Source organism: Methylobacterium aerolatum, from assembly GCF_022179085.1.
GTDB lineage: Bacteria > Pseudomonadota > Alphaproteobacteria > Rhizobiales > Beijerinckiaceae > Methylobacterium > Methylobacterium aerolatum.
Genome location: NZ_BPQE01000013.1, coordinates 57,672 through 113,596 on the forward strand (window position 1 = coordinate 57,672; position 55,925 = coordinate 113,596).

Consider the following 55,925-nt stretch of genomic DNA (forward strand, 5'->3'; position numbering starts at 1 on the left):
TGGCGCAACTCGGCCAGTCCCTCGACGGGCGGATCGCCACGCCGTCGGGGGATTCGAAGTACATCAACCTCTGCCCGGCCCTCGATCACCTGCACCGCATCCGTGCGCGAGTCGATGCCGTCCTCGTCGGCATCGGCACGGTGCTGGCGGACGATCCGCTGCTGACGGTCCGCCGGGTCGAGGGGCCGAGCCCGGCCCGGATCGTCATCGACCCGACGGGCCGGATCCCGCCCTCCGCGCGCTGCCTCGCCGGGGACGGGGCGCGCAGGCTCGTCATCTGCCGGACGGAGGCGCAGGTCCCCCCGTCGGCCGAGGCCGTCCGCATAGGGGGCGAGGAGATCTTCTGCCCACGGGCGATCGTGGCCCGGCTCGGCTCCCTCGGCTTCGCCCGCATCCTCATCGAGGGTGGTGCCCGCACCGTCTCGGCCTTCATCGATGCCGGAGCCATCGACCGGCTCCACCTGATGGTCGCGCCGCTGCTCCTCGGTTCCGGGCGCTCCGGCCTCGACCTGCGGCCGATCTCCTCCCTGAGGGACGCGATGCGGCCCATGACGGCCGCCTACCCCCTGGGAGCGGGCGAGGTGCTGTTCGATTGCGACCTGCGCCGCAGCGTCAACGAGGGGAGCGTACCATGAGAGAGCCCGCCACCTACTCGCCCACTCAAAAACTCCTGCACTGGGCCGTCGCCCTGATCGTCGTGGAACAGGTGATCGTGGCCCTCGCGATGACGAATGTCGGCGAGGGACCGCTGCAGAACCAGCTCTACGAGATGCACAAGTCCTTCGGCCTCGTCGTGCTCGCCCTGGTCCTAGCGCGGGTGCTGGTGCGCCTGTCGCGGGGTGCCCCGGCGCCGGAGGACGGCATCCCGGGCTGGCAGCGGGTGGCGGCGCGGGTCTCCCACGCCTCCCTCTACCTGCTGATCCTGATCGTGCCGCTCCTCGGTTGGGCGGGCACCTCCGCCTGCTGCGCGCCGGTCAACCTGTTCGGCGCGCTGCCGCTGACCCTTCCGATCTCCGGCGGGATGCCGGTGGGCGAAGCGATCCTGAAGGTCCACGGCGCGGCGGCCTTCGCCCTCACCGCCCTCGTCGGCGTGCACGTGGCCGCCGCCCTGCACCACCACGTCGTCCGGCGGGACGGGACCCTACGGCGGATGCTCGCCGGGGGCTGAATCCGGCCATGCCAGGAGGTCGCGATGGCCGATCACGGCCGTCGTGTCCGGCCGTCCCCGCGCCTCCGCCCAGGCGGCGATTGCGGCGCCGGGCACGAGGCCCGTCTCGGCGACGGCCTGGGCCTGCCCGTCCCTGAGCCGGGCGATCAGTGCCCGGTCCTCTGGTCCCAGCCGCCAGGGACTCGCGGCGGTGCGGACCGCGTAGCCCCGCCGGGCGAAGGCCGCCTCCAGCGCCGCCGTGGCTCGCGGCCCGAGGGCCTCGCCGAAGCCCTTGTCCCCCGCCTGATGGGCCAGGAAGGCCGCCCGCATCGCGGCGTCGGCGGGGTGGGGCGGAAGCCACGCCTCTGTCCCGTCGTAGCTCAGCGCCGTGTGGAAGAACGCGCCCGTGGCCGCGACGGCGTCGGCGAAGCGGTCGATCCAGGCCGACGAGACGAGATCGAACAGGGCCGCCGCCGTCACGAGGTCCGGCGCGGGCGGGAGGATCGCCGCCGGATCGGCCGCGAGGTCGGCCGAGAGGAAGGTGACGCGGATCCTGCGGCCGCCCGTCTCCAGGAGGAGCTGCGCGCCGTGCTCCGCGGCCCCATCGGCCCAGTCCGCCAGGGCGGTCCGGGCGGCGGCGAGGAGGGCGGGATCGTGATCGACCAGCGTCCACTCCTGCGACGGGCCGAGGCGGGGGGCGAGGGCGCGCAGGTTCGATCCGGTGCCGCATCCGCAATCGACGACGCCGACGGATCCCGTCCCGCCCGATCGCGCGGCCAGGAGGGAGGCCAGCGCCTCGGCGAGACCCCGGTCCCGGGCGCGGTGGTCGGCGGGCTCGCGCAGGGCGAGCCAGTCGCTGCTGAAGCCGGTCATGGCCGCGCCTCCCGGAGACAAGCGGCGACGCGGCGGGCGGTCTCCTCCCAGCGCGGCAGGTGCCGCCCTGCCTCCCAGGCCGCCTGCGCCGCCACGGACCGGCGGGCCGGATCGGCGATCAGGGTCCGCAGGGCCTCGGCCAGGGCCGGGACGTCGCCGGGCGCCACCTTGAGCCCGGCAGCCTCGGGCACCGTGTCGGCCGCCGCGCCGCCCGTGGTGGACACCACGGGCAGCCCCCGCGCCAGGGCTTCCGCGAGGGCCATGCCATAGCCCTCGAACAGGGAAGGCGAGACCGCGAGGTCGGCGCCATCGTAGAACGCGTCGAGCCGATCCGCCGGGACGGCGGCGGCCAGGGTGATCCGCGCCTCCAGCCCGGCCTCCGCGATCTGCCGGCGCAGACCGGCGACGTGACCGGGGGCCCGGTCGAGGGCGCCCGCCACGGTGAGGGTCCAGTCGAGATCCGGCAGGCGGCCGAGGGCGGCGACGAGGTGGTCGACGCCCTTGCGCGGGGTAAGCGCGCCCACCGTCAGGAGGCGCACCGGGCGCCCGTCCCCCCCGGCGGCCCGCCGGGCGGGCTCGGTGCCGGGCTCGGCGATCGTGATCCTGTCCCCCGGCACGGCGAACTCGGCCACGAGCAGGTCGCGGGTGAAGCGGCTCGTCGTGACGACGCGGGCCGCGAGGCAGAGGGCCGCCCGCTCGCGGGCGAGGAGCCCCTCGGCCTCCGCGCGGCTCAGGCCCGCCTCCAATCCCAGCGGGTGGTGGACGAGGGCCACGACCGGCCGCGGCCCGGACGCCGCGATCACGGAGGGCGGCAGGGCGCCGTAGGCGAGCCCGTCTATGAGGAGGATCGCGCCGCTCGGCGTCGCCGACAGGCGCGCGGCGGTCTCCGCGAGGTCGTCGGGGCTCGGGTGCGGGAAGGAGGACGGCAGGGTCAGCGGGACCGCGCTCACTCCGGCGCGCGGGAGATGCGCCAGGAGATGGCGGGCGTAGGCGTAGCCGCCCGTGGGGGTCGCGAGATCGCCGGGAACGCAGAGGCAGACGTCGGTCACGCCTCCACCGGCCCCTCGAACCACGCCCGCGCGATGTGCGACTCGTGGAGCGTCACCCGGATCCGTTCGATGCCATCCCCACCGGGCCCGAGCTCCCCGTTGCGGGCGAGGGCGGCCATCTCCCGATGGATGTGACCGCACAGGAACTCGGTGGTGGTGTTGATGCCCGCGAACTGAGGCACTTCGTCGAGGTTCCGGTAGGTGATCGGTGCGAGGATGCGCTTCAGCGCCTCGCCCGCCCGCCCGATATCGACCACGACGCCGTCCGCGGTGAGGGTCGGCCTGTAGAAGGCGACATCCACGACGAAGGTGGCGCCGTGCAGCGCCTGGGCGGGCCCGAACAGATCCCCCCGGAAGCTGTGGGCGATCATGACGTGATCGCGGACCTCGATGGCGTACATGGTTCGGCTCCGGTGAACGTGGGAGGGTCGGGTTCAGTAGCGCACGGCGGTGCAGAGGCCGTCGGCCTCCGGCGCGAGCAGCCGGGGCAGCGCCTCCGGCAGGTCGGCGAAGGCGACCTCCCCGGTGATCAGCGCGTCGAGGCGCGGGTCCGCGAGGAGATCGAGGGCCTTGCCCATCCGGCGGGCGTAGGTCCAGCGCGGGCGGCGCGAGGCGGAGACCTGCCCCACCTGGCTCGACATGAGACTGAGGCGCCGGACATGGAAGTCCTCGCCCAGCGGCACGGACACGGGGCGCGTCCCGTACCAGCTCATCTCCACCACCCGGCCCTCGTCTCCGGCGAGGGACAGGGCCTCGGCCAGCCCCTCCTGGCTCGCGCTCGCGTGGAACACCACGTCGGCCTCGCCCCGCGGAGCGGTCCCCGGTGCGGCGAAGGCGACGCCGAGGTGCCGGGCGAGGGACGCCCGCTCGGGCAGGCGGTCGATCACCGTGACTTCGCAGCCGACGATGCCGCTCGCGAGGAAGGCGGCCAGCAACCCGACCGCGCCGCCTCCGACGACCGCGATGCGGTCCCCCGGTCCGGCGCCCGAATCCCAGACGGCGTTGAGCGCGGTCTCCATGTTAGCGGCGAGGATCGCCCGTCGCGGCGGCACGCCGGGCGGGACCGGGTGCACGCCGTCGCGCGGGGCGACGAACCGCGCCTGATGCGGCCGGAGCGCGAAAACGAAGGGCGAGGCGCCCCCGGCCGGGTCGGCGATCCGGCCCACCGCGCAGTAACCGTACTTGACCGGAAAGGAGAACGGGCCTTCCTGCGCCGGCGCGCGCATCCGCCCGTGCAGGGCGTCGGGGACGAGACCGTGGAAGACGAGGCGTTCCGTCCCCCGGCTCAGGGCCGTCCAAAGGGTCTCGACGACGACGTCGCCGGGGCCTGCGGGCGGCAGCGCCTCGTGCCGCAGCTCGGCGCGGCCCGGGGCGGTGTACCAGAGGGCCGTCGTCCGGCTCCCCGCCCGTCCCGCCGTCTCGGACCCTTCAGGATGATGCACGTCGCCCGCCCGCCGCACAGGGTTCCGGAAATCGCTGAGAGCCTCCTTTCCACGACGCCCGCCGGCCTTCAATCGCTGGCGACGCTTCGTCGGCGCCGCAGGGCCTTCGCCCTGGTGAACGGCCTCAGCTTCGCGCTGCTCGTCGGCCTCCTCGGCGCCGTGCTCGGCGCGGACGGCTGGAGCGGGGTCGATCTCGCCCTGCTCGCCTGCGGCGTCCTCATCCTGCCCTGGACCGTCATGGGGTTCTGGAACGCCGTGACAGGCCTCGCCCTGATCGCGAGGGGACCCGCCGGTCTCGCCGCCGCCGCACCCTTCGCGGACGTGGCGGCAGACCCGATCCGCCTCGACACCGCCATCGTGATGCCCCTGCGCAACGAGGATCCGCGCCGGGCCCTCTCACGGCTCGCGCGGGTGAAGGCGAGCCTCGACGCCACCGGCTGGGGGGAGCGCTTCGCCTATCATGTCCTGAGCGACAGCGACGATCCGGCCATCGCCGCCGCCGAGGAGCGGGCGGTGGCGGAGTGGACCGCGCGGGAGCCCGGGGCCTCCGAGCGGATCGCCTACCGGCGCCGGGCGACCAACGCGGGCTACAAGGCGGGGAACCTCCAGGATTTCTGCGCGCGGCACGGTGCCCGCTACGCATTGATGCTGCCCCTCGACGCCGACAGCGCGATGGAGGGGCCGCGGATCCTCGACCTCGTGCGGATGATGCAGGCCCATCCGAAACTCGGCATCCTCCAGAGCCTCGTCGTCGGCACCCCGGCGGCGAGCCCCTTCGCCCGGATCTTCCAGTTCGGGATGCGCCAGGGCATGAGGCCCTACACGATGGGGGCGGCGTGGTGGGCCGGCGAGTGCGGCCCCTTTTGGGGGCACAACGCCCTGGTGCGGATCGCCCCCTTCGCACACTCCTGCCGGTTGCCGACGCTGCCGCCGGGTCCTCTCGGCGGGCCGATCCTCTCCCATGACCAGATCGAGGCCGTGCTCATGCGCCGGGCCGGCTACGAGGTGCGGGTGCTGCCGACCGAGGGCGGGAGCTTCGAGGATAATCCGCCGACGCTCCTCGACCATGTGGAGCGCGAGGCGCGCTGGTGCCTCGGGAACCTGCAATACGTCAGGCTCCTCGCCATGCCGGGCCTCGCGCCGACCAGCCGGTTCCAGCTCGTGGCGGCGGTAATGATGTTTCTCACGGCGCCCGCCCTGACCCTCGCGCTAGCCCTGCTCCCCGTCGCGGCCCTCCAGGCGACCGACGCGTTCCCCGCCGGCCTCGCGGCGGGGCTCTACCTCGGCTGGCTCGCGGCCTCGATGGCGCCGAAGCTCGCGGGCTATGCCGAGATCCTCGCCTCCGAGCCCTCCGCGCGCCGCTACGGCGGCCGGGCGCGCTTCGCCCTCGGCGCCGCGGTCGAACTGGTGTTCTCGCTGCTCCTCTTCTCCGTGCTCTGCCTCTGGCTGACGGCGGCGATGGGCCGGAGCCTCGCGAACCGGCGCTCCGGCTGGAATCCGCAGGCCAGGGACGGGACGCGCATCCCCCTCGCCCTCGCCTGCCGCCGCCTCTGGATCGGGACGGCCTTCGGCCTCGCGGTGGGGCTCTCCACGCTGTGGGTGAGCCCCACCGCGTTCCTGTGGAGCCTACCGCTCCTGGCGGGCCCGCTCCTGTCCATCCCCCTCGCCGTGGCGACCAGCCTGCCCGCCCTCGGCCAGGCGATGGGCCGCAACGGCCTGTGCGCGATCCCCGAGGAACTGGCGCCCGGCCCCGGTGCGCGCGCATGACCACGGACCGGCCGCAGGATGGCACGCCGCGCCGCGTCCTCCTCGTGGGGGCGACGGGTACCATCGGCCGGGCGACGGTCCGGGCGCTGGCGGCGCGGGGGCACAGCGTGATCTGCCTTGTACGGCGGTCCTCCGGGTCTCCCCTCCCCGCCGTCGTGACCGAGCGGATCGTGGATCTTGCCGATCCGGCCTCCCTCGCCCGCGACGGCATCCGGGGGGAGACCTTCGACGCGCTGGTGTCGTGCCTCGCCTCGCGGACGGGGCTACCCGCCGATGCCTGGGCGGTGGATCACCGCGCGCAGGTGAACGTCCTCGCGGCGGGCCGGGCGGCCGGTATCCGGCAGGTGGTGCTCCTGTCCGCGATCTGCGTCCAGAGGCCGAGGCTGGCTTTCCAGCACGCCAAGCTCGCTTTCGAGGCGGAGGTGATCGCGTCGGGGCTCGCCTACTCGATCGTCCGGCCCACGGCGTTCTTCAAGTCGCTCTCGGGGCAGATCGAGCGGGTGCGGCGGGGCAAGCCGTATCTGGTCTTCGGCGACGGAACGCTCACGGCCTGCAAGCCCATCAGCGACGACGACCTCGCCCGCTACCTCGTGGACTGCCTGGACAACGGGGCGCGGCGCAACCGGGTGCTGCCCATCGGCGGACCGGGCGAGGCCATCACCCCGAAGGCGCAGGGCGAACGGCTCTTCGCCCTGCTGGGCCGCGAGCCGCGCTTCCGGCACGTTCCGGTGGCCCTGCTGGACGGCATCGTCGCCGTCCTGGCGACCCTCGGGCGGTGGGTGCCCGGCTTGGCGGCCAAGGCCGAACTCGCCCGGATCGGTCGCTACTACGCGACCGAATCCATGCTGGTGCTCGATCCGGCGACGGGGCGGTACGACGCGCAGGCCACGCCCTCCACGGGGTCGGAGACCTTCGACGCCTACGTCGCCCGCGTCGTCCGGGGCGAGGCGACGGTCGAGCGCGGCGACCACGCCGTGTTCTGAGAGCCTGACCGGACGTCCGGGCTCCCCGCACATCCCGCCCGGTCGCGGTGGCGCGTCTCAGCCCTTGGCCACTGCCACGATGCGGCGCGAGGCCATGCCGACCAGCACGAGCTTGTCGCCGACGAGGATGAAGCCGAGCGAATCGCCCGCCGGGGCGAGGCCCGCCAGTTCCGGCGGCGTCGGGTGCAGGAAGACCTGCTGCGGGACCGTGGTGCCGGGCTCGAGGGGGAAGCTCATCCGGGTCACGGGCCGGACATGGCGCCGCTCCGCCTGGGCCTTCAGGGCTTCGACTTGGCCCGGCGTGATGACGGGGCCGTCGCGGCCCTCGGCCGTCTCGCGCCTGCGGAGGTCGTCGAGGGTGGAGGAGACGCCCGCCAGCACGTCGGGGGCCTTCGGGGCGACCGCAGCCCCGGTCGGCGCGGGGGATGGACCGGCATCCGGCGCCTCCTTCGGGCGGATCGGAATGGAGCGGATGGCCGGCGGCGCCGGGGCGGGATCCGGCATGGCCGTCTGCGCGCGGGACGGTGCCGGAACGGACCCTCCGCGCGGCCGGAACTGATAGGCCACCGCCCCCAATGCTGCGATTGCTGCGGCGATACTGACGATGAGCAGGAGGCGCATGCGCGAATCCGGGTCGAGGCGGGCCCGGTCGTCTAGCCCGGCGCCGCCGCCGCGGGTAGCCCGCGGGTGCCCGGTCAGGCCCGCGTGTCGTCGGTGCCGGGAGACGCGGCGAGGTCCCGCCCCGCCGGGACCGCCCGCGTGCAGGCCGCGAACAGGATGGCGACGGCGGCGGCGACGATGACGGAGGACAGGAGACCCGCGAGCGGCCCCGCCAGGGCCGAGCCCGCCACGTCCCCGAGGTTCATCGCTGCCATGTAGACCTGGAACTGCGTCGCGGAGGCCCGTCCCGCCCGGCTCGCCAGCAGCACTGTCGGCAGCAGGGCCACGTAGAGCAGGGCAGGGACGACGCTGACGAGGCCCAGGATGACCGGTCCGGCGGCGGCCTCGAACCCGGCGGCGATCAGCCCCCCGGCGACGGCGAAGGTGAGGGCGCAGGCGGCGAGAAGGGCGCGCAACGCCCGGCCGGGCCCGATGCGGTCGACGGCGGCGCCGAGCCCCGCCGCGCCGAGGGTTCCGCCGAGAAGGGCGAGTCCCGCCTGGAGCCGGGAAAGGTCGCCCGCATCCCAGCCATGGACCTGCACCAGCGCCACGGCGAAGGGCACCTGGAAGAGGGCCAGCCCGAAATCGATGGCGAAGCACATCGCCAGGAGGAGGGCCGCGTCGCGATGTCGGAACGCGGCGAGCAACTCGCGCGCGAAGGCGACGGCCTCGCCGACCCGCCCACGGGCAGCAACGCGCGCCGCTGACCCGCGCCGGAGGGCGAGAAGCCGGTCGCCGGGCTCCTCCCGCACCAGCAGGGCAGCCAGGGCCAGCGGCGTGGTGAGGAGGAGGAGCGCCCCCGAGGCGGCGGGCAGGCCACCCGCACCGAGGAGCCACGCGAAGACCGCCGTGCCCGCCGCGCTGCCGATCACGAAGCCCGCCCGCGTGCCGGCGCTCGTGCGCCCGAGCTCGTCCGCCGGCACGCTGCCGGCGATCATGCGGTCGGTCGCGGTGTCGGCCAGCGAGGCGGCGAGGCTGTGCAGGAACAGGACGGCGCTCACCGCGGTCAGGCCCGGGGCGGCGCCGAGCAGGAGCAGTCCGGCGAGGCAGACCTGCGCGCAGGCGAGCGACAGCACCAGCCAGTAGCGCCGGGGCCCCATGCGGGAGGGGGTCGCGCGGTCGATCACCGGTCCCCAGAGCAGGGGCTGCAACACCCAGGGCAGGCCGACCACCGCGAGGTGGCGGCCGATCTCCGCCGTCGTGGCGCCTGCGGCGGCGAAATGGTTGGCGAGCGCCGTCAGCGCGAAGCCCGCCACGAGGCCCTGGTAGAGGTAGAGGCCGGTGAAGAGGGCGAACCGCCAGCGCGACGACCTCAGGCTTGGCGGCCGGTGACGTAGCGTGTCGATGGGCGAGCCCTCCCCATGGCCCCGGGATGGGGCGTCCAGGCTTTAACGGGAGCTGAACGGCGCGGTTCAGGGCCGATTGCCGGGGGCGTCGTACGACGGAGGAACGGACGGCGAGCCCGACCGGATCCGGGCTCGTACGCCCCGCCGAGGCGGGATCGGATCCGACACGAAGCCGCGAGCCGCACGGCCCACCGGCATCCCGCCACGCCTCCACACGTTCGACACCCGGCGCAGCGATGCGCCCTGCCCCCGAGGACCCCATGACCAAGACAGCCGCCCTGCTCGGTGCCACCGCCCTGCTCTTCGCCACCGCCGCCGTGGCGCAGCCGGCCCCGCCCCCGCCCGACGCTCCGCGCGGCGGTCCCGAGGCCGCTCCGCCCCCGCCGCCGCCCGGCGGTCGGCGAGCCGGTCCCGATGGCGGCCCGCCCCCTCCCCCCGGCGGTCCCCGGCGCGGACCGGACGGCCCGCCGCCGCCCCCGCCGCCGTCGAAGGCCGCGCATTTCCGGTTCGAGCGCGGCGACGCGCGCATCGACGTGAAATGCGCCGACGACGAATCGATGAAGACCTGCGCCGACCTCACCCTCCAGCTTCTCGACAAGCTGTCGACTCTTAAGCCGTCCGACGCGCGCTGACGCCGACCCTCGCGGGGACGCCACCAGGGCGCCCCCGCCCCCCCCTCGAACAGGCAGCATCATTCCCATGACCGACACGCACCACGTCCGCGGCACCGTCTGGGCCGTCTTCGGCCACCGCTTGGCCATCGAGGGAGCCGACGGGCGCACCCTCGCCGATCTCGGCCCCAAGGGGGCGGAAGGCGTCTCCCTCGCGGTGGGAGACCGGGTCTCCGTCGAGGGCGAGCACAAGCCGACGGAGATCAAGGTGACCTCCATCACCGTCGGCGACGGCGCCGCCCGCGCCATCGCATGGCCGAAGCCGCACGAGCACGGGGACGCCGACCCGGCCGCCGCCCTCGCCACGGTGAAAGCCGAAGGCTACGCGATCGAGGGCGAGCCGACGCGCAGGCCGAAGCACTTCGAGATCATGGGATCCAAGGACGGCAGCACCCACGAACTGCACGTCACCCTCGACGGGACCATCCGCAAGGTGAAGCCGGCGAAGGGCTGAGGCCGCGCCGTCGACCCCGGAGCCCCGGCTCCCGGGTCGGCGAGACCGCCGGACCGTCAGAGGCAGGGATCGTCCGCCGCCTGGAGCCGGCCGGACTCGATGGCCTTCAGGAAGGTCGCGTGATCCTCCGCGTTCCGGTCCCCGTAGGCCGCCGCCCAGTCGGCGATCGCCTCGCGCAGGTCGGTGCGGCCCGCATGGCCGCAATAGCCTGCGATGGCCGCCGCATCCCCCGTGCGGGCATGGGCCTTGGCCAGCAACGCCCCGTAGGCATGGGAGAAGTACAGGAGCGATTGGCCGGTCATGCGGGCCACCGGGATCTCGCCCTTCATGTTCTTCATCTGCCGCACGTAGAACGGCCGCCGGTCGATGGTCGTCCAGCCGAGCAAGGGGTCGCCCACGGCCTGGAGCAGGCGCTGACCGTAGATCACCCGCTCGCCTTGGTGGCTCGCATAGGGCTCGGGCATCCCGGGCAAGTAGGGGGCGTGGGCGGGGCGCACCGCCTCCTTCACCTGCAGGAAGAGGGCGTCGTGATCGGAGTTGCCGCAGAGCAGCGCGACGTAGGCCCGGGTGCCGACGCTGCCGACGCCGACCACACGGTGCGCCACGTCTACCACGTGGTACCGGCTCAGCATGAAGCGCCGCTCCCGCGGCAGCGTCTCGGCATAGCGCTCCAGGCCGGTGATGACGGCTTCCCGCGTGGCCTCGTCCACCCGCACGAGGATCGGCGGCTCCTCCTTGAAGCGCCAGCCGCCGTCCGTGCGGCGCTCGCCCACCCGGTCGAGCAGGCTCTGGTTGTTTTTCTTTCGCGCCTTCTCGACGGCCTTGTCCACGACGGCCCGCGAGCGCTCGTCGATCTCGGCCCCGGCGAAGGCGAGGTCGTCGGCCCGCGAGGCGCGCTGCCAGACGTCGAGCGACCCGCGGGGGGCGAGGTCGTCCATGGTGAGCTGGTAGCCGGCCGCCGCGCTGAGCAACGCCTCCCGCCGGTCGGAGCGCGGCACCTCGGCGTCCCGTGCCGCCACCTCGATGCTGGCGCAGAGGCGCTTTAGGTCCCACTCCCAGGGCCCGACCGTGACCTCGTCGAAATCGTTCAGATCGAGCACCACGTCGCCCTGCGGCGAGCCGAATAGGCCGAAATTGGCGATGTGGGCGTCGCCGTTCATCACCACATCGATCACGCCGCGTGGTCCCTGGGCGAGGTCCCAGGCCATGACCTGGGCGGCGCCGCGCAGGAAGGCGAAGGGTGAGGAGGCCATCCGCGCCACCCGCAAGGGGATGAGGTGCGGTTGCCGCCCTTCGTGCGCGGCCTCGATCAGGGAGACCGGATCGGGCCGGTCCGGGCCGGACACCAGGTCGGCATGGGCCGCGTGGGCAATCCGCGACCGGAGCATCTTTCCGGCGGTGCGGCGGGTGTCCCAGGGCTCCACGCCGTTGCGCAGATCGATGCGCGGGAAATCCGCCAGGGGCTCGAGGACGGCCTGCCCGGCAGCCTCCACCACCGCGTCCTTCCGGTCGTCCCGCGACGAGGAGGATTCCGGCCGCCCGTCCTCCGGGGAATGTCCTGACCGTTCCATCGTCCTCGTCCGCTCGCAATGGTCAAGGTAACGCCGCGGGGCCGGATGAAAAGCGCGGGGCCGACGTTGGCCGGATACGCAGCCGGATTCCGGGGGTGCGGCGATCCCGATGGATAGGGAACCCGGTAGGACGAGGATCGTCTCTCCTGTATGAGGCTCGACCGGCGACGGTGCGACGGGAGGCGGCGATTTCGGACGACGGTTGGGCGACGGGCCTGGGTTTGCTGGCGGTCCTTGCCCTGGTTCTGGCGAACGGCTTCTTCGTGGCGGCCGAATTCGCCCTGGTCGCGGTCCGCCGGTCCCGCGTGGCCGAACTTGTGGTGGAGCGCAGGGCGAACGCCAAGGCGTTGCTCTCGGCCACCGACCGCCTCGACGCCCACCTCGCGGCGACGCAGCTCGGCATCACCATCTCGTCTCTGGCCCTCGGATGGGTCGGCGAGCCGGCGCTGGCCCACCTGATCGAGCCTGCCCTCGCATGGCTCCCGGGCCTCGTGTCGACGGCGGTCGCGCACACGGTGGCGGTGGTGCTTTCCTTCGTGGTCATCACCTCCCTGCACATCGTGCTCGGCGAGTTGGCCCCCAAGAGCCTCGCCCTCCAGCGCAGCGAGCGCACGGCCCTGGCCGTGATCCGGCCGCTCGGCCTGTTCCTGATCCTGTTCCGCCCGGCGATCTCGTTCCTCAACGGCCTCGGCAACGGCGTCCTGCGCCTGTGCGGGCTGCAGCCGGGCCACGGCGAGGGCAGCCAGTATTCCACCGCGGAATTGAACCTGCTCGTGGAGGCGAGCCGGGAGGCCGGCCTCATCCGCGAGGCGCAGCAAGAGGCAGTCGAACGCATCTTCAAGCTCGGGGACCGGCGCGTCCGGGAGATCATGACCCCGCGCCACGAGGTGGAATGGATCGACCTCGACGCGCCGCACGAGGAGATGCTGCGGGCGGTGCGCGCCTGCAGCCACGCCCACGTGGTCGTGAGCCGTGGCGGAATCGACGAACTCGTCGGGGTGCTGCGCAAGCAGGATCTGCTCGACCAGATCCTCGACGGCCTCGCGCCCGACATCGCCACCGCCATGCGGGCGCCCAACGTCATCCACGAGGGCATGACGGTGCTGGCAGCACTCGAAAGCTTCCAGCGCAGCCCCCTCCAGCTCGCGGCCATCGTCGACGAGTACGGCAGCCTGGAGGGCATCGTCACGCAGACGGACCTGCTGGAGGCCATCGCGGGCGACATCCCCGAGCCGGGCGAGGATCCCGCCGTGGTCGAGCGGGAGGACGGCTCCCTGCTCATCGACGGCATGATGCCGGCCGAGGACGCCTTCGAGCGCCTCGCCTTCGCCGATCCGCCGGCGACGGACGACTTCACGACGCTGGCGGGCTTCATCATCTACCGGCTCGGGCGCATCCCGGCGGAGGGCGACGCCATCGCCGCGGAGCGCTGGCGGCTGGAGGTCGTGGACATGGACGGCCGGCGCATCGACAAGGTGCTCGCCACCCCCCTGCCGGGGGCGCCCGCCGCGGCGGCATAGGCACCGTCCCTCGCCCGGCCGTCGATGCCGCTCGGCGCCCCCCCCGCGCGGGTGGGGAGCGACGCGATCCGGCTGTGTCAGAGGCCGCCGTCGAGCCCGTTTTCGGCGAGGCACTCGTCCACCCGGCCGAGCAGCCAGTTGACCTCCTTCGACAGCTTCTCCGCCCGCTCCTGCCAGCAGGCCGGGTCGTACTCGACCCATTCGCCCGCTTGGGTCCGGCGCTCGAGAATGCCGCCGAGGACGTTCGCAAGGCTGCCCAGATCGACGCCGCACACGTCACGCTCGCCCCCGCCCGCATCCATGCGGATCGCGGGGGGCGGGAGGGTCAGGGAATGCGCGCCAGCCGGGGGCTTGGGCATGGTGGAGGGCGATTCTCGCGGTCGTAGGTGACGTGTCCCCCGGCGTAGCTCGCCAACCTTTCCGTGCCGTAAACAATCCCTGACACCGGTCGCCCGGCGCCCTTCCCAAAGTCGTACAGACCGGTCGGGCACGGCCCGGTGCGACCGGGTCCCTCCCTAGCCATGGTTCCGCCCGCCCCCTAGCTCCCCTTCCATCGGAGCAGAGAGCATCATGAGCGGAACGGCACTGATCGCCGGCGTGAGCGGCATCGTCGGCAACAATCTCGCCCAGCACCTCGTCGCCTCGGGATGGGCGGTCCAGGGTCTCGCGCGGCGCCCGCCGCAGGATCTGGCGGGGGTCGATCCCATCGCCGCCGACCTCCTCGATCCCGCGAGCCTGCGGCAGGCGCTGGAGTCGCGCCGCCCGAGCCATGTCTTCATCACCACCTGGTTGCGGCAGGACACGGAGGCAGAGAACATCCGCGTCAACGGCGCGATGGTCCGCAACCTGCTCGACGCCCTGCGCCCGGCGGGCAGCGTCCGCCATGTCGCCCTGGTGACGGGGTTGAAGCATTACCTCGGGCCCTTCGAGGCCTACGGGAAGGGCACCCTGCCGCCGACGCCCTTCCGCGAGGAGCAGCCGCGCCTCGACGTGGAGAACTTCTACTACGCACAAGAGGACGAAGTCTTCGCGGCGGCCGCGCGCGACGGCTTCGGCTGGAGCGTGCACCGTCCCCACACCATCATCGGCTACGCGCTGGGCAACGCCATGAACATGGGCGTGACGCTCGCCGTCTACGCCACGCTCTGCAGGGAGGCCGGGCGCCCCTTCCGCTTCCCCGGTTCGGCCGTGCAGTGGAACGGCCTGACCGACATGACCGACGCGCGCCTCCTCGCCCGGCACCTGACCTGGGCGGCCACGACACCCGCTGCGCGCAACGAGGCGTTCAACGTCGTCGACGGCGACGTCTTCCGCTGGAGCTGGATGTGGGGGCGGATCGCCGGGTGGTTCGGGCTGGAGCCCGCCCCCTTCGAGGGCGCGATCATGCCCCTGGCGGAGCAGATGGCCGGGGCCGAGCCGCTCTGGCGGGAGATCGCCGCACGGCACGGACTGGTGGAGCCGGACCTCGGGCGCCTCGCCTCCGCGTGGCACACGGATGCGGATCTCGGGCGTCCCATCGAGGTGGTGACCGACATGGGCAAGAGCCGCCGCCTCGGCTTCCTCGACTACCAAGCGACCGACGACGCCTTCTTCGACCTCTTCGCCCGTCTGCGGACCGCCAAGGTCATCCCGTAGGCGCAAGGGATTTTCCGGCGAGGCGAAGCCCCGGCCCTCGACGGGAAGATACCCTTGGCGCGAATGAGCGGCATGCCGCCCGTCGAAGACCGGTCGTCTTGCGGGTCCGGCCGGGGGGCGGTGTTCGCTGCCCCCTCCTGTCCTTGCGCGGCACGTCCCGCTTTTCCGGATCGACTCGGCCACGGGCGGTGTGGCGCGGGACGGGTATCGCAACGGCCACGTCGTCGTCACCAACGACGCCAACCGGCGGAGGGCCGGACGCCCGCATGGCGTAACAGCGCCTGCCGGGATCCGGCTGGATGGTCAGCGTGGGAATGAGCGAGGCGGCCTTCCGCGCGCCGTTGATGCGGTCGCTCGCGCGGCTGATCGGGCTGACGGTCGTCACCGTCATTGACACGGTGGCCGGCGAGGCTGCCGTCCACGACGGGTGCCGGCGGATCCTCGGCGCCGTCCCGTTGCCGCCTACCCACCAGGGCCGGATGATCGACATCGCGATCAGCATCGGCGTCGTCCTCGTGAACGACGACAGCGCCACCGGCGACGAGCTCTTCCGCCAGGCCGACGTGGCCCTGTGCGAGGCCAAGGCGGCGGGCCGGAACACTCATCAGTTGCTCGAAGCCAAGGTGCTCGCCCGGGACTCGGTACGCGGCTGGCTCGCCCTGGACATGAAGGACGCGATCAGGCGGGGGGACTTCTTCCTCGTCTACCAGCCGATCGTCGACGTCTCATCGGGCGAGTTGCTGCTGCGCTGGCAACACCCGACGCGGGGCATGATCTCCCCCGGCGACTTCATCTCCGTGGCGGAGGAGACGGGGAAGATCGTGCAACTCGGCGCCTGGGCGGTGGAGGAAGCCTGCCGCGCCATCCTCGTCACGCACGACAGGGCGGCCATCGCGACCGACCTATCGGGACGGGCGGGCCAGCGCGCCGTCTGCTACCTCGCCACGGTCGGAGCCCTGTCCGGCCGGGTCGGCGCGCCGCGTCCCAGCGGCTTCATCCTCGACCTCGGCGACCTCCGGGCGGCCCGGGTCGCGGCCCGCCTCCGATGGCAGGATGAGCCCAACGCGAAGCCGCCGGATCAGCGGTCCGATCCGCGGATCGTGCCGGAGATCAGGCTGGTGACGGTGCGGCTGCCCGGCGGCACCACCCGCGAGGGCCGGATCGAGAACCTCTCGAAATCCGGCGCCCTCTTCACCGTGGCGGCCCCCGGCTAATTGACGGTCGGCAGCCCCGTGACGATCGGCAAGCGCCGCGCCGCCATCGTCCGGTTCGACGGGAACGCCATCGCCATCGGGTTCAGCCTGCCGTTCTGCGACGGCACCTTCCATCCGGCGATCATCGTCTGACCGGGGCCGCGCGCCACGCTTTCTCGCGGGCGTGATCCTGGGGATATGGTCAAGATCGAGAAATTGTGTCTGGCTTGTTAAGGCGCGACCGGGATTCTGCCGGATGCGAGAGGCCGGATCCGGGAAGTGAAAAGCAGCGTTGAGTTCGGAACCGGCCGGGGGCCGATGGGAGCGGCGGCCGTCCTCGGCCTCGCCCTGGCCGGCCCGGCCTGCGCGGCCGACCTGCCCACGGCCACGACTCCCCGCCAGCCGGCCTTCACCTATGTCGATCCTCAGACATGGGAGATCACCCTCAGCGGCACGATCCAGGCGATCCCGCGCTATCCGGGAGCCTCCGACTACACCTGGGTGTGGTATCCCGGCGGCGACATTCGCCGCGCCGGCGAGCCGAAGCGCTTCTCCGCGCCGGACGACAACCTGAGCTTCACGCTTTACGACACCGAGCAATTCCGCGCCGGGCCGACCCTGCGCTTCGTGCCGGGCCGGTTCTACGGAGACGACCGGCAGCACCTCTTCGGCCTTCGCGACGCGCGGATCGCCTTCGAGCCCGGCCTGTTCGTGGAGGTGTACCCGGTCCCCTCCGTGCGCCTGCGCGGCGAGGTCCGCCAGGGCGTCTACGGCCATCACGGCACCGTGGGGACCGTCGCGGTCGATTACCTCATTCCCTTCGACCGCTGGATGTTCTCCGTCGGACCCCGGTTCAACATCGGCGATGCGAGCTTCGCGCGGAAGTACTTCGGCGTGAGCCCGGCGGAGGCCGCCATCAACGGGCGGCTGACCCCCTACAGCCCGGGCAGCTTCTACTCGGCCGGCCTCGTCGGCGCCGTCACCTTCCGCCAGGACGAGACGTGGTCCTACACGCTGTTCGGCGGCTACAGCCGCATCCTCGGCCCCTCCGGCGCAAGCCCCCTCGTGGACCGGCCCTACGGCAATCCCGACCAGTATACCGGCGGACTCCGGGTGGACTACACGTTCCGCACGAAACCGTTGTTCTAGAGTTTTCGGTTCGATCCGGATCGCACGCTCGACCGTCCTTGCGAGCGACACGAAGGGATCCAGGGATCCGCCACGGTCGGTCGAGTCCCGCTGCACTGGATTGCTCCGCTTCGCTCGCAATGACGAGGGAGCGCAAAGATCGAAAGCAAACTGAAACGGCTTCAGGACGCCGTCAGCAACGGTCGAACCGCTTGCGCCGACGGGCGGGGTTTCAGGTCCCCGAACCCAGGCGGCTCGCGCGGGTCAGACCGGGCCGGCGGCCACCCCTGCCGGAAACATCCTCGCGCGGAAGCGCCATTCCACGCAGAGCCAGATGACCGTCTCGACGGCCAGCAGAACCCAAGCCTTGTCCGCGTAGAAGATCTGCGAGACGTTGGCGACGGAGACGAGGTTAGCATAGAGCGCCGCGGAGAGCGCCGAGACCATGTCGTGCTTCTGACCGGCATTCAGGAACCCGAAATCCTTGCACATCCCGTAATGCATCAGCAACTGGACGAAGTTGACGACGGATTTCATCAAGAGAAACGAGAAGCCGATGAAGAAGGTTAGCGACAGCGCCCGGAAGGCGATGCTGGCAAAGACCCCCTCGACGGCGGACAGGCGCAGCGCACCATAAAGGGTCCAGACGCAGACGACGGGGGTGAGGACGCAGTGCCGGATGAAGGTCCTGCGACGAATGCCGGTGGCGTGGGCCACCTCGTCGGCCTCGCCGGCGGGCGAAGGGGCTGAACCCGAGGTCTTGTCCGGCATACGCAACATCCCGGCGGGGTGACGCGCGGGGGCCTGCGGGCATCCGCCAGGCACACCCCGGTCAGTGGTCCAAGGATAATCGTCCGCGGGGCGAAGTCTCCCTGGCGCCGCGCACGAAAACCGTCGCCATTCCTACGAGAATACACTCCCTCGCTCAAGCAATTCGAAGTTTATATTGTAATTCAGATCTCAACCGACGATTGAAATAGCGGTTTTTACATCACGATTACGCCAGCCGATGACGAATAAGTGTGCGCGAGCCGCGAAAACACAGCGATTGGGCCTGGATTTCGATCCTATGATGGCCTAGCCATCCCATCGGAGCGGTACGCGCCGCTCCGGGACTGGGGAGTCCCACGACGAACGGCTTGGCATCGGCCGGAACGGTGCCGCGATCCGTGACCAGTGGGTCGGGGAGCCTGCGACGCATGTTCAGGTGCTCCGGTGCTAAAGGTCGTAGGAGCCGATTTGTCGCGGCTTACCCCACTCCCCGACTATGGATGGTCAAGGCTCGTTTGCGGGGGCGTACCGCAAACCCAAGCCTCCTGGGACGGGATGGTGGCGGCATGTCGGACGATGTGCGCGATCAGGGCCGGCGATCCACGGCCGCAACGCTGAAGCGGCGCCAAGCCGGGCCGATCGACCGGTACGTCGGCACGCGGATCACGGCCGAACGCCAGCTCCGTGGCATGTCGAGCTTCGATCTCGGCCGCAGGCTCGGCTTCACCGTCGTCCAGATGAAGAAATACGAGCGGGGCCAGAGCCGGATCCCCGTGGGGACGCTGTGCGCGGTCAGCGAGATCCTCGACGTGCCGCTCACCCGCTTCCTGCCCGTCGAGCGAGGCCCCCTGCGGCAGGCGGCGGCCTGCCGCGAGGAGATCACGCGGACGCTCCTCCAGATGCCGGACGTCGAGTGCCTCGCGAGCCTGTCCGACCTCCTCACGATCCTCGTGCGCTATCGCACCAGCGTGAACTGAGCCGACGAGCCGGGAGCCATCGCCTGAGAGGCCCTGCGAGGGCGAACGGGAATCGCGGGGAACGATGTTCCCGCAGCCCATCCGCAGACGGCACGATTTCCCCATTCTCGGCCAAATTTGAAGAAGAAATCCCCGGCCGATCCGGACCTCGCGGGATCCGACGCTCGATCCCCGAACAAATCCGGCGAAGCCATCCCTCTCCGCACGGAATCCCGGAGGGTGAATTCTCACCGCCATCCGCGGATCTGCGAAACAATAGCCTCCAGGCGCAGCCGTGTTTGAGAAAACGTTTCATTGACCGGAACGGCCCTCGGCCACACCCTTGAGGAACGAGACGACAAGCCCTCCGGCGCCCGGTGGCGCGGGGCCGCGTCGATGGAAGAGTGTGTGATGAGCCGACCGAAACTCGTGGGCGTGAGTGCCAACCTCCAACGGCCGTCGAAGACGCGCGCCCTGGTTGAGACCGTGCTGACTGTCGCGCGGGAATCCTCCCGCGACGCGTCGCCCCTCGATGTGCAGTTGCTCGATTTCGTCGATGCCGGCTCCGGCCTCGGCGCCGCCTGGAGCCGCGACCGCCTCTCGCCCGAGGCCCGGCGCGTGCTCGATGCCATCGAGGGGGCGGACGGGCTCGTCGTGGGCTCCCCCGTTTACAAGGGTAGCTACACGGGGCTGTTCAAGCACCTGTTCGACCTCGTGGATCCTGCTGCGCTGGTGGGCAAGCCGGTGGCCATCGTCGCCACGGGCGGGGGGCCGCGGCACGCCCTCGTGGTCGAGCACGCGTTCAGACCCCTCTTCGGCTTCTTCGGCGCCCTGCAGATCCCCACCACGGTCTACGCGTCGGACGCCGACTTCACGGACGGCGCGCTGGTGGAAGCCGGGGTGAAGGCGCGGGCGGTGGAGGCGGGCGGGCAGCTCGCCGCGCTGCTCGCACACCGCGCCGCCTCCGCCGCCCCGGCCCTCGCGGCGGCCGAGTGATGGGCGCGTCCCTGCACCGCCGCGGCCTGCTGGCGGGGGCGCTTGCGTCTGTCCCGGCCCTGCGTGCGGCCAAAGCCGAGGAGCCCGGCGTCCTGCGGATCGGCTACCAGAAGAACGGCATCCTCGTCGTCGCCAAGCAGCAGAAGACGATCGAGGCGGCGCTGGAGCCCCTCGGTCATCGTGTCACCTGGGTCGAGTTCTCCTTCGGCCCGCCGCTCCTCGAAGCCCTCTCCCTCGACGGGATCGACTTCGGGCAGACCGGCGACGCCCCGCCGATCTTCGCGCAGGCCGCGAAGTCGCGCCTCGTCTACGCGGCCGCGCAGGAGGCGGGCGGCTCGGGCGCGGGCATCCTCCTGCCGCCGGGCTCCACGATCCGTTCCCTGGCGGACCTCAAGGGCAAGCGCGTCGCCTTCGCCAAGGCGTCGAGCGCCCACGCCCTCACCCTGGCGGCGCTGGAGAAGGCCGGGCTGACCTACGGCGACATCACGCCGGTGACCCTGGCCCCGGCGGATGCCGCCGCCGCCTTCTCCCGGGGCAGCGTCGATGCCTGGACGATCTGGGACCCGTATTTCGCCATCGCCGAGGCCGGAGAGGGCGTGCGGGTGCTGGCGACGTCGCAGACCATCGCGCCCTACAACAACTACTTCCTCGCGAGCCGCCCCCTCGCGGAAAAGCGCCCGGCCGTGCTGACGGCGACCATCGATGCCCTCTCGCGCGTGGCCGAGTGGTGCACGCAGAACCGGGGCGAGGTGGCGCAGCTGCTCTCGGCCGGGACCGGCGTGCCGCTCGCCGCCACCAAGCGCGCCGTGGACCGGACCGATTACGTCATCGGCCCCATGAACGATCGCATCGTCGCCGCGCAGCAAGCCATCGCCGACCGCTTCCACGCCCTGAAACTGATCCCGGCTCCGATCCGCGTCGCGGATGCGGTCTGGACCGCCCCTCCCCGCAACGGCTGATCCGCCCATGACACCCCGTTCTCCCCGCCCGCAGGCCCGCGCCCTGGCATCGGCGCGGCCCTTGCCCCACCGGCGGCTGATCCTCTCGGCGGGCGCTGGCCTCGCCGCCGCCCTCGCCCTGCGCGGCCCCGCCCGCGCCGAGGGCGGCACCGTGCGCATCGGGTTCCAGAAGTACGGGTCCCTGGCGCTCCTCAAGGGCAAGGGCAGCCTGGAGACGGCGCTCGCCCCCAAGGGCTGGTCCGTGACCTGGGCGGAGTTCCCCTCTGGCCCGCCCCTGATGGAGGCGCTGAATGCCGGGGCCATCGATTTCGGCTCGGCCGGAGAGGCGCCGCCGATCTTCGCCCAGGCCGCCAGCGCGGACCTGCGCTACATCGGCGCCGAGCCGCCGGCCCCGCGCGGCGAAGCGATCCTGGTGCCGAAGGACAGCCCGATCCGCAGCGTCGCGGACCTGCGCGGCAAGACGGTCGCCCTCAACAAGGGTTCCAACGTCCACTTTCTGGTGGTGCGGGCGCTGGAGGCGGCGGGCGTGCCCTACGCGGACGTGACATTCGCCTTCCTCGGCCCGGCCGATGCCAACGCGGCCTTCGTGCGCGGCGCCGTCGATGCCTGGGCGATCTGGGATCCCTACCTCGCCGCCGCCGAGCGTTCGACGGGCGCACGGATCCTCGCCGACGGGCAGGGGCTTGCGCCGAACCGCCAGTTCTACCTCTCCCGGCGGGCGATCACCGACGGCCAACCCGGCCTCGTCCAGGCGGTGCTGGCGGCCATCGGCGACCTCGACCGCTGGGCCGCCGGCCACGCGGAGGAGGTGGCGAGGGAGCTGGCACCCGCGGTCGGCATTCCGGCGCCGATCCTGTCTGTCGCCCTCAAACGGCAATCCTACGGGGTCGCGCCCCTCGACGCGGCGACCGTCGCCGACCAGCAGCGGGTGGCCGACGCCTTCCACGGCCTCGGCCTGCTGCCGAAGCCGCTGCGCGTCGAAGACGCCGTGTGGCCCCGCCCCGACAAGGCTTGAGGAACGATGGCACAGGCTTTCCCCGCCGCCCGCTTCCGCGATGCGGCCTTCCCCTGGCTCCTGCCCGTGGCGATCCTCGCCGGATGGCAGGCCGCCGTCTCGGCCGGACTCGTCTCGAACCGCTTCATGCCCGCCCCCCTGGACGTGGTCCGGGCGGGGAGCGAGGCGGTCCGGACGGGCGAACTCTGGACCAACCTCGGCGTCAGCAGCCTGCGGGCGCTGGCGGGCTTCGCCATCGGCGGGGGCATCGGCTTCGCGCTGGGGCTGGCCAACGGCCTCTCCCGCCTCTCCGAGCGGCTGACCGATACCTCCGTGCAGATGGTGCGCAACGTGCCCCACCTGTCGCTGATCCCCCTGGTGATCCTGTGGTTCGGCATCGGCGAGGAGGCCAAGCTGTTCCTGGTCGCCTTGGGCGTGTTCTTCCCGATTTACGCCAACACCCTGCACGGCATCCGATCCATCGACCCCGCCCTCGTGGAGATGGGCCGGGTCTACGGCATGACCCGCGCCGAACTCTTCCGGCGGGTGGTGCTGCCCGGCGCCCTGCCCTCGATCTTCGTCGGCCTGCGCTACGCGCTCGGCATCATGTGGCTGACGCTGATCGTGGCCGAGACAATCTCGGCCTCCTCCGGCCTCGGCTACATGGCGATGCAGGCACGGGAGTTCATGCTCGTCGACGTCGTGGTGCTGGCGATCCTGATCTACGCCGCGCTCGGCAAGCTCGCCGACACCCTCACCCGGATGCTGGAGCGGGCCTGCCTCTCCTGGAATCCCGCCTACAGGAGCGCCTGATGCTGCTCGACGCCCTCCACCGGGACGCCGCCGTGCCCGCCCGCGACAACCCGGAACCAGCCGCCCCCCCGCGTGTCGAGGCCCGCCCGCAGGCCCCCCAGCGGGGCCTCGCCGTTACCGTGCGTGACCTGCACAAGAGCTTCGACGGCAACCCCGTCATCGGCGGCCTCGACCTGCACCTGCCCGGTGGCAGCTTCACCGCCATCGTCGGCCGGTCCGGCTGTGGGAAGAGCACGCTGCTGCGGCTCATCCTCGGCCTGGAGGAGCCGACCTCCGGCCGGATCGCCATCGAACCGCCGCCCGGCACCCCGCCGCGCGCCGTCCCCCCGCGCCGGATCATGTTTCAGGAGCCGCGGCTGCTGCCCTGGGCCCGCGTCCTCGACAACGTGGCGGTGGGCCTCACGGGGATGGGCTCGCGCGGCGAGCGCCGTGACCGGGCACGCGAGGCGCTGAGGGAAGTCGGCCTCGCGGACAAGGCCGGGCAGTGGCCCGCCACCCTCTCCGGCGGCCAGCGCCAGCGGGTGGCGCTGGCCCGCGCCCTGGTGAGCGGCCCCGGCCTCTTGGCCCTCGACGAGCCACTCGGCGCGCTGGACGCCCTCACCCGCATCGAGATGCAGGATCTGATCGAGCGGATCTGGCGCGCCCAGGACTTCACCGCCCTGCTCGTCACCCACGACGTCGCGGAGGCGGTGGCGCTCGCAGACCGCATCCTCGTGGTGGATGGCGGCCGGATCGCCCTCGACCTCCGGGTCGACGTTCCCCGCCCCCGGCGCCGGGGAGACCCCGACCTCGCGCGGCTCGAAGGCCGTATCCTCGACCACCTGCTCGGCACGCCCCAGGCCGCCTGAGCGCAGGAAGACCCCATGACCCAAGTTTCGCAAGACGGACGCGCGGACGTCCTCTGGTTCCTCCCCACCCACGGCGACGGGCGCTACCTCGGCGCTTCCGAGGGCGCGCGGGAGGTGTCCCTGCCCTACCTCCGCCAGATCGCCCAGGCCGCCGACGAACTCGGCTATTTCGGCGTGCTGCTGCCCACGGGGCGCTCCTGCGAGGATTCCTGGGTTATCGCCTCGGCGCTGGCCCCGCTGACCCGGAATTTGCGCTTCCTCGTCGCCGTCCGCCCCGGCCTGCAGCAGCCCTCGGCCGCCGCGCGCATGGCCGCGACCCTCGACCGGATCTCGGACGGACGCCTGCTCATCAACGTCGTTACCGGCGGCGACCCGGTGGAACTCGCCGGCGACGGCGTGTTCCTTGCCCATGACGAGCGCTACGCCGTCACCGACGAGTTCCTGCACATCTGGCGGCGCCTGCTCTCGGGCGAGAGCGTGAGCTACGAGGGCCGGCACCTGAAGGTCGAGGACGGCCGCGTGATCTTCACGCCGGTCCAGAAGCCCTATCCGCCGCTGTATTTCGGCGGCTCCTCGCCCGCCGGGATCGCCGTGGCGGCGGAGCATTGCGACGTCTACCTCACCTGGGGCGAGCCCCCGGCTCAGGTGGCGGAGAAGATCGCCGCCGCCCGGGAGGCGGCGGCCGCCAAGGGCAAGACCTTCTCCTACGGCATCCGCCTGCACGTCATCGCCCGCGAGACCGAGTCGGCGGCCTGGGAGGCGGCCGAGAGCCTAATTTCCCGCCTCGACGATGCGACCATCGCGCGAGCCCAGGCGACCCTCAAGCGCCAGGATTCCGTCGGCCAGAGCCGGATGATGGCGCTGCACGGCGGCCAGCGCGATAAGCTCGTGGTCTCGCCCAACCTCTGGGCCGGCGTCGGACTCGTGCGCGGCGGCGCGGGCACGGCCCTCGTCGGCTCGGCCGATCAGGTGGCCGACCGGATGAAGGAGTACATCGATCTCGGGATCGACCGCTTCATCCTCTCCGGCTACCCGCATTTGGAGGAAGCCTACCGCTTCGCGGAACTGGTCTTCCCCAAGCTGCCGCTCCGCGCCACCACCGGCCGCCCGGCCACCGGCGCCAGCAACCACGGACCCTTTGGCGAGATCATCGCCAACGACCTCATCCCCGAGCGGCGGGCGGCCGGGGGGTAGGCCGTAAGCACGCTACGGATCCCCCTCTCCCCGCCTTCGGGGAGAGGGTTTCGGCGACCCCGTCGTCGCCGAAGCGAGGCGGCAGCCGATGGTGAGGCGGCGTGCCGAACGAGGCTCGATGGGTGAGCCCCCTCTCCGCCGCTTCGGCTTCGCCTCCGCTTCCCGCTGACACGCCAAGGTGTCAGCGGGCCTCTCCCCGCAAGCGGGGAGAGGGTTACCCCCATCCTCACCCCGCCTTGGCCTCGCGGCGGCGGGCGGTGAGGACCCACTCGGTGTAGCCGTTGGGCTGTTCGCGGCCCTTGAAGACGAGGTCGCAGGCCGCCCGGAAGGCCGGGCCGTCAAAGTCCGGCGCCATCGGGCGGTAGAGGGGATCGCTGGCGTTCTGACGGTCCACGACCTTGGCCATGCGCTTCATCGTCTCCATCACCTGATCCTCGCTCACGACCTTGTGGTGCAGCCAGTTGGCGATGTGCTGGGAGGAGATGCGCAGCGTCGCCCGGTCCTCCATCAGGCCGACATCATGGATGTCCGGCACCTTGGAGCAGCCGACCCCCTGGTCGATCCAGCGGACCACGTAACCGAGGATGCTCTGGGCGTTGTTCTCGATCTCCTGCTGGACGTCGTCGGGCGAGAAGTTCGAGCGGGCAAGCGGAATGTCGAGAATCTCGTCGATGGCCGAGCGCGGCCGCCGGGCGAGCTCCGCCTGCCGGGCGCGGACGTCGGTCTCGTGGTAATGGAGGGCGTGCAGCGTGGCGGCGGTGGGAGACGGGACCCAGGCCGTGGAGGCGCCGGCCTTGGGGTGGGCGCCCTTCTGCATCAGCATGTCGGCCATGGCGTCGGGCGCCGCCCACATGCCCTTGCCGATCTGGGCCTTGTCGAGGAGGCCGCAGGCGAGGCCGACATCGACGTTGTTCTCCTCGTAGCCCTTGATCCAGGGCGTGGCCTTCATGTCGTTCTTGCGGATGACCGGGCCCGCCTCCATCGAGGTGTGGATCTCGTCGCCGGTGCGGTCGAGGAAGCCGGTGTTGATGAACACCACGCGGCTCGCCGCGGCCGCGATGCAGGCGGCGAGGTTCACCGTGGTGCGGCGTTCCTCGTCCATGATGCCCATCTTGAGGGTGTTGGGCTCCAGGCCCAGCATCGCCTCGACCCGGCCGAATAGCTCGACGGCGAAGGCGACCTCCTCCGGCCCGTGCATCTTCGGCTTCACGATGTAGACCGAGCCCTGGCGGCTGTTGCGCAGGCCGGAATCGCCCTTGAGGTCGTGGATGGCGATCATGGCCGTGATCGCGGCGTCCAGCATCCCCTCGGGGATCTCGCGGCCCTCACCGTCGAGCACGGCATCAGTGTCCATGTGATGGCCGACGTTGCGCACCAGCATGAGGGACCGGCCCGGCACCACCACCTCGCCGCCGTGGGGCGCGATGTAGTGCCGGTCCGGGTTGAGGCGGCGCTCCTGGGTCCGGCCGTCCTTCTGGAACGCGGCCGAGAGCGTGCCCTTCATGAGGCCGAGCCAGTTGCGGTAGACGACGACCTTGTCCTGCGCGTCCACCGTCGCGACCGAATCCTCGAGATCCATGATGGTCGAGACGGCGGATTCGAGGAGGATGTCGGCGACGCCGGAGGCGTCGAACCGGCCGATCCGGTGGGTGCGGTCGATCACGACCTCCACATGCAGGCCGTGATGGCGCAGGAGCAGGGCCGAGGGCATGCTCGCCCGGCCGCGATAGCCCGCGAACAGCTCAGGCCGGGCCAGCGGCACGGTCTCGCCCGTGTTCATGTTGCCGACGAGCTGGCCGTCCTCCACCGCGTAGGTCACGACATCGGCGTGGCGCCCGCCCGCCAGGGGCACGAAGCGGTCGAGGGTGCTGCGGGCGCGGGTGACGACCCGGGCGCCCCGGGCGCGGTTGTAGCCGCCGCTGCGCACGGCGCCGCCCTCCTCCGACACCGCGTCGGTGCCGTAGAGGGCGTCGTAGAGCGAGCCCCAGCGGGCGTTGGCGGCGTTCAGCGCGTAGCGGGCGTTCGAGACCGGGACTACGAGCTGCGGGCCGCTGATCCGGGCGATCTCGTCGTCCACCCGCTCGGTGCGCACCTCGACCGCGCCGGGATCCGGCAGGAGGTAGCCGATCTCCTTCAGGAACGCCTTGTAGGCGGCCGGGTCGGCGGGCTTGCCGGCACGCTCCCTGTGCCAGGAATCGATCCGGGCCTGCAGCGCGTCGCGCTTGGCCAGCAGGGCGCGGTTCTTCGGCGTCAGGTCGCGCACGATGGCGCCGAGGCCGCCCCAGAACACCTCCGGCGAAATTCCGGTCCCGGGGAGGGCCTCGTCCGCCACGAAGTCGTGCAGCTCCCGCGCGATCGCGAGGCCGCCGAGGGTCAATCGATCCATTACCAAACCACTTGAGACAGGGTGCAAGGCGATGTGCCGCCCGTTGCGCGGGGGGTTACCCGACACGCGCCACAGGTCAAACCGTCCAGATAGGCCAGGGACTACAGTTCCGTGAGACCGTCGCCCCCGGCGACCCATCGCCCCGGAGGCGGTCCGGCGGGCCGAGGGCGTTTGACCCTCCGCGAGGCCCGCTGTATCCCGCATCGAGAGGCGCCGGAAATTCGCGTCTCGGCAATATGTTAGCGGGCGCAACCCGCCCTCTCCCGTCAAACCGTCCTGGGCAAGCGAGCCATGGCCACCACCCTCGCCGACCTCGTCGCCCGCGCCGCGGCCACGGCCCACCGGCAGGCGCAGCGCTTCCCCGGCGCGCTCACCAAGGACGCCCTGCCATGGGCGGTGATCGAGGCCTACGACGCCGACGTGCGCGGCAACCTCGCCCGCGACCCGCGGATCGAGGACGAGCGCGACGCGGTGCTGATCGCCGCCGTGAAGCTCGCCGAGACGCCGACCGACGAGGACGACGAGATGGCGGAGGCGCGCCACCGCCTCGCGGGGGCCATCGATGGCCTGGAGCGCACCGTGATGGCCCTCGGCCTCGTCAACCGGCAGGCGATGAAGCAGGGCTTGGGCGAGGCGGGGCAGCGGGTCGGCCCGGCGGAGGACCGGCCCGCCGGCTGAGCGGACCGGATTCCACGGCGCGAAGGCAACCTTTGCCGCACTTGAACCTTCGGTGAAACGGCGGGAATCTTGTCCGCCGAACCGACGAAGTGGACGAGCATGGGCGAAGACGCCGAACTCAGCGGAGACGAGTGGACGCTGGAAAGCTTCACGGGGGCCATCCACCGAGGCGGGGTCGGCCTCTGGGCGTGGTCCCCCCGGCGCCGCCTGGCGCAGCTCGACAGCCTGTGCCGGTCGTTCTGGGGAACGGACGAGACCGTGGTGGGGCTCGACGACCTCTTCGCGCGGGTGAACCCCGAGGACCGCGAGGCGATGGTGAGCGAGTGGATGGCGAGCGCGGACGACGCCCATCCCTACAGCTTCGATTTCCGCATCGGCGAAGGGCCGACCGCGCGCTGGATCTCGGCGCGGGGCGTCGGCGGTGCGGAGGGCAGCGTCGGGGAATGGATCCAGGCGATCTTCCTCGACGTCACCGAACGCAAGCGGGCGGAGGAAGCCGAGCGCCTGCTGACGGCCGAACTCGCCCACCGGGTCTCGAACATGTTCTCCGTCGCCCGGGCGCTCACCTCCATCGTGGCGCGCGACGCGCACTCGGTGGACGGCTTCGTGAAGGATCTCTCGCAGCGTTTCGGCGTCCTGCACCAGGCGACGATCCTGGCGACTCGGGCCAAGAAGCTCGACCACAGCCAAATTAAGCTGCACGACCTCGCCGAGCGGATCCTCTCTCCCTATGAATCGGGGGCCGCCATCGCCGTGGAGATCCCCGACGCCGCTGTGATCGGCGCCGACCGGGCCAACGACTATGCGATGATCTTCCACGAACTCGCCACCAACTCGGCCAAGTACGGGGCGTTGGCGGCCGGCGGGCATCTCACCGTGACGGGACGCGTCGAGGACGGCACCCTGCACCTCGCCTGGGAAGAAACCTCGGTCCCGCAAAGGACCGGACAGCCGGACGGGACCGGATTCGGATCGCGCCTCCTCACCCTCACCATCGAGCGCAGCCTGCGCGGCGGCTTCGAGCGCGCCATCACCGGGGACGGGATGCGATTCGCGATGACCGCGCCCCTCGCTTAAGCCCCTCATTTCGGGAAGTGACCACATGGCCCACGTCCTCGTCATCGGCGCCAGCCAGGGTATCGGCCTGGAAACCGTGAGAGCGGCGCTCGCCGCCGGGCACCGGGTGCGGGGCTTCGCCCGCTCCGCCGGGCGCATGGCGGTGACGGATCCCGGCTTCGAGCCCTTCGCGGGCGACGCCCTGAACGCGGCCGACGTCGCCGCCGCCGTCGATGGCATCGACGTGGTGGTGCAGGCGCTCGGCGTGCCGGGCAAGGATCTCCTCGGCCCGGTGACGCTGTTCTCGCGGGCGACCGCCGTGCTGGTCCCGGCCATGGAGGATGCCGGGGTGCGCCGGATCATCGCCGTCACCGGCTTCGGCACCGGCGACAGCCGCGACGCCATCGGCCTCCTCCAGCGGGTGCCCTTCCGCCTCGTTCTCGGCCGGGCCTACGACGACAAGGACGTGCAGGAGATGCGCATCCGGCGCAGCACCCTGGATTGGACCTTCGTCCGGCCCGGCATCCTCACGCCGGGCTCGGCCACCGGCCGCTACAAGGTGCTTGCCGAGCCGTCCTCGTGGCGCAACGGGCTGATCCCCCGGGCCGAGGTGGCGCATTTCATCGTGGGCGAGATCGCGCAGCAGGCCTACCGCAAGAAGGCGGTGGTGCTGGTGAAGTAATCGTCACTGCCAACCCTCGCCGTCATGGCGAGTGCGAGCGGAGCACCGACGTCCGAGGGGATGGAGCGCGGCGCCGATCAACCCAGATCCGCGAGGATCGCCGGAATCGCTTGGCGCACCTTGAAGAAGCCCCGGCGGGAGACCGGCCACGTGGCCTCGTCCCAGGCCCGCCGCACGCGCAGGCACCCGTCGGGCAGGGCCTCCGCGGAGGGTCCCACCGGTGCCCAGGCCGTCACGATGGGTAGCCCGCCCGCCCAATCGCCCGTGGCCGGCATTGCCTCGCAGCCGAAATGCGCGGCCGCGCGGGCGAGGCCGTCGGCCATGGCCGCCTCGTCGGCCTGCCGCACCCGCTCCGATGCGCCTGGGGCGTGGGCGACGAGGCCGCCGACCCGGACGATCCGCGTGCCCGCCAGCGGCAGGCTTTCCGGGTGCAGGTCGTCGAGATGCAGGAGGAGCGCCGCCTCGCCCCCGGGCGCAGCATCGGGTTTGGTGAGGGGCACCTCCTTCGGCGGCATCGGCTCGTCGAGGGATTCGGGCGCCTCGTCGAGGCCGTCGGCTTGGAAGCGCTGGTTCGTGTAGCGCCGGATGTTGTCGGCGCGGGCGACGTAGTGCTTGCCCCGGGTGTGCAGCCCGGCGACCCACCGCCAGGACAGGGTGTTGCTCGCTGGGTCGCCGTCGAGGAGGTGGGTCATGAAGAACTCCGCCCCCAGCGTCCAGGGCAGGCGCAGGGTGAAGATCCAGATCGAGGCGAACCACATCCGGGTGTGGTTGTGCAGCCAGCCCGTGGCGACGAGTTCCTGCGCCCAGGCATCGTAGGCGTCGATCCCCGTCCGGCCCTCGATGGCGGCCTCGTAGGCGCGGCGCAGGCCAGGCTCGGCTTCGAGGCGATGATGCTCGTCCCCGGCCCCCGCGAGGGCGTCCGTCCAGGCGGCGGGATGGGTCTCGAGGTGGCCCTTGAAGTAGGTCCGCCAAAAAACCTCGGTGACGAACTTCTCCGCGCCCTCCTCGCCGAAGGCCGAGAGCGCCGCCTCCACCACCTCCTGCTCGGTAACGAGGCGCCGCCGGAGGTAGGGCGAGAGCGCCGAGGTGGTCGGGCGGGCCTCCGGTCCGGCATCGGTGTTGCGCGCGGCGGCATAGGCGATGCCAGGCCCGGCCAGGAATGCGGAGAGGCGGTCGAGCCCGGCGGCGCGGGTCATGGGGAAGGTGCGGTCCATGGTCCCGAGCTAGCGCGCGGCCGGGCCGCGGGGAGGAACAGGGACAATCGGTCCGGGGCGCGCCTCAGTGCGCCTCCACCGGTCCGGCCGCCCGGGGCGGCCGCCGCAGCAGCCCGATGACGCCGAGGCTGAGCACCAGCCCGGCGCCCACGAGCCAGAAGCCGTCGGCATAGGCCATCACCATCGCCTCCCGCCGGACCTGCTGCGCCATCATCCCGAGGGCGGCGCCCTTGGCGGCGGCCTCGTCCGGGATGCGCCCGTGCAGCATCGCGGCGACGCCCGACAGGTAGGCCTGGGTGCGCAGGGCGTTGCGGGTGATGGCTTCGGCCAGCACCGAGAAGTGCATGTGCTCGCGCCGATCGATCATCGTCGAGAGCAGGGCGATGCCGACCGACCCGCCGAGGTTGCGCATCATGTTCGAGAGCGAGGAGGCGTCCGCCGTGTCGCGTGGGCTCAGGCCCGCCGTGGCGAGCTGCGACAGGGGGATGGTGAAGAGCGGCTGGCCGATGGCCCGCAGAAGTTGCGGCAGGATCAACTGATCCATGCCGACATCGTGGGTGAGTTCCACGTTCAGCCAGCAGCTCGCCACGAAGAACAGCGTCCCGGTGGCGACCAGCATCCGCGGGTCGAAGGCCCGCAGGATCAGCGGCATCATCGGAAACAGGATCAGTTGCGGCAGGCCCGACCACATCACGACGTAGCCGATCTGCTGGGCGTTGTAGCCCTGGATCTGCGCGCAGTAGACCGGGATGATGTAGATCGAACCGTAGGACACCGCGCCGAGCACGGTCATCAGCAAGCACGAGCCGCCGACCGTCCGGTCCGCCAGCACCCGCAGGTTGATGAAGGGCCGCTCGGCCGTGAGTTCGCGGATGATGAAGCCGGCGATGCCGACGAACGCGAGTAGCGCGGCGTTCAGGATCGTCTGCGAGCCGAACCAATCCTTCCGCTGGCCCTCCTCCAGCACGTAGATCAGGGCCGGCAGGCCAACGGCCATGAGGCCGATGCCCGGCCAGTCGCCCTTGGCCAGCTCCTCCCAGCGGGCGGGGGCGGCGTCGAAGGCGCCGAGCTGGATCGCGATGGCGAGGGGCCCGAAGAGCAGGTTCAGATAGAAGATGTAGTGCCAGGACAGGTTGTCCGTGAGCCAGCCGCCCACCGTCGGGCCGATGGCGGGCGCGAAGGTCGCGGTGAGGCCGAACAGGGCGATGCCCACCGCCTGTTGCGACTTCGGCAGGCGGGTGCGGACGATGACGATGGCGGTGGGGATCAGCACCCCGCCGGTGAAACCCTGGCCGGCCCGGAACACGATCATCTGTCCCAGCGAGCTCGATAGGGCGCAGGCCAGCGAGAAGGCCGTGAACAGGGTGGTGTTCACCGCGAGGTAGCGGCGCATCCCCACCACCGAGGACAACCAGCCCGTGAGCGGGATCACGATGATCTCGGCCATCAGATAGGCCGTGGAGATCCAGCTCCCCTCTTCCGTCGAGGCGCCGAGCGCCCCCTGGATGTCGGAGAGCGAGGCGTTGGTGATCTGGATGTCGAGGATCGCCGTGAACGCGCCGAGGATTGCGCCGAACACGGCGAGCCAATCGCGGGCGGTGGCCTTGCCGGGAAGAGAAGCAGGGGATGTCATGGCGTGACTGTCGAACCGGACGTCTTTGCGAGCGTCAGCGAAGCAACGACGGGGGGCCTATGGGGCGGCGAGGCTGAGCCGCGTCCGCCCGTCGCCGTCCATGTCGTCGCCCTTCGTCTCCACCGTCGCCTCGACGGAGAGGCCGGGCCGGAGGCGCGGCAGGAGCGGATCGTCGGCGAGCTTGATGCGCACGGGCACGCGCTGCACCACCTTGGTGAAGTTGCCGGTGGCGTTCTCCGGCGGCAGCAGGGCGAATTGCGAGCCGGTGCCCGGCGCGAAGCTCTCCACCGTGCCGTGGAACGGGTGGTCCCCGAAGGCATCGACGGTGAAGGTCACCGGCTGGCCCCGGACCATGTGCCCGATCTGCGTCTCCTTGAAGTTCGCCACGAGGTAGAGGCCACGTCCCATCGGCACCACCGTGAGGAGGGCCGTGCCCGGCTGGACGTACTGACCCGGCCGCACGGAGCGGTCTCCCACCACGCCGTCGATGGGCGCCCGGATGGCGGTGTAGTCGATGTCGAGCCGAGCCTTCTCGACCTTGGCCCTGGCGCCGGCGATGGTGGCGCGGGCCGAGCGTTCCAGGGCCTCGAAGGTGGCGACCTGCTTCTGCGAGGCGTCGAGGGCGGCGCGGGTCTTCGTGACCGCCGCCTGCTTCTGCAGCAGATCCGATTGCGTCTGCTGCGCCCGCTGCGACGTGCCGGAACCGGTGGACAGCAGCTCCTGGTAGCGTTTCGCCTCCTGCTGGGCGAAGGTCAGGGCCGCTTCCGCATTGCTGACATCGGCCTTGGAGGTCTCGACCTGCGCCACCTGCTGGATCACCGCCGCCGCGTACCCGGCGAGCTGCGCTTCGCCCTTCTCGACCTCGGCCTCCGCCTGGGCCAGGGCGTTGCGGTAGTCGCGGTCATCGACCGTCGCCAGCACGTCGCCGGCGTGGACGGGCTGGTTGTCGCCCACCGCCACGGTCGCGACGAGGCCGCCGACCTTCGGCGCCACCGTCACCTTGTCCGCCTGGAGGTAGGCGTCGTCCGTGGTCTGGTGGAAGCGGCCCACCGTCCACCAGTGCCAACCGTAGCTCCCGCCGCCGCCGAGCGCCGCGAGCAGGATCAGCGGCAGGACGACGCGCGCCCGGCCGCGCTTGGCCTTCACCGGAACGGGCGTCGGCGCCACCGGCACGGGGGCGGTCGAGTGAGGAAGGGAGGGCGCCCCGGTGGCCGCGGGCAGCGGCGTGGCGGGTGCGAAGGTGTCGCTGCGACGGGCGTCCATCGGGCTTCGGCTTTATTGAACGATACGGTATCGTTTTGTATGATGAGGCGGCCCGTCTGGCAAGGAGTTTCGCGATGACGACCGCCCCACATCCCGCGCCGGAGGCGGAACCGAAGCGCGGCGGCGGCCGCCCGACCCGCGCCGAGGCGGCCCGCCGCCAGGAGTACCTGATCGAGGTGGCCACCCGCCTGTTCATGGAGCGAGGCTTCGACGCGACCTCCATCGACGCGATCGCGGAGGCCGCCGGCATGAGCAAGCCGACGGTCTATGCGCGGTACAAGGACAAGCGGGAGTTGTTCGAGGCGGTGCTGCGCCAGCGGATCGCCCTCTGGATCGCGCCGCTGGCCGCCGCCGCCGAGGCGCAGGCGGCCCGCGCCGGGCCGGAGGATGTCGAGACCGCCCTGAACGACCTCAGCCGCACCATGCTGGCCTACGGGCAGTCGTCGGGGGCGGCGATGCTCAAACGCGCCCTCGTCGCCCAGGCGCTGCAATTCCCCGACCTCGCCCGCCTCGCCCACGAGGAGGGATGGATGCGCGGCGTTCGCGCCGTGGCGCAGATTCTCGACGCCTTCGAGAAACGGGGCCAGATCGCCGTGCCCGAGCCGGAGATCGCCGCCGACCTGTTCATCAGCCTGATCATCGGCCGCAGCGCGCAGACCCAGCTCTACGGCCTTCCCGTGGACCCGGAGATGCAGGAACGGCGGCGGGCGGCGGCGGTGCGGTTGTTTCTGGACGGCGTCCGGGGGGGCGTGTGACCCTCGCCGTCATCGCGAGCGAAGCGAAGCGATCCAGGGCAGCGGGACATCGACGAGCGCGTCGCGTCACTGGATTGCTGCCCTGCGTTCGCAACGACGGTGTTTGGGGTCAGGAGCCCCGCGCCCACTCCCTCAGGTCTTCCACGAACACCTCCGGCACCTCCATCGCCGCGAAGTGGCCGCCTCGCGGCATGTCGCGCCAGCGGACGACGTCGTAGCCGCGCTCGACCCATCCGCGCGGAGGCGCGGCCGTGCGCGGGTCCGGGTAGGAGGCGAAGGCCGTCGGCACGGTGACCCGCCGCCCCTCCGGCATCCGCCGGGCTCCCTCCGCACGGGCTCCGGCATAGATCCACGTCGCCGTCTCGAAGGAGTGGGCCTGGATGTAGAAAAGGGCGTTCGTGAGCAACCGGTCCTTCGTGAACACCTCCTCGAAGGGCCGCTCCCGCAGGTCGGCCCAATCGTGGAAGCGCTCCACCAGCCACGCCAACTGCGCCACCGGCTCGTCGGCCATGGCATAGGCGAGCGACAGGGGCTTCGTGCCCTGGAGATCGGCATAGGCGCCGAGAGTCCCCTGCGTGCGTTGCGCCTCCCGGCGCCACGCCGTCTCCTCGGAGGTCTCCGGCTCGGCGGCGGGCTGGACCAGCAGGTAATTCAGGTGGATCGCCTCCAGCGAGGCCGGGTGATCGAGGCCGAGCCATGCGGTGACGCCCGCGCCCCAATCGCCGCCCTGCGCGCGGTAGCGGGCGTAGCCGAGTTCCTCCCGCATCAGCGTGTCGAACAGGCGGGCGGTCTCCCGGGGTCCGACCGGCGCCTTGGTCTTGCCGGAGAAGCCGAAGCCCGGCAGCGCCGGCACCACCACGTCGAAGGCGTCCTCCACCCTCCCGCCGAAGCGCGACGGGAAGGCCAGGGGCTCGATCACCTGCCAGAACTCGTAGACCGAGCCCGGCCAGCCGTGGGTGAGCAGCAGCGGCCGCTTGCCCTCCGCCTCGCCGGTGACGTGGACGACATGGAGGTCGAGACCCTCGATCCGGGCGAGCCCTTGCGGAAAGCGATTCAATTCTGCCGCTGCCGCCGCGTGGTCGAACCCGTCGAGCCAGTAGGCGCAGAGGTCGGCGAGGACGGACGGATCGCAGCCGTAGCGCCAGCCAGCGCCCTCGGGCAGGGGCGGCCAGCGGTAGGCGCGCACCCGATCGCGGATCCAGGCCAAGCGGTCCGCATCCCACGCGATGGTGAAGGGTTGCATGTGCGATTCCCGTGTATTCCGCCGGGGAAACGCGGGACGCCCGCGCGGGCTGCATCCCCACCGTCATCGCGAGCGCAGCGGGTGTCGCTGACGCCCTTCGAGAATGCTACGCGCTCGCCGAAGGCCCAATCCGCGAGGTTCCTCCGTGACCCTTCTCCGCCTGCTCGCCGCCCTCGCGCTCCTCGGCCTCGGCCCGGCCCGCGCCGAGACCGTGTTGCAGACGCTGGACGAGGCCAACACCCGCTACTCGCCCCTCGCCCAGATCGACACGGGCAACGTCGCCCGCCTCAAGGTCGCCTGGACCTTCTCGACCGGGGTGCTGCGCGGGCACGAGGGCGCGCCTCTGGTGGTCGGCTCGGTGATGTACGTGCACACGCCCTTCCCGAACACCGTCTACGCCCTCGACCTCGCCCACGAGGGCAGGATCCTCTGGCGCTACGTGCCCCGGCAGGACCCGAGCGTGATCGCGGTCATGTGCTGCGACACGGTCCATCGTGGACTGAGTTACGCGAATGGCCGCCTGTTCCTGCAGCAGGCGGACACCACGCTGGTGGCCCTCGATCCGGCGGACGGAAGTGTCCTCTGGTCGGTGAAGAACGGCGATCCGGGCAAGGGCGAGACCAACACGGCGACGGTACTGCCGGTGAAGGACGCGGTGATCGTCGGCCTGTCGGGGGGCGAGTACGGCGCCCGCTGCCCCGTCACCGCCTACGATCAGGCCACGGGCCGCAGGCTCTGGCGCGCCTACGCGGTGGGGCCCGATTCCGACATCCTGTTCGATCCCGAGACGACCACCGCGCTGGGCAAGCCGGTCGGCAGGGACTCCTCTCTCAAGACCTGGGAGGGCGACCAGTGGCGCATCGGCGGCGGCTGCGCGTGGGGCTGGTTCTCCTACGATCCCGACCTGCACCTCGTCTATTACGGCACCAGCAACCCCTCGACCTGGAACCCGGCCCAGCGCCCCGGCGACAACGCCTGGGCCGAGGCGATCATCGCCCGGGACGCCGACACGGGCGTGGCGCGCTGGGTCTACCAGATGACGCCCCACGACCAGTGGGACTTCGACGGGGTCAACGAGATGATCCTGACGGAGCAGGAGATCGGCGGCACGCGCCGCAAGGTGCTGACGCATTTCGACCGCAACGGCTTCGGCTACACCCTCGACCGGGCGACGGGCGAATTGCTGACGGCGGAGAAGTTCGATCCTTCGGTGAACTGGGCAAGCCGCATCGCGCAGGATCCGGCGAGGCCCGATTACGGTCGGCCCGTGCTCGATCCGAAATACGCTCCCGAGGAGGCAGGCGAGGAGGAGGTGACGAAGGGCATCTGCCCGGGCGCGCTCGGCGCCAAGAACCAGCAGCCCGCCGCCTACTCGCCGCAGACCGGGCTGTTCTACGTGCCGACGAACCACATGTGCATGGATTACGAGCCGTTCCGCGTCACCTACACGCCGGGCCAGCCCTATGTCGGCGCGACGCTGACCCTGCATCCGCCCGCGGGCGACAGCCACACCGGCGCGTTCATCGCCTGGGACGCCGCGAAGGGGCGGATTGCGTGGTCGAAGACCGAGCCGTTCTCCGTCTGGTCGGGGGCGCTGGCCACGGCGGGCGGCGTCGTCTTCTACGGGACGCTCGAAGGCTACGTGAAGGCGGTGGACGCCCGCGACGGGCGGGAACTCTACCGGTTCAAAACACCCTCAGGCATCGTCGGCAACGTCACGACGTACGCGTTCGCGGGAAAGCAGTACATCGCCGTGCTCTCCGGCGTCGGCGGCTGGGCGGGGATCGGCCTCGCGGCGGGCCTGACCGACCCGGCCGACGGCTCGGGCGCCGTCGGCGGCTACGCGGCCCTCTCGCAGTACACCGCCACAGGCGGGCAACTCACCGTGTTCGAGGTGGGGAACTGACGCCGCCGCGGTTCAGACTGGATCGCTCGGCCGCCTCGTCATTGCGAGCCCAGCGAAGCAATCCAGGGAAGCGCCACGTCCGGCCAGGGCCCGCTGCCCTGGATTGCTTCGCTGCGCTCGCAAAGACGGAGGGTCACACCAGCCCGAGCTTCTGCGCCAGGCCGATGCGCTGGAGCTTGCCGGTGGCACCGCGGGGAATCTCCGGCAGGATCAGGATCTTGGCCGGCACCTTGAAGGGCGCGAGGCGCTCCGAGGCGAAGCCCCGGATCTCGCGCTCCTCGGCGGAGGCCCCCTCGCGAAGGACGATGGCCGCCGCGACCTCCTCGCCCAGCTTGTCGTGCGGCAGGGCGAAAGTCACGCATTGCAGGACCGCCGGGTGGTCGAGGAGGATCTCATCGACCTCGCGGGGGCTGATCTTCTCGCCGCCGCGGTTGATGATCTCCTTCAGGCGGCCGGTGATGCTGAGGTAGCCGTCTTCCGAGAGCGTGCCCTGGTCGCCCGTGCGGAACCAGCCCTGGCGGGTGAACGCCTCGGCATTCGCCTTCTCGTTGTTCTCGTAGCCCGCCATGACGTTGGGGCCGCGAATGACGATCTCGCCGGTCTCGCCTGCCGGCAGGGGCTCGCCGTCCGAGCCGACCACCGCGATCTCCGGGCCCGCCGCGAGGCCTACCGAACCCGGGCGGTTCTTCTTCGGCGGCAGGGGGTTGCAGGCCATCTGGTGGGCGGCCTCGGTCATGCCGTAGGCCTCGACGACGGGGGCGCCGAAGGTCTCCTCCAGTTCGCGCAGCACCTGCGGCGGCAGGGAGGCGGAGGAGGAGCGGATGAAGCGCAGGGGCGTCGCGGCGATGGTCTCGCGGTTGCGCGAGGCGCGGCCGAGGATCGCCTGGTGCATCGTCGGCACGCCCGTGTACCACGTGGGCTTGGCCTCCTCCATCCAGGCGAAGAACTTGAGGGCGTTGAAGCCGGGCGTGCAGCAGACCTGCCCGCCCGCCGAGAGCGGCGCCAGGATGCCCGCGATCAACCCGTGGATGTGGAACAGGGGCATGATGTTGAGGCCGCGATCCTTCGCCGTAAAGGCGAGGCTCTGGCGGATATGGGCGGCGGAGGCGCAGACGTTGCCCTGGCTCAGCGGCACGATCTTCGGCCGCGAGGTGGTGCCCGAGGTGTGCAGCACCAGGGCGATGTCCCCGGCCTGGGCCGGGCCGCCCTCGGCGGCGGGCTCGCCTGCCTCGCCCGCGAAGGCCAGGGTGAAGCTGCCGGCGCCCTGGTCCGGCGTCGGGATCAGGCGGGCGACCGCCATGCCGAGCTTCTCCGCCACGGCGACCGCCGGGGACTCGCTGCCTTCGGCGACGATGAGCAGCTTCGCCCGCAGGTCGGTGAGGTAGAACTCGAACTCGTCGGCCTTGTAGGCCGGGTTGAGCGGCGCCGAGGTGGTGCCCGCCGCCACCGCGATGAAGGCCGCCGCCATCTCCGGCCCGTTCGGCAGGACGATGGCAACCCGCTCGCCGCGGCCGACGCCCCGGGCGTTGAGGTCGGCGACGGTGCGGTCGGCCAGGGCCCGCAGACCCCCGAAGGTCAGCGGCACGCCGCCGGGGCTCGACAGGGCGGGCGCCCCGTCCGCGCCGGAGGCGATGAGGTCACGAAGGGTCTGGGCGGATGCGGCCACGGAGGCGTCCTCGACTGGTCTGTCTCGTGTAAATGCGTCAGGCGCCGGCGATGGCCAGCCGGCCGTTCGCCCGTTCCAAGCTCTGTGCCAGCAGGCGCATCAGGGCGTAGACGCTGTCGATGTGCGGCGTGGCCACGCCGACGAGGCGGCCGAGTTCGATCACCGAGCCGACGAGCGCTTCGAGTTCGATCGGCCGCCCGGCCTCCACGTCCTGCAGCATGGAGGTCTTGTGGGCGCCGACCTTCTCGGCCCCGGCGATGCGCCGGTCGATGCCCACGCGGAAGGTGACTCCGAGCGTGTTCGCGATGGTCTCGGCCTCCTTCATCATCTCGGTGGCCAGCGCCCGCGTGTCGGGGAAGCGGCAGATGTCCTCCAGCGTGGCGTGGGTGAGCGCGGAGATCGGGTTGAAGCTGAGATTGCCCCAGAGCTTCAGCCAGATCTCGCCCCGGATGTCGGTGGTGACGGGGGCCTTGAACCCGGCCTTGGTCAGCGTCTGCGAGATGGCGAGGACGCGCTCGGACTTCGAGCCGTCGAGCTCGCCGAGGCCGAAGCGATTACCCTCGATGACCTTCACGGTGCCGGGATCGGTGAGGATGGCCGCCGGGTAGACCACGGAGCCCACGACCTGCCGGGGATCGAGGTTCTGGGCGATGAGCCCGCCCGGATCGGCTGTCTCCAGCTTGGTTCCCTCGTACTGACCGCCGTGCCCGCCGGTGAAGTACCACCACGGGATCCCGTTCTGCATCGTCACCACGGTGGTGTCGGGGCCGATCAGGTGCTTCAGGTCGGCGGCGATGGGACCGACCTGATGGGCCTTCACGGTGAGCAGCACGAGGTCGTGCCGCCCGGCCTCCTGCATGGAGCGGGTGGCCTTGATGCCGCGCGCGTGGACCTCCTTGCCGTCCTCCTCGATGAGGCGCAGCCCGTCGCGGGCGATGGCCTCCGCGTTGGAGCGGGCGATGAAGGTGACGTCCTCGCCGGCCTCCGCCAGCTTCACGCCGAGATAGCCGCCGATGGCGCCGGCGCCGACGATCGCGATACTCATGAGGCCCACGTTCCGTCCTGGTTTGGGGGTCCACCGAGGGCGGGATGCGCCCGCCCTCCTTTATGGGGAGCGCCGCCCCGCTTGCCAGCGGAAACGGCGCCCCGCGCCGAACGATCCTCGGCGGCCGTCTACAGGCTCTTGGCCACGAACCGCGCCCGCATCGGCTTCAGGACGAAGAGGGCGAGGAAGGCGGCCAGGAACGCCATGCCAGAGGCGAGGTAGAACACGTTCTGCCAGCTTCCCGTCTGGGACTGGATCAGCAGGAAGGCGGGCAGGAGCAGGGAGGCCGTGCCCTTGGCGGTGTAGAGCAGCCCGGCATTGGCTGTCGCCTTCTGGTCGCCGTAGGTGTCCGCGCAGGTGGAGGGGAACAGCGAGTAGATCTCGCCCCAGGCGAAGAACACGAGGCCGGTGAGCAGGACGAAGGCGAAGGGGTTGTGGGCGAGGAGGCCCAGAGCGAGGATGCCGACGCCCTCGATGGTGAAGGCGATCACCATCGTGTTCTCCCGGCCGATCCGGTCCGAGACCCAGCCGAAGAAGGGCCGGGTGACGCCGTTCAGGATCCGGTCGATGGTGAGGGCGAAGGTCAGCGCGGGCAGGGTGAGGCCGAGGATCGAGACCGGCACGCCGTCGACCTTGAAGTCCTTGGCGATGGGGGCGAGCGAGGCCGTCGCCATCAGGCCACCCGCGGCCATCAGCACGAACATCAGGTACATCAGCCAGAAGACCGGCGTGCGCACCATCTCCGAGGGGCCGTACTGGCGGCGCGTGACGGCGTTCGGGGTGGCGCGCCCGGCCAGCATCCGGTCCTTGTAGCCGGCGCGGGGAGCGGTGAGGAGCAGCGAGGCGATCATCACGATGAGGCCCTGGCCGAGGCCGAAGACGAGGAACGTGTGCTCGTAGCCGCTGTCGCGGATCATCGCGGCGATCGGCACGACGGTGAGGGCCGAGCCCGCGCCGAAGCCCGCCGCCGTAAGGCCGGCCGCGAGGCCGCGCCGGTCGGGGAACCACTTCAGGGCGTTGCCGACGCAAGTGCCGTACACGGCGCCCGCGCCGATGCCGCCCACCGCCGCCGCCGCGTAGAGCATGGGCAGCGACTCGGCATAGGCGTTCATGGTCCAGCCCAGGGCGCAGAGGGCGCCGCCGATCAGCGTGACGACCTTCGGGCCGTAGCGGTCCACGAACCAGCCCTCGATCGGCACCAGCCACGTCTCGGTGAGCACGAAGATCGTGAAGGCGACCTGGATCGCGGGCTTGCCCCACTGATACTTGTCGTTGATCGGGTTCACGAACAGCGTCCAGCCGTACTGCATGTTCGCGATCATCGACATGCACAGCACGCCGAGGGCGAGCTGGCCCCAGCGCCCCAGCACGGGCGTGTCGATGCCCGCAGGGACGCCCACGGCGGCGGTCGGACCCGGAACGGGATCGGCAAACGGCGTGGCCATGAAGCGCGCGCTCCTCTGTATGCGTTATTCCAGATGAGCGAGTTCTAAAGCACAGGCTAAGCGATACAATATGCCAGAGCTGGCGATGATCGATTGGTATTCGGCATAATTCTTTGCCGTCCGAAGAAAAAATTTGAACGGCGGCGCAACAGCGATTTTGCGGCGCGAAAAGGGGCCGCGCTCCTCGCGCCCGCCATCGCGTGCCGATCTCGCCGGCCCTCCCGTCCGCCCTGTTCGCTCCGCGGTACCCGCAGGGTCGCGTCGCTCGCAGAGTCGTGACAGGAAAGGCGCCTTTCGTGTCACACCGCAAAGCTGACCTGCACCTGTCGTGATTTCACCCGCGCCGTGTTGGGCGCATAAGGCCCTCCTGACGGGGGCGTGGGCGGATCGGGACAGGCGGGAGATGGACGCGCAGCGGATCGAGGGGGCGGTTCTGGCGGGCGGGCCCGTCGCGGCGGTGGACGGGGCGGCGCCGGTTACAAGCACGCCCGTCCCGGCCGACACGAAGCGAGCCGAGGGCACCACCTACGGCATTCTGGCGGCGCTCTGCCTGTCGCACCTGCTCAACGACCTGATTCAGTCCCTGGTCCCGGCGATCTACCCGCTGCTGAAGACGAGCTTCTCCCTCGATTTCGGGCAGATCGGTCTCATCACCCTCACCTTCCAGCTCACCTCGTCGCTGCTCCAGCCCGTGGTGGGCTTCTATACGGACAAGAAGCCGAGCCCGTTCTCGCTGACGGTGGGCATGACCTGTTCGCTGCTGGGCATCGTGCTGCTCGCTAGCGCATGGTCCTACGGCGTGCTGCTGATTGCGGCGGGCATGGTCGGCATCGGCTCCTCCGTCTTCCACCCGGAATCCTCGCGCATGGCACGGGCGGCCTCCGGCGGCCGCTACGGCCTTGCACAATCCGTCTTCCAGGTGGGCGGGAATACCGGCCAAGCGCTCGGCCCCCTGCTGGCGGCCTTCATCGTCGTGCCGAACGGTCAGCACAGCGTGCTCTGGTTCTCGCTGGCGGCGCTCGCAGGCATCGGCGTGCTGGCCTGGGTGGGCCGCTGGTACCGGGCGCGGCTGGCGGCGACCGGTCGGCGCGGCGGCAAGGGCGGCCCCGCCACGGCGCCGCTTCCGCGGGGCAAGATCGTCGCGACGGTGGCGATCCTGATCGTGCTAATCTTCTCCAAATTCTTCTACATGGCGAGCATCAACTCGTACTACACGTTCTACTTGATGGAGCGCTTCCACGTCTCGGTGCAGACCTCGCAGCTGTGCCTGTTCGTCTTCCTCGGTTCGGTGGCGACGGGCACCCTGGTCGGCGGCCCGGTGGGCGACCGGATCGGCCGCAAGGCGGTGATCTGGGGGTCGATCCTCGGCGTGCTGCCCTTCACCCTGGCCCTGCCCTACGCCAATTTCTGGGTCACGGTGGCGCTCACCGTGCCGATCGGCATGATCCTGGCCTCGGCGATGCCGGCGATCCTCGTCTACGCGCAGGAATTGCTGCCGGGCCGGGTCGGCTTGGTGGGCGGGCTGTTCTTCGGCCTGTCCTTCGGCATGGGCGGCCTCGGGGCGGCCCTGCTCGGCGAGGTGGCGGACCACACGAGCATCGACTTCGTGTACCGCCTCTGCGCCATCCTCCCGGCGATCGGCCTGCTCGCGGCCTTCCTGCCGCGGATCAAACCCACCTCGTGAGGGCCTGACCGGAAAGGTCGCGACGATCTTTCGACCCCACGTCGTCACTGCGAGCGCACGCGAAGCAATGGCGGAGGGGGCGCCCTTTCCGGCCGGACACTCAGGCGAAGGAGAATAGAGGCGAGCGAAGGACTGGCCGGCCAGGCTCCGCGGCGTGCGCGACGGCGCCTCCCTTGCCGGGCGCCGTCTTCCGCGCGCACAAGGCTCCGTTTCCTCGAAGCCCTCCCGCCCGCGCAGGACTCCCGATGCCCGACGAGCCCGTCGCCTCCCTCCCCGAGCGCAAGCGTGGCGCCGGCGCGAAGATCGTCTACGACCTCCTGCGCGACGAGATCCTGAACCTCACCCTCTCGCCGGGCTCGCCCATCGACGAGGTGCAGCTCGGCGAGCGGTTCGGCATGTCCCGCACGCCGATCCGCGAGGCGCTGGTGCGGCTGGCCGAGGAGGGCTTGGTCAGCACCCTGCCGAATCGCTCGACCATGGTCGCGCAGATCGATTTCCTCAACCTGCACACCTATTTCGATGCGCTGGCCCTGATGTACCGGGTCACCACCCGGCTGGCGGCGCAGAACCACCGACCGTCCGACCTGACCGAGATCCGCGCGCTGCAGGCCGAGTATGCGCGGGCGGTGCAGGCCCAGGACGCCCTGGCCATGATCGCGATCAACGCGGCCTTCCACATCGCGATCGCCGAGGCCGGCCGCAACCGCTACTTCACCGGCCTGTCGCGACGCCTCCTCGGCGAGGGGCGGCGGATCCTGCGGCTGTATTACGACAGCTACGACGACCAGTTGCCGATGCACCTCGTGGACGAACACGAGGAGTTGATCCTGGCCATCGCAGACCGGGACGTCGAGGGCGCCGACCGCCTCGCCAAGGCCCACGCGGAGCAAATCGCCATGCAGGTACAACGGCTTCTCACCCGACGGGGCGACCTCGACATCGCCCTTTGACGACCCGCACAATTCTTGTCGACAAAAAGAATGCAACGTGCGAGAAGGCGTCGGCGCGGCGGCCGGGCTCGCGCCCTGTCGTCCTGCCGGCCACGCTCCGAGGAGTCCGCGATGAAGGCCCCGATCTTTTCCGGCGTGATCCCCGCGCTGATGACCCCCTGCCGCGCCGACCGCAGCCCCGATTTCGACGCCATGGTCCGCAAGGCCCGCGAGTTGATCGCGGCCGGCATGTCGGCGGTGGTCTATTGCGGCTCCATGGGTGACTGGCCGCTCCTCACCGACGCGCAGCGCATGGAGGGCGTGGCCCGCCTCGTCGAGGCGGGGATCCCGGTCATCGTCGGCACCGGCGCGGTCAACACCGCCTCGGCCGTGGCCCATGCCGCCCATGCCGCGAAGGTCGGCGCCAAGGGGCTGATGGTGATCCCCCGCGTCCTGTCGCGCGGATCGTCGCCCGCCGCCCAGCGCGCCCACTTCAAGGCGATTCTCGCGGCGGCGCCGAACCTGCCGGCGGTGATCTACAACAGCCCCTATTACGGCTTCGCCACCCGCGCCGACCTGTTCTTCGCCCTGCGCGAGGAGCACCCGAACCTCGTCGGCTTCAAGGAGTTCGGCGGCCCGGCCGACCTGCGCTACGCCGCCGAAACGATCACCAGCCGCGACGACGACGTCTCGCTGATGATCGGCGTCGATACGGCGGTGGTCCACGGCTACGTGAATTGCGGCGCGACGGGCGCCATCACCGGCATTGGCAACGTCCTGCCCCGCGAGGTGCTGCACCTCTGCGCCCTCTCCCAGGCCGCCGCGAACGGCGACGTGGCCGCCCGCCGCCACGCACAGGAGCTGGAATCGGCGCTGGCCGTGCTCTCCTCCTTCGACGAGGGGCCGGACCTCGTCCTCTATTTCAAGCACATGATGGTGCTGAAGGGACAGCCGGAGTACGCCCTGCACTTCAACGAGACCGACGCCCTGAGCGAGAGCCAGCGGGGCTACGTCGAGGCGCAGCTGCGCCTGTTCGAGGCGTGGTACGCCGGCTGGAGCCGCGAGACCACCGTGCAGCGGGCCTCGGCCGCGTGAGGCGCGGCCCCGGCGCCCCGATCCGGGGCGGGGCGGGGCGTGACGCCATCGCGCGCGCCGCACGGAAACGTAGCCGTTCCTCCGAGCGTAGCCCTCCTGAGTGGGCTGCGGCCCACAGGCGCCTCGGATGGAACGGACATGGCCCAGAAATCCCTCGCCCGGCAGGTCGTCGTCGTGACCGGCGCCTCCTCGGGGATCGGCCTCGCCACGGCCCGCATGGCCGCCGCCCGCGGCGCCCGGGTCGTGCTCGTCGCCCGAAGCACGGAGGCCCTGGACCGGATCGCCGCCGGGATCGTCCGCGAGGGCGGCGAGGCGATCGCCGTCGCCGCCGATGTCGGCTACCGCGCGGAGGTCGAGGAGGTGGCGGCCCGGACCCTGGTGGCCTTCGGCGGGTTCGACACCTGGGTGAACAACGCGGGCCTCACGATCTACGGCCGGCTGGAGGACGTCGATCAGGAGGATCACGAACGGCTGCTGCGCACGAATTTCTGGGGCACCGTCAACGGCTCCCTCGTGGCAGTGGCACACCTGCGCAAGCACGGCGGCACGCTGATCAATGTCGGATCGGTCGCCAGCGATCTCGCCTTCCCGCTGCAGGGCATGTACTCGGCCTCGAAGCACGCGGTGAAGGGCTTCACCGACGCCCTGCGCATGGAGTTGCGCCACGACGATGCGCCCGTGGCGGTCACGCTCGTCAAGCCGACCTCCATCGACACGCCCCTGCCCCGGCGTGCCCGCAACTACATGGACCGGGAGCCGATGCTGCCGCCACCGGTCTACCGGCCGGAGGAAGTGGCCGAGGCGATCCTCTTCGCCGCCGAGCATCCCCGCCGGGACATCGTGGTCGGCGGCGCGGGCAAGCTGTTCACGGCGGGCAAGGAGTTCGCGCCCGGCGCCTACGACCACCTCGCCGGCTCGATCGTGGCGATGCAGAAACGGCCGGGCAGTCCGCGCCGGCCGGAGGGTGCCCTCCACGCGCCGCAGGCCGACGACACCGGCCATGTCCGGGGCGACCAGCCCGGCTACGTGATGCGCCGGAGCGCCTACACGCGGGCGAGCCTCCACCCCGTCGCCGCCACTTCGGCGGCCATCGGCCTCGGGTTCGCGGCGGCCACCCTGCTTCGCCCGCGCCGGGGACACCGGTCCTGAACGCGCAGATGCCTGTGGCCGCCGCCGAGGGGGCGCGGGGCGCCGCCGGGCGCAGGATCCTGCTTCTCCCCGGTGGACGGTCCCTGGCCTACGCCGAGGCCGGAGCCGGGCCGCCGGTGGTGCTGATCCACGGTGCGGTGATGACCCTGGAGGACCTGTGGTTGCCCCTGGGACCGCGTCTCGCAAGCCGCCACCGGGTCGTGGCCGTGGACCGCCCCGGCCACGGCCTCAGTGTCCGGCGGCGCCTCGTCGATGCCTCACCCTGGCGGCAGGCGCGGCTGATCCGCGATGCGCTCGATGAGCTCGGCCTCGAGAGACCGGTGCTTGTCGGCCATTCCTTCGGCGCCACCGTCGCCCTGTGCCTCGCCCTGGCCCATCCCGAGTCGGTGGCGGGGGTCGTGGCGTTGGCGCCCCTCTGCTTCCCGGAGCCGCGCCTGGAGCAGGCCCTGTTCGGGTTGCGGGCGGTGCCGGGTGCCGGGGAGACGCTGGCGCTTCTCCTGTCGGGCGCCCTCGATCCGGTGCTTCTGCCGCTCCTCTGGCGGGCGATCTTCCTGCCGCAGGCGGTGCCCGCGGACTTCGCACGCCGGTTCCCCTGGGAGCGCGCCTCAGGGGCCGCCCGCATGGTCGCCGAGGGCGAAGATTCCATGAGCCTCACGCCGGCACTGTTCAGGGCCATCGGCGACTATGGCTCGTGCCGGGTGCCGGTGAAGATCCTGGGCGGCTCGGCCGACATCGTGGTGCACAATGCACTCCACGGCCTTCCGGCGGCCCTGATGATGCCCGCAGCCCGGTTCGACTGGATCTTTGGGGCCGGACACATGCTCCACCACTTCCACCAGGACCGGATCGCGGCGGAGGTGGAGCAGTTGGCGGCGGGAGGCTGAATCCTCGCGTCATTGCGAGCGCAGCGAAGCAATCCAGGGATTCGCCACCTCTGGAAGCGTCCCGCTACCCTGGATTGCTTCACTCCGTTCGCAATGACGACGTTTCGAAAGAATCCCTCACCCGAGCCGCGCCCGCGCCGCCTCCGCCACCGCCTCGGCCGTCAGCCCGAAATGGCGGATGAGGTCTTCGGGCGAACCCGAGGCGCCGAAGCTGGTCATGCCGACGAAGCCGCCCTCCTCGCCGATCCAGCGGTCCCAGCCGAAGCGGAGCGCCGCCTCGACGGCCACCCGCACCGTGTCCTTGGCGATCACGCTCGCCCGGTAGCCCGCATCCTGCTGCGCGAAGAGTTCCCAGGAAGGCATCGAGACCACCGCCGTCGGCACGCCCTCGCGCTGAAGTGCGTCCCGTGCCGCGAGCGCCAGGGCGACCTCCGAGCCGGTGCCGATGAGGGTGACGCGGCGCTTGCCCTCGGCCTCGGCCAGCACGTAGGCACCCCGGGCGCAGAGGTTCTTGCCCCCGCCGCCCCGGCGCACCACGGGCAGGTCCTGACGCGAGCACACGAGCGAGGTCGGCCCCGAGCGGTTGGCGAGCGCGAGCTCCCAGCACTCGGCCGCCTCGGTGGCGTCGGCCGGGCGCAGCACCAGCATGTTCGGGATCGCCCTGAGGCTCGCGAGGTACTCCACGGGCTGGTGGGTCGGGCCGTTGCGGCCGATGGCGATGGAATCGTGGCTGTAGACGGTGATGACCGGCAGGTTCATCAGCGCCGCCATGCGCAGAGACGGGCGCATGTAGTCGGAGAAGACGAGGTAGGTCGCCCCCACCGGCACGAGGCCGCCATGGGCGACGATGCCGTTCATCATCGAGCCCATGGCGTGCTCGCGGATGCCGTAATGCAGGTAGCGCCCGCCCCGGTTTTGCGCCGTGAAGGCGGGCAGCGTCTGCTTGTGCTTGGTCGGGCCTTCGAGGTCGGGGGCACCGGGGAAGAGTTCGGGGATTGCGGTGGCGAGTTCGCCCACGATCTCGGCGGAGATCTCGATGCTCGGCCGCGCGGTGCCGGCCTCGGCCAGCCGATCGCGGATCGTGCGCAGGGTCTCGCGCCAATCCCCGGGGAGATGCCCGGCGCTCACCCGGTCGAAGGCGGCGCGGGCTGCGGCGGGGGCCGTCTCGCGGCGCTGCCGCCACGCCTCGTAGACCGGGCGGTTGCGGCCGCCGACGCCCTCACGCCACGCGGCGGCGACGTCCTCCGGCACGGTGAAGGGCGGATACGTCCAGCCCTTGGCCGCCCGCGCCTCGGTGAGGTCGCTCGCCAGGACGCGTCCGCCATGGGCACCGCGCTGGCCCTCCAGGCGCGGCAGGCCCTTCCCGATCACCGTGCGGCAGGCGATCATGCTCGGGCGCGGGTCGGCCTTGGCCGCCTCGATGGCCGCCGAGACCGCCTCGACATCGTGCCCGTCGGCCTCCAGCACCTGCCAGCCGGCAGCCCGGAATCGAGCGCGCACGTCCTCCGAGATCGAGAGCGTGGTGGGGCCGTCATCGGTGATGAGGTTGTCGTCCCACAGGACGATGAGGCGACCGAGTTGCAGGTGGCCGGCCAGCGAGATCACCTCGTGAGCGACGCCCTCCTGCAGGCAGCCGTCGCCGACGATGCAGTAGGTGTGATGATCGACGAAGTCCCGTCCGTGCTCGGCGGCGAGCCGCGCCTCGGCCACCGCCATGCCGACGGCGTTGGCGATGCCCTGCCCGAGCGGCCCGGTGGTGGTCTCGATGCCGTGCTCCGGGGCGATCTCCGGGTGGCCGTGGGTGTTCGAGCCGAGCACGCGGAAGTTGCGGATCTGGCCCATCCCCATGCCCGGATAGCCGGAGAGATGGAGCGCCGCGTAGAGCAGCATCGAGCCGTGGCCGTTCGAGAGCACGAACCGGTCGCGGTCGGGCCAGGTCGGATCCTGCGGGGCGCAGCGCAGGTGGCGGGTGAACAGCGCCACCGCCATCTCCGCGCAGCCGAGCGGCGCGCCGGGATGCCCGTCCGTCGCCCGCTCGATGGCGTCGAGGGCGAGGAACCGGATGGCGTCGGCCATGCGGGCGGTGAGGGCGGGATCGGACATGGCGGGGCTCGGGTTGGAAGGCGCCCCTCCCCCTTGCGGGGAGGAGTAAGGGGGTTGGGGGTGGTGCCGGATGAGGCTCGACGGTGCCTTCTGCACCACCCCCGGCCCTGCCCCTCCCCGCAAGGGGGAGGGAATGCGTCAGCTCACACCAGCTTGCCGGCGACGGCCTCGAGCTGGCTCCAGCCCGCATCGCCGAACTTGGCCTTCCAGTCCTTGTAGAAGCTGGTCTTGGCCAGCGCGTCGCGGAACAGGGTGCGGTCCACGTCGAAGAAGGTGATGCCCTTCTCGGTGAGCGTCTGGCGAAGCGACACGCTGAGCTTGGCGACGTCGGCCCGCTGATCGACGGCGGACTTGTCGAACTCCCGGGTGACGATGGCGCGCACGTCCTCCGGCAGGCGGGCGACCGCCTTCTTGTTGCCGAGGATCCAGTAGCCGTCCCAGACGTGGCCGGTCATGCTGCAGGTCTTCTGCACCTCGTAGAGGCGGGTCGTCGCGATGATCGGCAGGGGGTTCTCCTCGCCTTCCACGACCTTGGTCTGGAGCGACGAGTAAAGCTCGTTGAAGTTGATGGGCGCGGCGCCCGCGTCCAGCGCCTTGAACAGGGAGGTCAGCATCGGCGCCGGGGGGACGCGGATCTTGAAGCCCTTCAGGTCCTCCGGCGTCTTGATCTCGCGGGTGGAGGAGGTGATCTGCCGGAAGCCGTTGTCCCACACCTTCGACATGGTGGTGATCGGCGTCTTGGCGATCTCCGCGCGGACGTATTCGCCGAGCCCGCCATCCATGGCCTGCCAGACGGCGTCGTAGTCCTTGAAGGCGAAGCCGGTGTTGGGCAGGCTCGCGGCGGGCACGAAGGTCGAGAGGATCGAGGTCGCGAGGTTGAAGAACTCGACCGAGCCGTTGCGCACCTGGGCCAGCAGGTCCGTGTCGGAGCCGAGCTGGTTCGCCGGGAACAGCTTGATATCGAGGCGGCCGGAGGTCGCCTCGCGGATACGGTCGATGGCCTCCTGCGCCCTGATGTTGACCGGGTGGGTCGGGTCCTGGCCCGTGGCCAGCTTGAAGTTGAACTCGGCCGCATCCCCCCGCCGGGTCAGGATGCCGAAGACCGGAACGGCAGCCGCGCCCGCGAGGAGCGTACGGCGGCTCAGACGAAATTCCCGCATGGTTTCACTCCCTCTGGATGATCGATGGCGGGGCCGGTTCTCCGGCCTCCCTTTTGTCGGAATGCGTTTCGGTTCAGCGCTTGATGCCGTTGAGGGCGCGGTAGGCGCGCACCACCTGGCTGTCGTCGAGGGCGCCCTCGCCCCGTCCCGAGGTCGAGAGGAAGAGCTGATGGGCGAGGCCCGCGAGCGGCAGGGCCGCCTTGGCGCCGCGCCCGGCCTCCAGCACGATCCCGAGATCCTTCACGAAGATGTCGACCGCGCTGGTGACGCGGGGCTCGTCCTCCAGCATCCGCGGTCCCCGGTCGCGGAGCATCCAGCTCGCGGCGGAGGAGCCGGAGAGGATCTCCAGCACCACGGACAGATCGACGCCGACCTGCTCGGCGAGCGCCAAGGCCTCGGCGGTGGCCGCGATGTGGACGCCGCAGAGCAGTTGGTTCACCGCCTTCACGGTGGCGCCCTGCCCCGGCTCGGTGCCGACGTGGAACACCCGGTCGCCGAGCCGATCGAGGACGGGGCGGATCGCGGCCAGCGTCTCCGGCGGCGCGGCGGCCATGATGGTGAGCGTGGCGGCCTCGGCGCCGACGACCCCGCCGGAAACGGGCGCATCGACGAAACGGCGGCCGGTGGCCAGGACGCGGGCGGCGAGGTCGGCCACCGCCTGCGGTGGGCAGGTCGCCATCAGCACCACGGTGGCGTCGGGCGCGAGCGCGTCGAGTCCCCCCTGTTGGAACAGGACGTCCTCGGCCTGGGACGCGTTGACGACCATCAGCAGGATCGCCTCCGCGCCCCCGGCGGCCTGCGCCACCGTCTCCGCCCTCTCGCCCCCGGCGGCGACGAGCGCCGCGCGGCTTTCCGGCCGGATGTCGTAGCCGCGGACGCCCAGGCCCGCCGCCACAAGATGCCGGGCCATGGGCATTCCCATGGAGCCGAGACCGACGAAGGCGAGGCGGTTCACAGCCATTCGCGGATGCTCCGGCACATCGCCTCGGTGGAGATGCCGTAGCGGTCGTGCAGGGTCGGCAGGGCGCCGGCATCGAGGAACTCGTCCGGCAGGCCGACCTGGCGGAAGCCGCGATCCGGCAGGACGCCGCCACGCATCAGCGTACCCGCCACCGCCTCGCCGAGGCCGCCGACCACCGTGTGGTTCTCGGCCACCACCACGAGGCGCCCGCCCTTGCGGACCTCGGCGAGGATCGTCGCCTCGTCCAGCGGCTTGATCGTCGGCACGTGCAGCACCGCCACGTCGATCCGGTCATCGGCCAGGGCCTGGGCCGTCTCCAGGGCGCGCATGGTCATCAGCCCCGAGGAGATGATGAGCACGTCCCGCCCGTCGCGGATCGTCTTCGCCTTGCCGAGTTCGAACTTGTAGCCGTACTCGTCCAGCACCAGCGGGACGTTGCCCCGCAGGAGGCGCAGGTAGACCGGGCCCTGGTGCTCGACCATCGCCGGGACGACCTGCTCGATCTCGTGCGCGTCGCACGGGTCGATGATCGTCATGTTCGGCAGGCCGCGGAAGATCGCGATGTCCTCCGTCGCCTGGTGGCTCGGGCCGTAGCCGGTGGTGAGGCCAGGGAGGGCGCAGCAGATCTTGACGTTCAGGTTCTCCTCGGCGATCGCGAGGCAGATGAAGTCGTAGGCCCGCCGCGCCGCGAACACCGCGTAGGTGGTGGCGAAGGGCATGAAGCCCTCCCGCGCCAGACCTGCCGCCGCGCTCATCAGGAGCTGCTCGGCCATGCCCATCTGGTAGAACCGGTCGGGATGGGCCTGCGCGAAGATGTGCAGGTCGGTATACTTGGCGAGATCGGCCGAGAGGCCGACGATCTCGGGCCTCGACTTCGCCATCTCCACCAGGGCGTGCCCGAAGGGGGCGGCCTTGGTGCGCTGGTCGGGACCGGCGAGCGATGCGATCATCGCCGAGGTCTTCAGGCCGACGCCCTGACGCGGCGCGGGCTTCTCGTATTTCGAGCGCCTCATTGGCCCCTCCCCTCGTCGAGAATCCTCAAGGCTTCGGTCCACTCCTGCGGCTCGACGCGCAGGAAGTGGTTGCGTTCACGCGATTCCAGGAAGGGCACGCCCTTGGCCATCTTCGTGTCGCAGATGACGATCCGGGGCTGGGCACCGGTATGGTTGCGGGCGGCGTCGAAGGCCGCGACCACGGCATCGATGTCGTTGCCGTCGACTCGCTGGACGAACCAGTTGAAGGCTTCGAACTTCGGCGCCAGCGGCTCGAAATCGAGAACGCCGCGCGAGGCGCCGTCGGCCTGCATCCCGTTCACGTCGACGATGCCGATGAGGTTGTCGAGCTTGTGAGAGCCCGCCGACATCGCGGCTTCCCAGGTCGAGCCCTCATCGAGCTCGCCATCGGAGAACAGGTTGTAGACGAAGCTGTCGGACTTCTTCCGCTTCAGCCCGAGCGCCATGCCGACCGCGATGCCGAGGCCGTGGCCGAGCGAGCCGCCGGTGATCTCCATGCCCGGCGTGTAGGCGGCCATGCCCGACATCGGCAGGCGGCTGTCGTCGCCGCCATAGCTCGTCAGCTCGTCCTCGGGGAGAATCCCCGCCTCGATCAGCGCCGCGTAGAGGGCGATGGCGTAGTGGCCGATGGACAGGCAGAACCGGTCGCGGCCCTCCCATTCCGGATCCTCCGGCTTGTACCGGAGGGCATGGAAGTAGCTCACCGCCAGCACGTCGGAGATGCCGAGCGCCTGGGCGATGTAGCCCTGGCCCTGGACCTCGCCCATGAGCACGGCGTTGCGGCGGATGCGATAGGCCCGTTCCCTCAGGGAGACGTTCGAGCCCACGTGGCTTGTTTCGGTCGACATGGTCGCCTCCCGGTCAGTGGATGAGCATGCCGCCGTTCACGTCGATCACCGCGCCGGTGATGTACGAGGACAGGTCGGACGCGAGGAACAGGCAGGCGTTGGCGACGTCGTCGGCGACGCCGAGGCGGGCGAGCGGGATACCCTTGGCGATCTCGACCTTCAGCTCGGGGGTGAGCTTGCCGCCGGTGATGTCGGTCTGGATCAGGCCGGGGGTGACGGAGTTCACCCGCACGTTGTCGGGGCCGAGTTCGCGGGCCATCGCCTTCTGCAGGCCGAGCACGCCGCCCTTGGCCGCCGAGTAATGCGGCCCGCCGAAGATGCCGCCGCCGCGCTGGGCCGAGACGGAGGACATGCACACGATGGAGCCGGATTGCTGCGCCCGCATCCCGGGAATCACGGCTTGGCTCATGTAGAGCGTGCCGCGCAGGTTCACGTCGGTCACCGCGTCGTAGTTCTCCGGCCCGATGTCCATGATCTTCAGCGGCTGCGTGATGCCGGCGTTGTTGATCAGCACGTCGATCCGGCCGAACCGCGCCACCACCTCGTCGGCGGCGGCCTGGCAGGCCGCCTTGTCGGTGACGTTGCAGGCGAGGCCGAGATGGCCCTCGCCGATGTCGCGGGCGGCGGCCTCGGCTTGGCCCGCATCGAGATCGAGGATCACGATCCGCGCGCCATGGGCCGCGAAGAGCTTGGCGGTCGCCTTGCCGATGCCGCGGGCCGAAGCCGCGCCGGTGATGAGGCAAACCTTGTCGGCGAGAAGCTGCATCCTGTCCTCCCGGCAGGCCAGGGACGGCCCGCGCTAGCGTGTGATGAGGGGGAGGAGACGCATGAGGGCGCTTCAACCGGGACCCTGGGGTCCACCGGTTCTGCCTCTGGCCGTTTCCTCACATCTCTTGTTGATCCGAGGATGCGCCGTTCGCCAGCATCAAGGCAAACGCGAATTCTGCAACGGCGGATGAATCTGATTCAACCGGCTGGTTCGGTCCCTCCCTGCGAGCGACGGCGAACCGGTTGAGGGCGGCGGGACGCCTCGGGGGGGCGGCGCAACTCGGGATCGCTTCGCTCCGCCCGCCGTGACAGCGCGGTGCGAAGCGGCGGCCCCTCACGCCAAGGCCGGATCGAGGGGGATGCCCAACTCCCCCGCGAGCCAGCGGGCGAACACCCGCAACGGTGCCCGGCGGCGAGCGGCGCTGGGGAAGACGAGGTGGTGGCCCACGTAGCGCAGGTCCTCGGCCGTCCCGGCCAACGGCGCCACGAGGCGCCCGGCGGCGAGTTCGCGCTCGGCCAGGCGCGTCGATTCGAGGGCGACGCCGAGCCCGTCGGCGGCGGCGGCCAAGGCCAGGAAGCTGCGGTCGAAGCGCAGCCCCGCCGTGGCCGGGGCGGCGAGGCCGTTCGCCTCGAACCAGTTCGGCCAGCGCAGTTGCTTGTTGTCGCTCTGGATCAGCGTCTGTCCGACGAGGTCGGCGGCGGAGCGGATGGCGGCGGCGCGGGCCGGATCGCAGAGCGGCGTGACGGTCTCCTGGCCCAGCGGCATCCGCACCAGCCCGTCGCCGCGGGGCGGCCCGTAGACGATGTCGGCATCGAAATCGTCGGTGGTGAAGCGGGCGTAATCCATGCCGGCGGCGAGGCGGACCTCGATGCCGGGATGCTCGTTCAGGAATCGTGCGAGGCGCGGCGTCAGCCACTGCGCGGCGAAGCTCGGGGCGCAATGCAGGCGCAGCAATTGCCCGCCCCGGCTCGTGACGAGATCGAGCCCCCGGTCCAGCACCTCAAAGGCCCGGCCGACATGGTCGTGGAGGGTCTCGCCCGAGGCGGTCAGAGCGACGCCCTGCCCCGTCCGCTCGAACAGGGCAACGCCCAGCCCCTCCTCCATCTTGCGGACGGCGTGGCTGATGGCGCTGGTGGACAGGCCGAGTTCACCGGCCGCGGCCTTGAACGACCGGCGGCGCGCGGCGGCCTCGAAGATGCGGATCGCGGAGAGGGGGATGACCGGGCGCATGGCGCAGCATCCCCCGCGGGTCCCATGTCACGCAAGGCCGAACGCCGCCCCGGCAGTGGACCGGGGCGGCGCGGCTCCTAGTGCTCAGACGCACTCACTTCGTTCATGCGCGTGAGCACTGGCTTTTTTGTTCTTGCATCAATTTTTCCAGTCTCGGC

Annotated in this window: 51 protein-coding genes (1 of these 51 only partly in view); 27 read left to right on the forward strand and 24 right to left on the reverse strand. The window is 71.2% G+C overall.

What is annotated here, in order from left to right; genetic code table 11:
• Both MFF06_RS09800 and MFF06_RS09805 read left to right on the forward strand, forming a co-directional pair.
• On the forward strand, positions 1–635 hold the 3' portion of the coding sequence (locus MFF06_RS09800; RefSeq protein ID WP_238203313.1) for a RibD family protein. It extends 148 nt beyond the left edge of the window; only the last 635 of its 783 coding nucleotides appear in the window; its start codon lies off the left edge, out of view; the stop codon is at positions 633–635.
• The gene (locus tag MFF06_RS09805) at positions 632–1,168 is read left to right on the forward strand and encodes a cytochrome b (protein ID WP_238203315.1); all 537 of its coding nucleotides are present in this window, start codon (positions 632–634) and stop codon (positions 1,166–1,168) included. Before MFF06_RS09800 ends, MFF06_RS09805 begins: the two co-directional genes overlap by 4 nt.
• On the opposite strand, the gene MFF06_RS09810 is transcribed toward MFF06_RS09805, so the two are convergent.
• From MFF06_RS09810 to MFF06_RS09825, 4 genes are read right to left on the reverse strand one after another with little or no spacing between them, the layout of a single operon-like run.
• Complete coding sequence (locus tag MFF06_RS09810) at positions 1,142–2,020, reverse strand: class I SAM-dependent methyltransferase (protein ID WP_238203317.1); 879 nt, start codon at positions 2,018–2,020, stop codon at positions 1,142–1,144. The two genes, MFF06_RS09805 and MFF06_RS09810, sit on opposite strands and share 27 nt — an antisense overlap.
• Positions 2,017–3,069 (reverse strand): glycosyltransferase family 4 protein, encoded by a 1,053-nt coding sequence (locus MFF06_RS09815; protein ID WP_238203318.1) that lies wholly within the window; start codon positions 3,067–3,069, stop codon positions 2,017–2,019. Before MFF06_RS09815 ends, MFF06_RS09810 begins: the two co-directional genes overlap by 4 nt.
• Positions 3,066–3,470 (reverse strand): 6-pyruvoyl trahydropterin synthase family protein, encoded by a 405-nt coding sequence (locus MFF06_RS09820; protein ID WP_238203321.1) that lies wholly within the window; start codon positions 3,468–3,470, stop codon positions 3,066–3,068. The genes MFF06_RS09815 and MFF06_RS09820 overlap by 4 nt, the downstream gene beginning before the upstream one ends.
• A 33-nt stretch (positions 3,471–3,503) precedes the next feature.
• On the reverse strand, positions 3,504–4,424 hold the full coding sequence (locus MFF06_RS09825) for a zinc-dependent alcohol dehydrogenase (protein ID WP_238203516.1): 921 nt from the start codon (positions 4,422–4,424) through the stop codon (positions 3,504–3,506).
• Between the two features lie 78 nt (positions 4,425–4,502).
• Between MFF06_RS09825 and mdoH the strand changes: the two genes are divergently transcribed.
• Together mdoH and MFF06_RS09835 are read left to right on the forward strand one after the other, a co-directional pair.
• A complete protein-coding gene (gene mdoH / locus MFF06_RS09830; RefSeq protein WP_238203323.1) occupies positions 4,503–6,278 on the forward strand; it encodes a glucans biosynthesis glucosyltransferase MdoH in 1,776 nt (591 codons plus the stop codon).
• Positions 6,275–7,261 carry an NAD(P)H-binding protein gene (locus MFF06_RS09835; RefSeq protein ID WP_238203325.1) on the forward strand — a complete coding sequence of 329 codons (987 nt, stop codon included), beginning with the start codon at positions 6,275–6,277 and terminating at the stop codon, positions 7,259–7,261. The genes mdoH and MFF06_RS09835 overlap by 4 nt, the downstream gene beginning before the upstream one ends.
• Positions 7,262–7,318: 57 nt before the next feature.
• On the opposite strand, the gene MFF06_RS09840 is transcribed toward MFF06_RS09835, so the two are convergent.
• A complete protein-coding gene (locus MFF06_RS09840; protein WP_238203327.1) occupies positions 7,319–7,882 on the reverse strand; it encodes a DUF1236 domain-containing protein in 564 nt (187 codons plus the stop codon).
• Between the two features lie 74 nt (positions 7,883–7,956).
• A complete protein-coding gene (locus MFF06_RS09845) occupies positions 7,957–9,177 on the reverse strand; it encodes an MFS transporter (RefSeq protein WP_238203329.1) in 1,221 nt (406 codons plus the stop codon).
• Positions 9,178–9,527: 350 nt separating this feature from the next.
• Between MFF06_RS09845 and MFF06_RS09850 the strand changes: the two genes are divergently transcribed.
• Together MFF06_RS09850 and MFF06_RS09855 are read left to right on the forward strand one after the other, a co-directional pair.
• Positions 9,528–9,899, forward strand: coding sequence for a hypothetical protein (locus MFF06_RS09850; protein WP_238203332.1), 372 nt, complete (start codon positions 9,528–9,530; stop codon positions 9,897–9,899).
• Between the two features lie 67 nt (positions 9,900–9,966).
• Entirely contained in the window at positions 9,967–10,392 is a 426-nt protein-coding gene (locus MFF06_RS09855; protein WP_238203334.1) for a hypothetical protein, read from the forward strand.
• 56 nt (positions 10,393–10,448) lie between these two features.
• On the opposite strand, the gene MFF06_RS09860 is transcribed toward MFF06_RS09855, so the two are convergent.
• Entirely contained in the window at positions 10,449–11,963 is a 1,515-nt protein-coding gene (locus MFF06_RS09860) for a DUF2252 domain-containing protein (protein WP_238203336.1), read from the reverse strand.
• A 188-nt stretch (positions 11,964–12,151) separates the two neighbouring features.
• Between MFF06_RS09860 and MFF06_RS09865 the strand changes: the two genes are divergently transcribed.
• A complete protein-coding gene (locus tag MFF06_RS09865) occupies positions 12,152–13,483 on the forward strand; it encodes a hemolysin family protein (protein ID WP_370876520.1) in 1,332 nt (443 codons plus the stop codon).
• A 77-nt stretch (positions 13,484–13,560) separates the two neighbouring features.
• Here the strand turns inward: MFF06_RS09865 and MFF06_RS09870 are convergent, their stop codons facing one another.
• Positions 13,561–13,842: a hypothetical protein gene (locus MFF06_RS09870; RefSeq protein WP_238203341.1), complete on the reverse strand. Its 282-nt coding sequence runs from the start codon at positions 13,840–13,842 to the stop codon at positions 13,561–13,563.
• A gap of 211 nt (positions 13,843–14,053) precedes the next feature.
• On the opposite strand from MFF06_RS09870, the gene MFF06_RS09875 reads away from it, so the two are divergent.
• The 3 genes from MFF06_RS09875 (at position 14,054) to MFF06_RS09885 (ending at position 17,460) form a co-directional block, all read left to right on the forward strand.
• Positions 14,054–15,118, forward strand: a complete 1,065-nt coding sequence (locus MFF06_RS09875; RefSeq protein ID WP_238203343.1) for an SDR family oxidoreductase — start codon at positions 14,054–14,056, stop codon at positions 15,116–15,118.
• A 299-nt stretch (positions 15,119–15,417) separates the two neighbouring features.
• Complete coding sequence (locus MFF06_RS09880) at positions 15,418–16,332, forward strand: EAL domain-containing protein (RefSeq protein WP_238203345.1); 915 nt, start codon at positions 15,418–15,420, stop codon at positions 16,330–16,332.
• Between the two features lie 258 nt (positions 16,333–16,590).
• A complete protein-coding gene (locus MFF06_RS09885; protein ID WP_238203348.1) occupies positions 16,591–17,460 on the forward strand; it encodes a MipA/OmpV family protein in 870 nt (289 codons plus the stop codon).
• A 243-nt stretch (positions 17,461–17,703) separates the two neighbouring features.
• Here the strand turns inward: MFF06_RS09885 and MFF06_RS09890 are convergent, their stop codons facing one another.
• Positions 17,704–18,210, reverse strand: a complete 507-nt coding sequence (locus tag MFF06_RS09890; protein WP_238203350.1) for a hypothetical protein — start codon at positions 18,208–18,210, stop codon at positions 17,704–17,706.
• A 566-nt stretch (positions 18,211–18,776) separates the two neighbouring features.
• On the opposite strand from MFF06_RS09890, the gene MFF06_RS09895 reads away from it, so the two are divergent.
• From MFF06_RS09895 to ssuD, 7 genes are all read left to right on the forward strand, one after another.
• Positions 18,777–19,187 (forward strand): helix-turn-helix domain-containing protein, encoded by a 411-nt coding sequence (locus MFF06_RS09895; RefSeq protein ID WP_238203352.1) that lies wholly within the window; start codon positions 18,777–18,779, stop codon positions 19,185–19,187.
• A 390-nt stretch (positions 19,188–19,577) separates the two neighbouring features.
• A complete protein-coding gene (gene msuE / locus MFF06_RS09900; RefSeq protein WP_238203354.1) occupies positions 19,578–20,162 on the forward strand; it encodes an FMN reductase in 585 nt (194 codons plus the stop codon).
• A complete protein-coding gene (locus MFF06_RS09905) occupies positions 20,162–21,121 on the forward strand; it encodes an aliphatic sulfonate ABC transporter substrate-binding protein (protein WP_238203356.1) in 960 nt (319 codons plus the stop codon). The genes msuE and MFF06_RS09905 overlap by 1 nt, the downstream gene beginning before the upstream one ends.
• 7 nt (positions 21,122–21,128) lie before the next feature.
• Entirely contained in the window at positions 21,129–22,136 is a 1,008-nt protein-coding gene (locus MFF06_RS09910) for a sulfonate ABC transporter substrate-binding protein (RefSeq protein ID WP_238203358.1), read from the forward strand.
• A gap of 6 nt (positions 22,137–22,142) precedes the next feature.
• The gene (ssuC, locus tag MFF06_RS09915) at positions 22,143–22,928 is read left to right on the forward strand and encodes an aliphatic sulfonate ABC transporter permease SsuC (RefSeq protein WP_238203361.1); all 786 of its coding nucleotides are present in this window, start codon (positions 22,143–22,145) and stop codon (positions 22,926–22,928) included.
• Complete coding sequence (locus MFF06_RS09920; RefSeq protein ID WP_238203363.1) at positions 22,928–23,776, forward strand: ABC transporter ATP-binding protein; 849 nt, start codon at positions 22,928–22,930, stop codon at positions 23,774–23,776. Before ssuC ends, MFF06_RS09920 begins: the two co-directional genes overlap by 1 nt.
• Positions 23,777–23,791: 15 nt before the next feature.
• Positions 23,792–24,970, forward strand: a complete 1,179-nt coding sequence (gene ssuD, locus MFF06_RS09925) for an FMNH2-dependent alkanesulfonate monooxygenase (RefSeq protein ID WP_238203366.1) — start codon at positions 23,792–23,794, stop codon at positions 24,968–24,970.
• Positions 24,971–25,196: 226 nt separating this feature from the next.
• On the opposite strand, the gene MFF06_RS09930 is transcribed toward ssuD, so the two are convergent.
• Positions 25,197–27,356 carry a malate synthase G gene (locus tag MFF06_RS09930; RefSeq protein WP_238203368.1) on the reverse strand — a complete coding sequence of 720 codons (2,160 nt, stop codon included), beginning with the start codon at positions 27,354–27,356 and terminating at the stop codon, positions 25,197–25,199.
• Between the two features lie 291 nt (positions 27,357–27,647).
• Here MFF06_RS09930 and MFF06_RS09935 point away from each other — a divergent pair, with 291 nt between their 5' ends.
• From MFF06_RS09935 to MFF06_RS09945, 3 genes are all read left to right on the forward strand, one after another.
• Positions 27,648–28,034, forward strand: a complete 387-nt coding sequence (locus MFF06_RS09935) for a hypothetical protein (protein ID WP_238203370.1) — start codon at positions 27,648–27,650, stop codon at positions 28,032–28,034.
• Between the two features lie 99 nt (positions 28,035–28,133).
• Positions 28,134–29,111, forward strand: a complete 978-nt coding sequence (locus MFF06_RS09940) for a sensor histidine kinase (protein ID WP_238203372.1) — start codon at positions 28,134–28,136, stop codon at positions 29,109–29,111.
• 25 nt (positions 29,112–29,136) lie between these two features.
• Entirely contained in the window at positions 29,137–29,772 is a 636-nt protein-coding gene (locus tag MFF06_RS09945) for an NAD(P)-dependent oxidoreductase (RefSeq protein ID WP_238203373.1), read from the forward strand.
• Between the two features lie 77 nt (positions 29,773–29,849).
• Here MFF06_RS09945 and MFF06_RS09950 read toward each other — a convergent pair whose 3' ends face one another.
• The 3 genes from MFF06_RS09950 to MFF06_RS09960 form a co-directional block, all read right to left on the reverse strand.
• The gene (locus MFF06_RS09950; RefSeq protein ID WP_238203374.1) at positions 29,850–30,986 is read right to left on the reverse strand and encodes an FAD-binding domain-containing protein; all 1,137 of its coding nucleotides are present in this window, start codon (positions 30,984–30,986) and stop codon (positions 29,850–29,852) included.
• A 64-nt stretch (positions 30,987–31,050) separates the two neighbouring features.
• Positions 31,051–32,619 (reverse strand): DHA2 family efflux MFS transporter permease subunit, encoded by a 1,569-nt coding sequence (locus tag MFF06_RS09955; protein WP_238203375.1) that lies wholly within the window; start codon positions 32,617–32,619, stop codon positions 31,051–31,053.
• 57 nt (positions 32,620–32,676) lie between these two features.
• Positions 32,677–33,882, reverse strand: coding sequence for an HlyD family secretion protein (locus MFF06_RS09960; protein WP_238203376.1), 1,206 nt, complete (start codon positions 33,880–33,882; stop codon positions 32,677–32,679).
• Positions 33,883–33,956: 74 nt separating this feature from the next.
• On the opposite strand from MFF06_RS09960, the gene MFF06_RS09965 reads away from it, so the two are divergent.
• Positions 33,957–34,637 carry a TetR/AcrR family transcriptional regulator gene (locus MFF06_RS09965; RefSeq protein ID WP_238203377.1) on the forward strand — a complete coding sequence of 227 codons (681 nt, stop codon included), beginning with the start codon at positions 33,957–33,959 and terminating at the stop codon, positions 34,635–34,637.
• Positions 34,638–34,746: 109 nt separating this feature from the next.
• Here the strand turns inward: MFF06_RS09965 and MFF06_RS09970 are convergent, their stop codons facing one another.
• Positions 34,747–35,880, reverse strand: coding sequence for an epoxide hydrolase family protein (locus tag MFF06_RS09970; RefSeq protein ID WP_238203378.1), 1,134 nt, complete (start codon positions 35,878–35,880; stop codon positions 34,747–34,749).
• Positions 35,881–35,983: 103 nt separating this feature from the next.
• Here MFF06_RS09970 and MFF06_RS09975 point away from each other — a divergent pair, with 103 nt between their 5' ends.
• Positions 35,984–37,786 carry a methanol/ethanol family PQQ-dependent dehydrogenase gene (locus MFF06_RS09975; protein ID WP_238203379.1) on the forward strand — a complete coding sequence of 601 codons (1,803 nt, stop codon included), beginning with the start codon at positions 35,984–35,986 and terminating at the stop codon, positions 37,784–37,786.
• Between the two features lie 133 nt (positions 37,787–37,919).
• On the opposite strand, the gene MFF06_RS09980 is transcribed toward MFF06_RS09975, so the two are convergent.
• The 3 genes from MFF06_RS09980 to oxlT form a co-directional block, all read right to left on the reverse strand.
• A complete protein-coding gene (locus tag MFF06_RS09980) occupies positions 37,920–39,452 on the reverse strand; it encodes an acyl--CoA ligase (protein ID WP_238203382.1) in 1,533 nt (510 codons plus the stop codon).
• A gap of 37 nt (positions 39,453–39,489) precedes the next feature.
• Positions 39,490–40,497 (reverse strand): 2-dehydropantoate 2-reductase, encoded by a 1,008-nt coding sequence (locus MFF06_RS09985; protein ID WP_238203384.1) that lies wholly within the window; start codon positions 40,495–40,497, stop codon positions 39,490–39,492.
• Between the two features lie 128 nt (positions 40,498–40,625).
• Positions 40,626–41,942 (reverse strand): oxalate/formate MFS antiporter, encoded by a 1,317-nt coding sequence (oxlT, locus tag MFF06_RS09990; protein WP_238203387.1) that lies wholly within the window; start codon positions 41,940–41,942, stop codon positions 40,626–40,628.
• Positions 41,943–42,345: 403 nt separating this feature from the next.
• Between oxlT and MFF06_RS09995 the strand changes: the two genes are divergently transcribed.
• From MFF06_RS09995 to MFF06_RS10015, 5 genes are all read left to right on the forward strand, one after another.
• Positions 42,346–43,626: an MFS transporter gene (locus MFF06_RS09995; protein WP_238203389.1), complete on the forward strand. Its 1,281-nt coding sequence runs from the start codon at positions 42,346–42,348 to the stop codon at positions 43,624–43,626.
• Positions 43,627–43,871: 245 nt separating this feature from the next.
• Positions 43,872–44,576, forward strand: a complete 705-nt coding sequence (locus tag MFF06_RS10000) for a GntR family transcriptional regulator (RefSeq protein WP_238203390.1) — start codon at positions 43,872–43,874, stop codon at positions 44,574–44,576.
• A 111-nt stretch (positions 44,577–44,687) separates the two neighbouring features.
• A complete protein-coding gene (locus MFF06_RS10005; protein ID WP_238203391.1) occupies positions 44,688–45,650 on the forward strand; it encodes a dihydrodipicolinate synthase family protein in 963 nt (320 codons plus the stop codon).
• A gap of 138 nt (positions 45,651–45,788) precedes the next feature.
• Positions 45,789–46,799 carry an SDR family oxidoreductase gene (locus MFF06_RS10010; protein WP_238203392.1) on the forward strand — a complete coding sequence of 337 codons (1,011 nt, stop codon included), beginning with the start codon at positions 45,789–45,791 and terminating at the stop codon, positions 46,797–46,799.
• 8 nt (positions 46,800–46,807) lie between these two features.
• On the forward strand, positions 46,808–47,683 hold the full coding sequence (locus tag MFF06_RS10015) for an alpha/beta fold hydrolase (RefSeq protein WP_238203393.1): 876 nt from the start codon (positions 46,808–46,810) through the stop codon (positions 47,681–47,683).
• 117 nt (positions 47,684–47,800) lie between these two features.
• Here the strand turns inward: MFF06_RS10015 and tkt are convergent, their stop codons facing one another.
• The 7 genes from tkt to MFF06_RS10050 form a co-directional block, all read right to left on the reverse strand.
• The gene (tkt, locus tag MFF06_RS10020; RefSeq protein ID WP_238203394.1) at positions 47,801–49,786 is read right to left on the reverse strand and encodes a transketolase; all 1,986 of its coding nucleotides are present in this window, start codon (positions 49,784–49,786) and stop codon (positions 47,801–47,803) included.
• A gap of 143 nt (positions 49,787–49,929) precedes the next feature.
• Positions 49,930–50,946 carry a TRAP transporter substrate-binding protein gene (locus MFF06_RS10025; protein ID WP_238203395.1) on the reverse strand — a complete coding sequence of 339 codons (1,017 nt, stop codon included), beginning with the start codon at positions 50,944–50,946 and terminating at the stop codon, positions 49,930–49,932.
• Between the two features lie 73 nt (positions 50,947–51,019).
• The gene (locus tag MFF06_RS10030) at positions 51,020–51,907 is read right to left on the reverse strand and encodes an NAD(P)-dependent oxidoreductase (protein ID WP_238203396.1); all 888 of its coding nucleotides are present in this window, start codon (positions 51,905–51,907) and stop codon (positions 51,020–51,022) included.
• Positions 51,898–52,920, reverse strand: coding sequence for a transketolase family protein (locus MFF06_RS10035; RefSeq protein ID WP_238203420.1), 1,023 nt, complete (start codon positions 52,918–52,920; stop codon positions 51,898–51,900). Before MFF06_RS10035 ends, MFF06_RS10030 begins: the two co-directional genes overlap by 10 nt.
• Entirely contained in the window at positions 52,917–53,768 is an 852-nt protein-coding gene (locus tag MFF06_RS10040; protein ID WP_238203422.1) for a transketolase, read from the reverse strand. The genes MFF06_RS10035 and MFF06_RS10040 overlap by 4 nt, the downstream gene beginning before the upstream one ends.
• 13 nt (positions 53,769–53,781) lie before the next feature.
• Positions 53,782–54,534, reverse strand: a complete 753-nt coding sequence (locus MFF06_RS10045) for an SDR family NAD(P)-dependent oxidoreductase (RefSeq protein WP_238203427.1) — start codon at positions 54,532–54,534, stop codon at positions 53,782–53,784.
• Between the two features lie 336 nt (positions 54,535–54,870).
• Positions 54,871–55,767, reverse strand: coding sequence for a LysR substrate-binding domain-containing protein (locus MFF06_RS10050; protein WP_238203429.1), 897 nt, complete (start codon positions 55,765–55,767; stop codon positions 54,871–54,873).
• Positions 55,768–55,925: the final 158 nt, after the last annotated feature.

Excerpts from the sequence above, each read along its gene's own strand:
- MFF06_RS09805 (WP_238203315.1), top strand. The coding sequence starts at position 632 with ATGAGAGAGCCCGCCACCTACTCGCCCACTCAAAAACTCCTGCACTGG.
- MFF06_RS09810 (WP_238203317.1), bottom strand. The coding sequence starts at position 2,020 with ATGACCGGCTTCAGCAGCGACTGGCTCGCCCTGCGCGAGCCCGCCGAC.
- MFF06_RS09820 (WP_238203321.1), bottom strand. The coding sequence starts at position 3,470 with ATGTACGCCATCGAGGTCCGCGATCACGTCATGATCGCCCACAGCTTC.
- mdoH (WP_238203323.1), top strand. The coding sequence starts at position 4,503 with ATGATGCACGTCGCCCGCCCGCCGCACAGGGTTCCGGAAATCGCTGAG.
- MFF06_RS09835 (WP_238203325.1), top strand. The coding sequence starts at position 6,275 with ATGACCACGGACCGGCCGCAGGATGGCACGCCGCGCCGCGTCCTCCTC.
- MFF06_RS09840 (WP_238203327.1), bottom strand. The coding sequence starts at position 7,882 with ATGCGCCTCCTGCTCATCGTCAGTATCGCCGCAGCAATCGCAGCATTG.
- MFF06_RS09850 (WP_238203332.1), top strand. The coding sequence starts at position 9,528 with ATGACCAAGACAGCCGCCCTGCTCGGTGCCACCGCCCTGCTCTTCGCC.
- MFF06_RS09855 (WP_238203334.1), top strand. The coding sequence starts at position 9,967 with ATGACCGACACGCACCACGTCCGCGGCACCGTCTGGGCCGTCTTCGGC.
- MFF06_RS09860 (WP_238203336.1), bottom strand. The coding sequence starts at position 11,963 with ATGGAACGGTCAGGACATTCCCCGGAGGACGGGCGGCCGGAATCCTCC.
- MFF06_RS09870 (WP_238203341.1), bottom strand. The coding sequence starts at position 13,842 with ATGCCCAAGCCCCCGGCTGGCGCGCATTCCCTGACCCTCCCGCCCCCC.
- MFF06_RS09875 (WP_238203343.1), top strand. The coding sequence starts at position 14,054 with ATGAGCGGAACGGCACTGATCGCCGGCGTGAGCGGCATCGTCGGCAAC.
- MFF06_RS09880 (WP_238203345.1), top strand. The coding sequence starts at position 15,418 with ATGGTCAGCGTGGGAATGAGCGAGGCGGCCTTCCGCGCGCCGTTGATG.
- MFF06_RS09890 (WP_238203350.1), bottom strand. The coding sequence starts at position 18,210 with ATGCCGGACAAGACCTCGGGTTCAGCCCCTTCGCCCGCCGGCGAGGCC.
- MFF06_RS09895 (WP_238203352.1), top strand. The coding sequence starts at position 18,777 with ATGTCGGACGATGTGCGCGATCAGGGCCGGCGATCCACGGCCGCAACG.
- msuE (WP_238203354.1), top strand. The coding sequence starts at position 19,578 with ATGAGCCGACCGAAACTCGTGGGCGTGAGTGCCAACCTCCAACGGCCG.
- MFF06_RS09905 (WP_238203356.1), top strand. The coding sequence starts at position 20,162 with ATGGGCGCGTCCCTGCACCGCCGCGGCCTGCTGGCGGGGGCGCTTGCG.
- MFF06_RS09910 (WP_238203358.1), top strand. The coding sequence starts at position 21,129 with ATGACACCCCGTTCTCCCCGCCCGCAGGCCCGCGCCCTGGCATCGGCG.
- ssuC (WP_238203361.1), top strand. The coding sequence starts at position 22,143 with ATGGCACAGGCTTTCCCCGCCGCCCGCTTCCGCGATGCGGCCTTCCCC.
- MFF06_RS09920 (WP_238203363.1), top strand. The coding sequence starts at position 22,928 with ATGCTGCTCGACGCCCTCCACCGGGACGCCGCCGTGCCCGCCCGCGAC.
- ssuD (WP_238203366.1), top strand. The coding sequence starts at position 23,792 with ATGACCCAAGTTTCGCAAGACGGACGCGCGGACGTCCTCTGGTTCCTC.
- MFF06_RS09930 (WP_238203368.1), bottom strand. The coding sequence starts at position 27,356 with ATGGATCGATTGACCCTCGGCGGCCTCGCGATCGCGCGGGAGCTGCAC.
- MFF06_RS09935 (WP_238203370.1), top strand. The coding sequence starts at position 27,648 with ATGGCCACCACCCTCGCCGACCTCGTCGCCCGCGCCGCGGCCACGGCC.
- MFF06_RS09940 (WP_238203372.1), top strand. The coding sequence starts at position 28,134 with ATGGGCGAAGACGCCGAACTCAGCGGAGACGAGTGGACGCTGGAAAGC.
- MFF06_RS09945 (WP_238203373.1), top strand. The coding sequence starts at position 29,137 with ATGGCCCACGTCCTCGTCATCGGCGCCAGCCAGGGTATCGGCCTGGAA.
- MFF06_RS09950 (WP_238203374.1), bottom strand. The coding sequence starts at position 30,986 with ATGGACCGCACCTTCCCCATGACCCGCGCCGCCGGGCTCGACCGCCTC.
- MFF06_RS09955 (WP_238203375.1), bottom strand. The coding sequence starts at position 32,619 with ATGACATCCCCTGCTTCTCTTCCCGGCAAGGCCACCGCCCGCGATTGG.
- MFF06_RS09960 (WP_238203376.1), bottom strand. The coding sequence starts at position 33,882 with ATGGACGCCCGTCGCAGCGACACCTTCGCACCCGCCACGCCGCTGCCC.
- MFF06_RS09965 (WP_238203377.1), top strand. The coding sequence starts at position 33,957 with ATGACGACCGCCCCACATCCCGCGCCGGAGGCGGAACCGAAGCGCGGC.
- MFF06_RS09970 (WP_238203378.1), bottom strand. The coding sequence starts at position 35,880 with ATGCAACCCTTCACCATCGCGTGGGATGCGGACCGCTTGGCCTGGATC.
- MFF06_RS09975 (WP_238203379.1), top strand. The coding sequence starts at position 35,984 with ATGCTACGCGCTCGCCGAAGGCCCAATCCGCGAGGTTCCTCCGTGACC.
- MFF06_RS09985 (WP_238203384.1), bottom strand. The coding sequence starts at position 40,497 with ATGAGTATCGCGATCGTCGGCGCCGGCGCCATCGGCGGCTATCTCGGC.
- oxlT (WP_238203387.1), bottom strand. The coding sequence starts at position 41,942 with ATGGCCACGCCGTTTGCCGATCCCGTTCCGGGTCCGACCGCCGCCGTG.
- MFF06_RS09995 (WP_238203389.1), top strand. The coding sequence starts at position 42,346 with ATGGACGCGCAGCGGATCGAGGGGGCGGTTCTGGCGGGCGGGCCCGTC.
- MFF06_RS10000 (WP_238203390.1), top strand. The coding sequence starts at position 43,872 with ATGCCCGACGAGCCCGTCGCCTCCCTCCCCGAGCGCAAGCGTGGCGCC.
- MFF06_RS10005 (WP_238203391.1), top strand. The coding sequence starts at position 44,688 with ATGAAGGCCCCGATCTTTTCCGGCGTGATCCCCGCGCTGATGACCCCC.
- MFF06_RS10010 (WP_238203392.1), top strand. The coding sequence starts at position 45,789 with ATGGCCCAGAAATCCCTCGCCCGGCAGGTCGTCGTCGTGACCGGCGCC.
- MFF06_RS10015 (WP_238203393.1), top strand. The coding sequence starts at position 46,808 with ATGCCTGTGGCCGCCGCCGAGGGGGCGCGGGGCGCCGCCGGGCGCAGG.
- tkt (WP_238203394.1), bottom strand. The coding sequence starts at position 49,786 with ATGTCCGATCCCGCCCTCACCGCCCGCATGGCCGACGCCATCCGGTTC.
- MFF06_RS10025 (WP_238203395.1), bottom strand. The coding sequence starts at position 50,946 with ATGCGGGAATTTCGTCTGAGCCGCCGTACGCTCCTCGCGGGCGCGGCT.
- MFF06_RS10030 (WP_238203396.1), bottom strand. The coding sequence starts at position 51,907 with ATGGCTGTGAACCGCCTCGCCTTCGTCGGTCTCGGCTCCATGGGAATG.
- MFF06_RS10035 (WP_238203420.1), bottom strand. The coding sequence starts at position 52,920 with ATGAGGCGCTCGAAATACGAGAAGCCCGCGCCGCGTCAGGGCGTCGGC.
- MFF06_RS10040 (WP_238203422.1), bottom strand. The coding sequence starts at position 53,768 with ATGTCGACCGAAACAAGCCACGTGGGCTCGAACGTCTCCCTGAGGGAA.
- MFF06_RS10045 (WP_238203427.1), bottom strand. The coding sequence starts at position 54,534 with ATGCAGCTTCTCGCCGACAAGGTTTGCCTCATCACCGGCGCGGCTTCG.
- MFF06_RS10050 (WP_238203429.1), bottom strand. The coding sequence starts at position 55,767 with ATGCGCCCGGTCATCCCCCTCTCCGCGATCCGCATCTTCGAGGCCGCC.